Source organism: Pseudoruegeria aquimaris (assembly GCF_900172235.1).
In the GTDB taxonomy this organism is placed as follows: domain Bacteria; phylum Pseudomonadota; class Alphaproteobacteria; order Rhodobacterales; family Rhodobacteraceae; genus Pseudoruegeria; species Pseudoruegeria aquimaris.
In genome coordinates this window covers 1-53352 of sequence record NZ_FWFQ01000024.1, presented here as the reverse complement: position 1 = coordinate 53352, position 53352 = coordinate 1, and the positions used below count along the sequence as shown (strand labels likewise).

General features: G+C 67.9%; 58 protein-coding genes and 1 other RNA gene (1 of these 59 only partly in view). 28 read left to right on the top strand and 31 right to left on the bottom strand.

The window, feature by feature from the left end; all coding sequences use genetic code 11:
- The 5 genes from PSA7680_RS14985 to PSA7680_RS14965 all read left to right on the top strand — a co-directional run.
- On the top strand, positions 1–149 hold the final stretch of the coding sequence (locus PSA7680_RS14985; RefSeq protein ID WP_085869535.1) for a TIGR01459 family HAD-type hydrolase. The gene continues 724 nt to the left of window position 1, outside the view; only the last 149 of its 873 coding nucleotides appear in the window; its start codon lies beyond the left edge, outside the window; its stop codon occupies positions 147–149.
- Between the two features lie 126 nt (positions 150–275).
- Complete coding sequence (locus PSA7680_RS14980) at positions 276–719, top strand: MaoC family dehydratase (protein WP_085869534.1); 444 nt, start codon at positions 276–278, stop codon at positions 717–719.
- A 47-nt stretch (positions 720–766) separates the two neighbouring features.
- Positions 767–1705, top strand: a complete 939-nt coding sequence (locus PSA7680_RS14975) for a bifunctional riboflavin kinase/FAD synthetase (protein ID WP_085869533.1) — start codon at positions 767–769, stop codon at positions 1703–1705.
- A 4-nt stretch (positions 1706–1709) separates the two neighbouring features.
- Positions 1710–2204, top strand: coding sequence for a YcgN family cysteine cluster protein (locus PSA7680_RS14970; protein ID WP_275936542.1), 495 nt, complete (start codon positions 1710–1712; stop codon positions 2202–2204).
- Positions 2204–3238: a threonine aldolase family protein gene (locus PSA7680_RS14965; protein WP_085869531.1), complete on the top strand. Its 1035-nt coding sequence runs from the start codon at positions 2204–2206 to the stop codon at positions 3236–3238. The genes PSA7680_RS14970 and PSA7680_RS14965 overlap by 1 nt, the downstream gene beginning before the upstream one ends.
- Positions 3239–3305: 67 nt before the next feature.
- On the opposite strand, the gene PSA7680_RS14960 is transcribed toward PSA7680_RS14965, so the two are convergent.
- Positions 3306–3902 (bottom strand): 2-hydroxychromene-2-carboxylate isomerase, encoded by a 597-nt coding sequence (locus PSA7680_RS14960; RefSeq protein WP_085869530.1) that lies wholly within the window; start codon positions 3900–3902, stop codon positions 3306–3308.
- A 114-nt stretch (positions 3903–4016) separates the two neighbouring features.
- On the opposite strand from PSA7680_RS14960, the gene PSA7680_RS14955 reads away from it, so the two are divergent.
- The gene (locus PSA7680_RS14955) at positions 4017–5036 is read left to right on the top strand and encodes a ribose-phosphate pyrophosphokinase (protein WP_085869529.1); all 1020 of its coding nucleotides are present in this window, start codon (positions 4017–4019) and stop codon (positions 5034–5036) included.
- An 83-nt stretch (positions 5037–5119) separates the two neighbouring features.
- On the opposite strand, the gene PSA7680_RS14950 is transcribed toward PSA7680_RS14955, so the two are convergent.
- The 7 genes from PSA7680_RS14950 to PSA7680_RS14920 all read right to left on the bottom strand — a co-directional run bounded on the left by PSA7680_RS14950 (position 5120) and on the right by PSA7680_RS14920 (position 11468).
- Complete coding sequence (locus PSA7680_RS14950) at positions 5120–5470, bottom strand: H-type lectin domain-containing protein (RefSeq protein WP_085869528.1); 351 nt, start codon at positions 5468–5470, stop codon at positions 5120–5122.
- A gap of 126 nt (positions 5471–5596) precedes the next feature.
- Positions 5597–5989: a F0F1 ATP synthase subunit epsilon gene (locus PSA7680_RS14945; protein ID WP_085869527.1), complete on the bottom strand. Its 393-nt coding sequence runs from the start codon at positions 5987–5989 to the stop codon at positions 5597–5599.
- Between the two features lie 10 nt (positions 5990–5999).
- The gene (atpD, locus tag PSA7680_RS14940) at positions 6000–7424 is read right to left on the bottom strand and encodes a F0F1 ATP synthase subunit beta (RefSeq protein WP_085869526.1); all 1425 of its coding nucleotides are present in this window, start codon (positions 7422–7424) and stop codon (positions 6000–6002) included.
- Between the two features lie 18 nt (positions 7425–7442).
- On the bottom strand, positions 7443–8312 hold the full coding sequence (locus PSA7680_RS14935; protein WP_085869525.1) for a F0F1 ATP synthase subunit gamma: 870 nt from the start codon (positions 8310–8312) through the stop codon (positions 7443–7445).
- A gap of 20 nt (positions 8313–8332) precedes the next feature.
- Positions 8333–9871 (bottom strand): F0F1 ATP synthase subunit alpha, encoded by a 1539-nt coding sequence (gene atpA, locus PSA7680_RS14930; protein ID WP_085869524.1) that lies wholly within the window; start codon positions 9869–9871, stop codon positions 8333–8335.
- Positions 9871–10437, bottom strand: coding sequence for a F0F1 ATP synthase subunit delta (locus tag PSA7680_RS14925; protein ID WP_085869523.1), 567 nt, complete (start codon positions 10435–10437; stop codon positions 9871–9873). The genes atpA and PSA7680_RS14925 overlap by 1 nt, the downstream gene beginning before the upstream one ends.
- 284 nt (positions 10438–10721) lie before the next feature.
- Complete coding sequence (locus PSA7680_RS14920; protein ID WP_085869522.1) at positions 10722–11468, bottom strand: class I SAM-dependent methyltransferase; 747 nt, start codon at positions 11466–11468, stop codon at positions 10722–10724.
- 62 nt (positions 11469–11530) lie between these two features.
- On the opposite strand from PSA7680_RS14920, the gene gloB reads away from it, so the two are divergent.
- The 3 genes from gloB to PSA7680_RS14905 all read left to right on the top strand — a co-directional run bounded on the left by gloB (position 11531) and on the right by PSA7680_RS14905 (position 15933).
- Positions 11531–12298, top strand: a complete 768-nt coding sequence (gene gloB / locus PSA7680_RS14915) for a hydroxyacylglutathione hydrolase (RefSeq protein ID WP_085869521.1) — start codon at positions 11531–11533, stop codon at positions 12296–12298.
- A 341-nt stretch (positions 12299–12639) separates the two neighbouring features.
- The gene (clpA, locus tag PSA7680_RS14910; protein WP_085869520.1) at positions 12640–14967 is read left to right on the top strand and encodes an ATP-dependent Clp protease ATP-binding subunit ClpA; all 2328 of its coding nucleotides are present in this window, start codon (positions 12640–12642) and stop codon (positions 14965–14967) included.
- A gap of 3 nt (positions 14968–14970) precedes the next feature.
- Entirely contained in the window at positions 14971–15933 is a 963-nt protein-coding gene (locus PSA7680_RS14905) for a M23 family metallopeptidase (protein WP_085869519.1), read from the top strand.
- 114 nt (positions 15934–16047) lie between these two features.
- On the opposite strand, the gene rpmG is transcribed toward PSA7680_RS14905, so the two are convergent.
- The 7 genes from rpmG to PSA7680_RS14870 form a co-directional block, all read right to left on the bottom strand.
- Positions 16048–16215: a 50S ribosomal protein L33 gene (gene rpmG / locus PSA7680_RS14900; protein ID WP_058315632.1), complete on the bottom strand. Its 168-nt coding sequence runs from the start codon at positions 16213–16215 to the stop codon at positions 16048–16050.
- Positions 16216–16447: 232 nt separating this feature from the next.
- Positions 16448–16836, bottom strand: an RNA gene (gene rnpB, locus PSA7680_RS14895) — RNase P RNA component class A.
- A 13-nt stretch (positions 16837–16849) separates the two neighbouring features.
- On the bottom strand, positions 16850–17545 hold the full coding sequence (locus PSA7680_RS14890) for an N-acetylmuramoyl-L-alanine amidase (RefSeq protein WP_370738564.1): 696 nt from the start codon (positions 17543–17545) through the stop codon (positions 16850–16852).
- A 2-nt stretch (positions 17546–17547) separates the two neighbouring features.
- Positions 17548–18225, bottom strand: a complete 678-nt coding sequence (locus tag PSA7680_RS14885) for a hypothetical protein (RefSeq protein WP_085869518.1) — start codon at positions 18223–18225, stop codon at positions 17548–17550.
- Between the two features lie 34 nt (positions 18226–18259).
- Complete coding sequence (gene gatA / locus PSA7680_RS14880) at positions 18260–19747, bottom strand: Asp-tRNA(Asn)/Glu-tRNA(Gln) amidotransferase subunit GatA (RefSeq protein ID WP_085869538.1); 1488 nt, start codon at positions 19745–19747, stop codon at positions 18260–18262.
- Positions 19747–20034, bottom strand: a complete 288-nt coding sequence (gene gatC, locus PSA7680_RS14875; protein ID WP_085869517.1) for an Asp-tRNA(Asn)/Glu-tRNA(Gln) amidotransferase subunit GatC — start codon at positions 20032–20034, stop codon at positions 19747–19749. The genes gatA and gatC overlap by 1 nt, the downstream gene beginning before the upstream one ends.
- A 42-nt stretch (positions 20035–20076) precedes the next feature.
- Positions 20077–20742, bottom strand: coding sequence for a ceramidase domain-containing protein (locus PSA7680_RS14870; RefSeq protein ID WP_085869516.1), 666 nt, complete (start codon positions 20740–20742; stop codon positions 20077–20079).
- A 56-nt stretch (positions 20743–20798) separates the two neighbouring features.
- Between PSA7680_RS14870 and PSA7680_RS14865 the strand changes: the two genes are divergently transcribed.
- Positions 20799–21491, top strand: a complete 693-nt coding sequence (locus PSA7680_RS14865) for a metal-dependent hydrolase (protein WP_085869515.1) — start codon at positions 20799–20801, stop codon at positions 21489–21491.
- A gap of 67 nt (positions 21492–21558) precedes the next feature.
- Here PSA7680_RS14865 and PSA7680_RS14860 read toward each other — a convergent pair whose 3' ends face one another.
- On the bottom strand, positions 21559–22011 hold the full coding sequence (locus PSA7680_RS14860; protein ID WP_085869514.1) for a nucleoside deaminase: 453 nt from the start codon (positions 22009–22011) through the stop codon (positions 21559–21561).
- 76 nt (positions 22012–22087) lie between these two features.
- On the opposite strand from PSA7680_RS14860, the gene PSA7680_RS14855 reads away from it, so the two are divergent.
- From PSA7680_RS14855 to dtd, 8 genes are all read left to right on the top strand, one after another.
- A complete protein-coding gene (locus PSA7680_RS14855; RefSeq protein WP_085869513.1) occupies positions 22088–22867 on the top strand; it encodes a pseudouridine synthase in 780 nt (259 codons plus the stop codon).
- 244 nt (positions 22868–23111) lie between these two features.
- Positions 23112–24002 (top strand): 5-bromo-4-chloroindolyl phosphate hydrolysis family protein, encoded by an 891-nt coding sequence (locus PSA7680_RS14850; RefSeq protein WP_085869512.1) that lies wholly within the window; start codon positions 23112–23114, stop codon positions 24000–24002.
- A gap of 63 nt (positions 24003–24065) precedes the next feature.
- Positions 24066–25265: a toxic anion resistance protein gene (locus PSA7680_RS14845; RefSeq protein WP_085869511.1), complete on the top strand. Its 1200-nt coding sequence runs from the start codon at positions 24066–24068 to the stop codon at positions 25263–25265.
- Entirely contained in the window at positions 25262–26209 is a 948-nt protein-coding gene (locus tag PSA7680_RS14840; protein WP_085869510.1) for a DUF2927 domain-containing protein, read from the top strand. The genes PSA7680_RS14845 and PSA7680_RS14840 overlap by 4 nt, the downstream gene beginning before the upstream one ends.
- 28 nt (positions 26210–26237) lie before the next feature.
- Positions 26238–27371, top strand: coding sequence for an SPFH domain-containing protein (locus PSA7680_RS14835; RefSeq protein ID WP_085869509.1), 1134 nt, complete (start codon positions 26238–26240; stop codon positions 27369–27371).
- A 3-nt stretch (positions 27372–27374) separates the two neighbouring features.
- Positions 27375–28553: a TFIIB-type zinc ribbon-containing protein gene (locus tag PSA7680_RS14830; protein ID WP_245824675.1), complete on the top strand. Its 1179-nt coding sequence runs from the start codon at positions 27375–27377 to the stop codon at positions 28551–28553.
- An 18-nt stretch (positions 28554–28571) separates the two neighbouring features.
- A complete protein-coding gene (locus PSA7680_RS14825; protein ID WP_085869508.1) occupies positions 28572–29495 on the top strand; it encodes a carbohydrate kinase family protein in 924 nt (307 codons plus the stop codon).
- Positions 29492–29938, top strand: coding sequence for a D-aminoacyl-tRNA deacylase (dtd, locus tag PSA7680_RS14820; RefSeq protein WP_085869507.1), 447 nt, complete (start codon positions 29492–29494; stop codon positions 29936–29938). Before PSA7680_RS14825 ends, dtd begins: the two co-directional genes overlap by 4 nt.
- 7 nt (positions 29939–29945) lie before the next feature.
- On the opposite strand, the gene PSA7680_RS14815 is transcribed toward dtd, so the two are convergent.
- The 5 genes from PSA7680_RS14815 to PSA7680_RS14795 all read right to left on the bottom strand — a co-directional run bounded on the left by PSA7680_RS14815 (position 29946) and on the right by PSA7680_RS14795 (position 35063).
- Positions 29946–30656 carry an SDR family NAD(P)-dependent oxidoreductase gene (locus PSA7680_RS14815; RefSeq protein WP_085869506.1) on the bottom strand — a complete coding sequence of 237 codons (711 nt, stop codon included), beginning with the start codon at positions 30654–30656 and terminating at the stop codon, positions 29946–29948.
- 297 nt (positions 30657–30953) lie between these two features.
- Positions 30954–31994, bottom strand: a complete 1041-nt coding sequence (locus PSA7680_RS14810; protein ID WP_139838682.1) for a GGDEF domain-containing protein — start codon at positions 31992–31994, stop codon at positions 30954–30956.
- Complete coding sequence (locus tag PSA7680_RS14805) at positions 31994–32581, bottom strand: heme NO-binding domain-containing protein (RefSeq protein ID WP_085869505.1); 588 nt, start codon at positions 32579–32581, stop codon at positions 31994–31996. The genes PSA7680_RS14810 and PSA7680_RS14805 overlap by 1 nt, the downstream gene beginning before the upstream one ends.
- Positions 32582–32671: 90 nt before the next feature.
- Positions 32672–34228, bottom strand: a complete 1557-nt coding sequence (locus PSA7680_RS14800) for a trimethylamine methyltransferase family protein (RefSeq protein ID WP_085869504.1) — start codon at positions 34226–34228, stop codon at positions 32672–32674.
- Positions 34229–34334: 106 nt separating this feature from the next.
- Positions 34335–35063, bottom strand: coding sequence for an HAD family hydrolase (locus PSA7680_RS14795; RefSeq protein WP_085869503.1), 729 nt, complete (start codon positions 35061–35063; stop codon positions 34335–34337).
- A 98-nt stretch (positions 35064–35161) separates the two neighbouring features.
- On the opposite strand from PSA7680_RS14795, the gene PSA7680_RS14790 reads away from it, so the two are divergent.
- Both PSA7680_RS14790 and PSA7680_RS14785 read left to right on the top strand, forming a co-directional pair.
- The gene (locus PSA7680_RS14790; protein WP_245824678.1) at positions 35162–35626 is read left to right on the top strand and encodes a MarR family winged helix-turn-helix transcriptional regulator; all 465 of its coding nucleotides are present in this window, start codon (positions 35162–35164) and stop codon (positions 35624–35626) included.
- Positions 35627–35697: 71 nt separating this feature from the next.
- Positions 35698–38895 carry a reductive dehalogenase gene (locus tag PSA7680_RS14785; protein ID WP_085869501.1) on the top strand — a complete coding sequence of 1066 codons (3198 nt, stop codon included), beginning with the start codon at positions 35698–35700 and terminating at the stop codon, positions 38893–38895.
- 15 nt (positions 38896–38910) lie between these two features.
- Here the strand turns inward: PSA7680_RS14785 and PSA7680_RS14780 are convergent, their stop codons facing one another.
- Positions 38911–39189, bottom strand: coding sequence for a DUF3572 domain-containing protein (locus PSA7680_RS14780; RefSeq protein WP_085869500.1), 279 nt, complete (start codon positions 39187–39189; stop codon positions 38911–38913).
- 89 nt (positions 39190–39278) lie between these two features.
- Here PSA7680_RS14780 and PSA7680_RS14775 point away from each other — a divergent pair, with 89 nt between their 5' ends.
- On the top strand, positions 39279–40163 hold the full coding sequence (locus PSA7680_RS14775; RefSeq protein ID WP_139838681.1) for a response regulator transcription factor family protein: 885 nt from the start codon (positions 39279–39281) through the stop codon (positions 40161–40163).
- A gap of 226 nt (positions 40164–40389) precedes the next feature.
- Here the strand turns inward: PSA7680_RS14775 and PSA7680_RS14770 are convergent, their stop codons facing one another.
- From PSA7680_RS14770 to PSA7680_RS14755, 4 genes are all read right to left on the bottom strand, one after another.
- A complete protein-coding gene (locus PSA7680_RS14770; RefSeq protein ID WP_085869498.1) occupies positions 40390–40896 on the bottom strand; it encodes a periplasmic heavy metal sensor in 507 nt (168 codons plus the stop codon).
- Positions 40897–40899: 3 nt separating this feature from the next.
- Entirely contained in the window at positions 40900–41268 is a 369-nt protein-coding gene (locus PSA7680_RS14765) for a hypothetical protein (protein WP_139838680.1), read from the bottom strand.
- Complete coding sequence (locus tag PSA7680_RS14760) at positions 41261–41845, bottom strand: RNA polymerase sigma factor (RefSeq protein ID WP_085869496.1); 585 nt, start codon at positions 41843–41845, stop codon at positions 41261–41263. The genes PSA7680_RS14765 and PSA7680_RS14760 overlap by 8 nt, the downstream gene beginning before the upstream one ends.
- Before the next feature lie 105 nt (positions 41846–41950).
- Positions 41951–42475: an EF-hand domain-containing protein gene (locus tag PSA7680_RS14755; RefSeq protein WP_085869495.1), complete on the bottom strand. Its 525-nt coding sequence runs from the start codon at positions 42473–42475 to the stop codon at positions 41951–41953.
- Positions 42476–42702: 227 nt separating this feature from the next.
- On the opposite strand from PSA7680_RS14755, the gene PSA7680_RS14750 reads away from it, so the two are divergent.
- Both PSA7680_RS14750 and PSA7680_RS14745 read left to right on the top strand, forming a co-directional pair.
- Entirely contained in the window at positions 42703–43089 is a 387-nt protein-coding gene (locus PSA7680_RS14750; protein ID WP_085869494.1) for a DUF983 domain-containing protein, read from the top strand.
- Between the two features lie 34 nt (positions 43090–43123).
- Complete coding sequence (locus tag PSA7680_RS14745) at positions 43124–43825, top strand: NUDIX hydrolase (protein ID WP_085869493.1); 702 nt, start codon at positions 43124–43126, stop codon at positions 43823–43825.
- Here PSA7680_RS14745 and PSA7680_RS14740 read toward each other — a convergent pair.
- Genes PSA7680_RS14740 through PSA7680_RS14730 form a run of 3 tightly spaced genes read right to left on the bottom strand, consistent with a single transcriptional unit; the run spans position 43809 to position 45878 of the window.
- The gene (locus tag PSA7680_RS14740) at positions 43809–44714 is read right to left on the bottom strand and encodes a DMT family transporter (RefSeq protein ID WP_085869492.1); all 906 of its coding nucleotides are present in this window, start codon (positions 44712–44714) and stop codon (positions 43809–43811) included. The two genes, PSA7680_RS14745 and PSA7680_RS14740, sit on opposite strands and share 17 nt — an antisense overlap.
- A gap of 38 nt (positions 44715–44752) precedes the next feature.
- Positions 44753–45667 (bottom strand): fatty acid desaturase, encoded by a 915-nt coding sequence (locus PSA7680_RS14735; protein WP_085869491.1) that lies wholly within the window; start codon positions 45665–45667, stop codon positions 44753–44755.
- Positions 45660–45878, bottom strand: coding sequence for a DUF2061 domain-containing protein (locus PSA7680_RS14730; RefSeq protein WP_085869490.1), 219 nt, complete (start codon positions 45876–45878; stop codon positions 45660–45662). The genes PSA7680_RS14735 and PSA7680_RS14730 overlap by 8 nt, the downstream gene beginning before the upstream one ends.
- A 127-nt stretch (positions 45879–46005) precedes the next feature.
- On the opposite strand from PSA7680_RS14730, the gene PSA7680_RS14725 reads away from it, so the two are divergent.
- Positions 46006–46863, top strand: a complete 858-nt coding sequence (locus PSA7680_RS14725; protein WP_085869489.1) for a helix-turn-helix domain-containing protein — start codon at positions 46006–46008, stop codon at positions 46861–46863.
- Between the two features lie 7 nt (positions 46864–46870).
- Here PSA7680_RS14725 and PSA7680_RS14720 read toward each other — a convergent pair whose 3' ends face one another.
- On the bottom strand, positions 46871–47365 hold the full coding sequence (locus PSA7680_RS14720) for a 3-hydroxyacyl-CoA dehydrogenase NAD-binding domain-containing protein (protein WP_085869488.1): 495 nt from the start codon (positions 47363–47365) through the stop codon (positions 46871–46873).
- On the bottom strand, positions 47365–48411 hold the full coding sequence (locus tag PSA7680_RS14715; RefSeq protein WP_085869487.1) for an aldo/keto reductase: 1047 nt from the start codon (positions 48409–48411) through the stop codon (positions 47365–47367). Before PSA7680_RS14715 ends, PSA7680_RS14720 begins: the two co-directional genes overlap by 1 nt.
- Before the next feature lie 121 nt (positions 48412–48532).
- Here PSA7680_RS14715 and PSA7680_RS14710 point away from each other — a divergent pair, with 121 nt between their 5' ends.
- The 4 genes from PSA7680_RS14710 (at position 48533) to metG (ending at position 52939) form a co-directional block, all read left to right on the top strand.
- Positions 48533–49135 carry an ImuA family protein gene (locus tag PSA7680_RS14710; RefSeq protein ID WP_085869486.1) on the top strand — a complete coding sequence of 201 codons (603 nt, stop codon included), beginning with the start codon at positions 48533–48535 and terminating at the stop codon, positions 49133–49135.
- A gap of 74 nt (positions 49136–49209) precedes the next feature.
- Positions 49210–49791, top strand: a complete 582-nt coding sequence (locus tag PSA7680_RS14705; RefSeq protein ID WP_085869485.1) for a YceI family protein — start codon at positions 49210–49212, stop codon at positions 49789–49791.
- Positions 49792–49911: 120 nt separating this feature from the next.
- Complete coding sequence (locus PSA7680_RS14700; RefSeq protein ID WP_085869484.1) at positions 49912–51156, top strand: MFS transporter; 1245 nt, start codon at positions 49912–49914, stop codon at positions 51154–51156.
- Positions 51157–51220: 64 nt separating this feature from the next.
- Positions 51221–52939 carry a methionine--tRNA ligase gene (metG, locus tag PSA7680_RS14695; RefSeq protein ID WP_085869483.1) on the top strand — a complete coding sequence of 573 codons (1719 nt, stop codon included), beginning with the start codon at positions 51221–51223 and terminating at the stop codon, positions 52937–52939.
- Positions 52940–53352: the final 413 nt, after the last annotated feature.

The window sequence follows — 53352 nt, the reverse complement described above, 5'->3', positions numbered from 1 at the left end:
TGGGCGAGGACATCGACAGCCTCTTCATCACCGGCGGGCTCGCGGCGGCCGAGACGGGCACGCGGCAGCAGCCCGATCCGGCGCAGCTCGCCGCCTATCTCGAAAAGGAGCAGATGGCCCCGACCTACGCCATCGGCTTCCTGCGCTAACCCGGAACGCTGACGCAACATAGTTGCGACATTTGGCCCGTTTCCGCTGCAAAATTTCGCGGCGGATTGATTTCCGGCGGGAACCCGTTTATGCTGCACCGCAGTATGAACAGGAAAGACGCGCCCATGCTCGACAACATGCCCCGCGGCACCATCTGCATCGAGGATCTGGAAATCGGCATGGTCCGCTCCCTGCGCAAGCAGGTCACCGACCGTGACATCGAGCTCTTCGCCGAAGTCTCCACCGATCGCAATCCGGTGCACCTGGACGATGACTACGCACGGGATACGATCTTCCAGGGCCGCATCGCCCACGGGATGCTCACCGCCGGGCTGATCTCGGCGGTGATCGGCGAGCAGCTGCCGGGCCATGGCACCGTCTACATGGGCCAGAGCCTCAAGTTCCTCGCCCCGGTGCGTCCGGGCGACGTGGTGCTGGCCGAGGTCGAAGTGCTTGAGATCGATCATGCCAAGCGGCGCGTGCGGCTCGATACCCGCTGCCTGATCGACGGCAAGCCGGTGCTCAAGGGCGAGGCCACGGTGCTCGCCCCGAGCCGCAAGTTCGACTGACGCCAAGCCCCCTTGCAACGCCGCCGCAAGGGCGCTACGCCGGGCCAATGCGGATCATCCGGGATTATCAATACGTGGAAGAGCAGGATCGGGGCGCCTTCGCCGCGATCGGCAACTTCGATGGGGTTCACATCGGCCACCAGGCGGTGATCGAACAGACGCGCGCCCTGGCACAGGCCGCCGGCAAGCCGCTCGGCGTGATGACCTTCGAGCCCCACCCGCGCGAGTATTTCGCCCCCGACGCACCGCCGTTCAGGCTGATGAACGCCGAGGCCAAGGCCAACCGGCTGAAGCGGCTGGGTGTGGAACGCCTCTACGAGATGAATTTCAACGCCACGCTCTCGGCCCTCACCGCCGAGGACTTCGCCCGCGAGGTCATCAGCGAAGGCCTGGGGCTGAGCGGCGTCGTCGTGGGAGCGGATTTCTGCTTCGGCAAGGGGCGCAAGGGCACGGTCGCGGATCTGAAAGCCTTCGGCGCCCGCATGGGCTTCGCGGTGCATGTGGTCGAGATCGTGGAAACCGAGGCCGGCGAGGTCTCCTCCACCAACATCCGCACCGCGCTCTCCGAAGGGCGCCCGCGCGATGCCGCCCGGATGCTGGGCCACCTGCACCGCATCGAGGGCGAGGTGATCCGCGGCGATCAGCGCGGCCGCGATCTGGGCTACCCCACGGCCAACATGTCGATCTCCGGGCTGCACCAGCCGAAATTCGGCGTCTACGCCGTGAAGGTGGACGTCCTGTCCGGCCCCCATGCCGGCAGCTACCTCGGCGCCGCCTCCATCGGCATCCGCCCCACCTTCGACGGCAAGCACCCCAACATCGAAACCTACATCTTCGATTTCAAGGGGGATCTCTACGGCAGCCATCTGTCGGTCGCGCTGGTGGACTACCTGCGCCCCGAGGAGCGCTTCGACAGCCTAGACGCCCTGATCGCGCAGATGGATGCCGATTGCGCCCGCGCGCGCGCCCTGCTGGCCGAGGCGTGAGCAGATGGCCGCGCGCCGCCGCCTGCCCCGCAAGGATCCGATCTCCCGCAAGGGGCTGCGCAGCCGCTTCTGGGAACGCATCCCCCTGAAGGACATGACCCCCGCCGAATGGGAGGCCCTCTGCGACGGCTGCGGCAAATGCTGCCTCAACAAGCTCGAGGACGCCGACACCGGTGAGGTCGCCCTCACCCGCGTGGCCTGCCGCCTGCTGGACGACGACAGCTGCCGCTGCAGCCAATACGAGATCCGCAAGCAGTTCGTGCCCGAATGCGTGGTGCTCTCCCCCAAGACCCTGCCCGACACCGCCTACTGGATGCCCGTCACCTGCGCCTACCGGCTGCTGCACGAGGGCAAACCGCTCCATGATTGGCACCCGCTGATCAGCGGCACGCCCGAGAGCGTGCACGCGGCCGGCGTGTCCGTGCGCGGCTGGACGGTGCCCGAATTCGAAGTGCCCGAGGAAGAGTGGGAAGACCACATCATCGAGGAGCCCACCTGATGTTCTTCGCCTCCGACAACGCCGGCCCCGCCCACCCGAAGGTGATGGAGGCGCTGCTGGCCGCCAACGAGGGCCACGCCCGCCCCTATGGCAACGATGATCTCTCCGAACAGGCGGCCCGGGCCATCCGCGCGCTCTTCGAGGCCCCCGAGGCCAGCGTGCACCTCGTGGCCACCGGCACCGCCGCCAACGCGCTGTGCCTGGCCGCGCTCACCCCGCCCTGGGGCACGGCCTTCTGCGCCGATCTCGCCCATGTCGAAGAAGACGAGTGCAACGCGCCCGAGTTCTTCTCCGGCGGCGCGAAGCTGAGCCCGGTGGACACCACCGACGCAAGGATCACCCCCGAGGCGCTGGAAGCCGCGCTGCGCCGCCGCCCGCGGGGCGACGTGCACGTGCCCCAGCCCGCCGCCCTGACCCTCACGCAGGCCACCGAACGCGGCACCCTCTACACGCTTGGCCAGATCGAGGCCCTCGCCGCCACCGCCCGCGCCCACGGGCTGCCCGTCCACATGGACGGCGCCCGCTTCGCCAACGCCTGCGCCGCGCTCGGCTGCACCCCGGCCGAGATGACGTGGAAAGCCGGCATCGACGCCGTGAGCTTCGGCGGCACCAAGAACGGCCTGCTCGGGGTCGAGGCCGTCGTCTTCTTCGATCCCGCCAGGGAATGGGAAATCGCCCTGCGCCGCAAGCGCGCCGCGCATCTCTTTTCGAAGCACCGCTACCTCGCGGCCCAGATGCTGGCCTACCTGCACGAAGATCTCTGGCTACACACCGCCCGCGCAGCCAATGCGAAAGCCGCGCGCCTCGCCGACGGCCTGCGGGCCTGCCCAGAGATCGCGCTCACGCACCGCCCCGAGGTGAACATGATCTTCGCCCGGCTCACCCCCGCGCTGCACGCCCACCTGCAGGAGGCCGGCGCCGTCTACAGCGCCATCGAGGCCGCCGACGGCACCGTCACCGCCCGTTTCGTGACGGATTGGTCCCTGCCCGACACCGAGATCGACCGCTTCCTCGCCCTGCTGCAACAGGGCTGAAACGGCCCACTTTGTTCTGAAAATATCTCGGGGTCCGGGGCAGAGCCCCGGCCCTCCCCTTCCTGCCCTAGCCGAGGCTGGCGAGATGGGCGTCGAGATCGGCAAGCCGGTCCTGCCCCCAGAAACGCTCATCGCCCACGATGTAGAACGGCGCACCGAAGACCCCGGCTTCCACCGCCTCCTCAAGGTTGCGGCTGTAGGTTTCGGCCGCCTCCAGCATCCCGGCATTGGCGAGATCGGGGGCGAAGCCGGCGGCGGCGAGGCACTCCCGGATCACGCCTTCATCGGCGATGTTGCGCTCCTCGGCCCAGCAGGCGCGGGTGAAGGCGGCCACCAGAGCCCCCAGGTCGCCGCCGCCGGCCTTCTGCGCGGCGATGAAGGCATAGGAGGAGGGCGCGGGGTTGGTGGGCCAATGGGCGGGGTGCAGGTTGATCGGCATCCCGTTCTTCGCCGCCTGGCGGCGCAGCTCCTGCAACCTGTATTCCTGCCGCGACGGGTGGCGATCCTTGGGCGGCGTGCCGCCGGTGCGGGCGAAAAGCGCCATGATGTCCAGCGGCTTGTAGGCGATCTCGGCCCCGTGGCGGGCGGCGATCTCCTCCGGCCGGGTGCCGGCGATGTAGGTATAGGGTGAAACCGTCGCGAAATAGTAGTCGATTCGTGCCATTGCAGCCCCTTCCCGGCCTTCCAAACTTTGCAAGAGCCTAGCGGGGTGGTAAGCGGTGTCAAACTCACGAATCCGTCACGCCCAGCCGGAACCTGTCGAAAGAGAGCTGCCCAAATGCGTACAAACAACGAGCCGAAGCTGATCGCCGGCAACGCCAACAAATCCCTCGCCAAGGCCGTTGCGCGCCGCATGTCGATGCACCGGGGCATGAACGTGGGCCTCGTGGATGCGCGGGTGGAACGGTTCAACGACGGCGAGATCTTCGTCGAGGTCTTCGAGAACGTCCGCGGCGAGGACATGTTCATCATCCAGCCGACCTCCAACCCCGCCAACGACAACCTGATGGAGCTGCTGATCATCGCCGATGCGCTGCGCCGCTCCTCGGCGGGACGCATCACCGCCGTGATCCCCTACTTCGGCTACGCCCGCCAGGATCGCCGCACCAAGGCCCGCACGCCGATCACCGCCAAGCTCGTGGCCAACATGCTGGTGGAAGCCGGCGTCGAACGGGTGCTGACGATGGATCTGCACGCCACCCAGATCCAGGGCTTCTTCGACATCCCCGTGGACAACCTCTACGCCTCCCCGATCTTCGCCCTCGACATCGCCCACCACTTCAAGGATCGGATGGACGAGCTGATGGTCGTCTCTCCCGACGTGGGTGGCGTGGCCCGTGCCCGCGAACTGGCCAAGCGGATCGACAGCCCGCTCTCCATCGTCGACAAGCGCCGCGAGAAACCCGGTGAAGTGGCCGAGATGACCGTGATCGGCGACGTGAAGGACAAGGTCTGCCTGATCGTGGACGACCTCTGCGACACCGCCGGCACCCTCTGCAAGGCCGCCGAGCACCTGATGGAGCAAGGCGCCAAGGAAGTGCACAGCTACATCACCCACGGCGTGCTCTCGGGGCCGGCCGTCGGCCGCATCTCCAACTCGGTGATGAAGAGCCTCGTGATCACCGACACCATCGAAGCCACGCCCGCCGTGAAACAGGCCGAAAACATCCGCATCGTGCCCACGGCGCCGATCTTCGCCCAGGCGATCCTGAACACCTGGAACGGCACCTCGGTCTCCTCGCTCTTCGATCTGCAGACCCTCGGCCCCATCTACGAAGGCCTCTACACGCAAGACTGACGCCGCACCGGCCCTTGGCAAAAACACGAACCCCGCCCTTTCGAGGCGGGGTTTTTCGTATCGGTGCCGGGGTGTGGCCGGGCCTATTCGATCACCCAGTCATCCTCGCTGTGGACCTCGCCGAAGGCCGTCCAGTCCGCCCGGATCCGCGCCACGCGCGTGTCGTTCCACGTGCGGAACACGATGGCAAAGCCCTCGCGGGTGATCAGCTCGGCGGAGATATCGGCGCGCTGGTTGGTCTCTCGGTCGAAATCGAACATCGAGATGCCCACCTGCACCATCGGCGGCGCAAGAAACGGCTCGTCGAAGGTCACCACGTGGCGAAACTCGCGGGCGCCCTTGCCCGTCCACATCACACCGTCATGCTGATAGTCGGAAAACAGGACGATGGAGCCCTGTGCGATCCCGAGGGTATGGGTATTGAATTTCCGCATTCTCGTTCTTCGATTGCCTTGCCATTGGCGTAAAACAGAAAAACGCCGAAAAAAGATGAAAAAAAGAAAAGGCCCCGCCGCGTGGCAGGGCCTTCCCGAAATCTCTGGGGCCAGGGGCCCGGAAAATCAGTCCATCGCGTCCATGAGGGCGACGAGATCGGCCACGAATTTCTCCGCCCCGTCCTTGTCTTCCACGGCCGCTTCGGCCTTGGCGCGGGCTTCCGTCAGCACGTCTTCCAGATCCGCTTTCGTCACCTCGGTGCCCGGGTGGGCACGCTCGGCGATCACGGAAACGGAGGTCGCGGTGATCTCGGCGAAGCCGGAGGTCACGACGAAATCCTTTTCGCCTTCGGCCGTCTTGATCCGAACGACACCGGGGCGCAGGCTGGTGATGACCGGGCTGTGACCCGGCATCGCCGTCATGTCGCCATCGGCGCCAGGGATCTGGACTTCCGTCGCGGCGAGCGAAGCGAGGCTCCGCTCGGGCGACACCAGATCGAATTGCATGGTCTCAGCCATTGGCTACTCCTTAAGCGGCTTCTGCCGCCATTTTCTCGGCCTTGGCGATCACGTCGTCGATACCGCCGACCATGTAGAAGGCGGCTTCCGGAAGGTGATCGTACTCGCCGGCCACGACGGCCTTGAAGGAGCGGATCGTGTCTTCCAGCGGAACCTGAACGCCGTCGGAGCCGGTGAAGACCTTCGCCACGTCGAACGGCTGGGAGAGGAAGCGCTGGATCTTCCGGGCGCGGGCCACGGTCAGCTTGTCCTCTTCGCTCAGTTCGTCCATGCCGAGGATGGCGATGATGTCCTGCAGAGCCTTGTAGCGTTGCAGGATCTCCTGCACGTCACGGGCAACCTGGTAGTGCTCTTCGCCGACGATCGCCGGGTCGAGGATCCGGCTGGAGGAATCCAGCGGGTCCACGGCCGGGTAGATGCCCAGCTCGGAGATGGCGCGCGACAGCACGGTGGTGGCGTCGAGGTGGGCGAAGGTCGTGGCCGGAGCCGGGTCGGTGAGGTCGTCGGCGGGCACGTACACGGCCTGGATCGAGGTGATCGAGCCCGATTTCGTCGAGGTGATGCGCTCCTGCATGGCGCCCATGTCGGTGGCCAGCGTCGGCTGGTAGCCCACGGCGGAGGGGATGCGGCCAAGCAGAGCGGACACTTCGGAGCCGGCCTGCGTGAAGCGGAAGATGTTGTCCACGAAGAACAGCACGTCGGTGCCGGAAGAGTCGCGGAACTGCTCGGCCAGCGTCAGACCGGTCAGGGCGACGCGGGCACGGGCCCCCGGAGGCTCGTTCATCTGGCCGTAGACCAGCGCCACCTGGGATTCTTCCAGGTTGTCGGGCTTGATCACGTTGGATTCGATCATCTCGTGGTAGAGGTCGTTGCCCTCACGGGTCCGCTCGCCCACGCCGGCGAACACGGAGTAGCCCGAGTGCACCTTCGCGATGTTGTTGATCAGCTCCATGATGAGAACGGTCTTGCCCACGCCGGCACCGCCGAAGAGGCCGATCTTGCCGCCTTTGGAGTAGGGCGCGAGAAGGTCCACGACCTTGATGCCGGTCACGAGGATCTCGGTCTCGGTCGCCTGCTCGCGGAACTCCGGAGCCGGCTGGTGGATGGCGCGTTTCTCGGTGGCGTTCACAGGGCCGCCTTCGTCCACCGGCTCGCCGATGACGTTCAGGATGCGGCCGAGCGTGGCCTTGCCCACGGGCACGGAGATCGGCTCGCCGGTGTCCGTCACCACGGCGCCGCGCACGAGGCCTTCGGTGGCGTCCATCGCGATGGTGCGCACGGTGTTCTCACCGAGGTGCTGTGCCACCTCCAGAACCAGGCGCTTGCCGTTGTTTTCGGTTTCCAGTGCGTTCAGAATTTCGGGAAGATGGTCTTCGAACTGAACGTCCACGACGGCGCCGATGACCTGGGTCACTTTGCCTTTTGCATTTGCCATGTCGTTTCTCCGGGTCCTTTAGAGCGCCTCGGCGCCCGAGATGATTTCGATAAGCTCGTTGGTGATCACGGCCTGACGCGAGCGGTTGAACTCGATCGTCAGCTTGTCGATCATTTCGCCCGCGTTGCGGGTGGCGTTGTCCATGGCCGACATCCGGGCGCCCTGTTCGGAGGCGCCGTTCTCGAGCAGGGCCGAGAAGATGGCGGTGGCCACGCCGCGCGGCAGCAGGTCGGCAAGGATGCCTTCCTCGCTGGGCTCGTAATCGTAGAGCGTGCTTTCTTCGGCGGCCTCCTCGAAGGTGGCCGGGATGATCTGCTGCGCCGTCGGCACCTGGCTGATCACGCTTTCGAAGCGGTTGTAGAAGATGGTGGCGACATCGAACTCGCCCTCATCGAACCGCTTCAGGATCTGGCCGGCGATCTCGGCGGCATTGGCGTAGCCCACCGATTTCACTTCGCTCAGGTCCACGTGCCCGACGAGATGCTCGCCGAGATCGCGCTTCAGCTGCTCCCGCCCCTTCTTGCCGACGGTCAGGATCTTGACCGTCTTGCCTTGCGCCAGAAGCTCCTGGGCCTTGGTGCGCGCCAGCTTGGCAATCGAGGAGTTGAAGCCGCCGCAGAGGCCGCGCTCCGCGGTCATCACCACCAGGAGGTGGGTCTGATCGGAGCCCGTGCCCGCAAGCAGCTTCGGTGCGCTGTCCGAACTGCCGACCGAGGCCGCCAGTCCGTTCAGAACGGCATTCATCCGCTCTGCATAAGGCCGTCCGGCTTCCGCCGCCTCCTGGGCACGGCGGAGCTTGGCCGCCGCGACCATTTGCATGGCCTTGGTGATCTTCCGCGTCGACTTGACGCTTTCGATCCTGTTTTTGAGGTCCTTAAGACTGGGCATAAGCTTGTCCTAACAGGGCCTTACGAGAAATCGGCGGCGAATTCGTCGATCGCGGCCTTGAGTTTGTCGGCAGCCTCGCCCTTGATCTTCGGATCTTCCTTGGTGATCCAGTCGAGCAGGTCGGCTTTCTTCGAACGCAGGTGGTTCAGCAGGCCGGCTTCGTAGCGGCCCACGTCGCGCACGGCGATCTTGTCGAGGTAGCCGTTGGTGCCGGCGAAGATCAGGCAGACGATTTCCGCGTTGGTGAGCGGCGAGTACTGCGGCTGCTTCATCAGCTCGGTCAGGCGCGCACCCCGGTTCAGCAGCTGCTGGGTGGAGGCGTCCAGATCGGAGCCGAACTGGGCGAAGGCGGCCATCTCGCGGTATTGGGCGAGCGACAGCTTCACCGGGCCGGCGACGGATTTCATCGCGTTGGTCTGGGCCGAGGAGCCCACGCGCGACACCGACAGACCGGTGTTCACGGCCGGGCGGATGCCCTGGAAGAACAGCTCGGTTTCGAGGAAGATCTGGCCGTCGGTGATGGAGATCACGTTGGTCGGAATGAAGGCCGACACGTCACCGCCCTGGGTTTCGATGATCGGCAGGGCCGTCAGCGAGCCGGAGCCGTTTTCCTCGTTGAGCTTCGCGGAGCGCTCCAGCAGGCGGGAGTGCAGGTAGAACACGTCGCCCGGGTAGGCTTCGCGCCCCGGCGGGCGGCGCAGCAGCAGGGACATCTGACGGTAGGCCACGGCTTGTTTGGACAGGTCATCGTAGATGATCAGCGCGTGGCGGCCGTTGTCGCGGAAGTATTCGGCCATCGCGGTCGCGGCGTAGGGAGCCAGGAACTGCATCGGCGCCGGGTCGGACGCGGTGGCGGCCACGACGATGGAGTATTCGATCGCGCCGGATTCTTCGAGCTTCTTCACCAGCTGGGCAACGGTGGAGCGCTTCTGGCCCACGGCCACGTAGACGCAGTAGAGCTTCTTGCTCTCGTCGTCGCCGGCGGCGTCGTTGTAGGTCTTCTGGTTCAGGATCGTGTCGAGCGCCACGGCCGTTTTGCCGGTCTGACGGTCGCCGATGATCAGCTCACGCTGGCCGCGGCCGATCGGGATCATGGCGTCCACGGACTTCAGGCCGGTGGCCATCGGCTCGTGCACGGATTTGCGCGGGATGATGCCCGGCGCCTTCACGTCGGCCACGCGGCGCTCGGTGGCCTCGATCGGGCCCTTGCCGTCGATCGGGTTGCCGAGGCCGTCAACGACGCGGCCCAGCAGTGCGTCGCCGGCGGGCACGTCCACGATGGAGTTCGTGCGCTTGACGATGTCGCCTTCCTTGATGTCGCGGTCGGAGCCGAAGATCACGACGCCGACGTTGTCGCTCTCGAGGTTCAGGGCCATGCCCTGGATACCACCAGGAAACTCGACCATCTCGCCGGCCTGGACGTTGTCGAGGCCATACACGCGCGCGATACCGTCACCGACGGACAGAACACGACCAACTTCGGCAACTTCGGCTTCCTTGCCGAAATTCTTGATCTGGTCCTTAAGGATCGCAGAAATCTCTGCTGCTTGGATACCCATTATCCGACCTCTTTCATGGAATTCTGGAGCTGGTTGAGCTTCGAGCGGATCGACGTGTCGATCATCTTGGAGCCCACTTTCACAACGAGGCCACCGATCAGCGAGCTGTCGACGGCGACATTCAGGTTCACGTCTTTGCCGACGGTCTCTTTCAGGGCCTTCGCAAGGGCCTCTTCCTGAGCTTTCGTCAGCTTCTTGGCTGCCACGACATCCGCCGTGACCTCACCTTTCTCTTCCGCGATCAGCGCCTTCAGTGCGGCGATGAACTGCGGCAGCACGAACAGGCGGCGCTTCCGGGCCATCAGGCCAAGCGCGTTCTGCAGGTTCGGGCGCAGGTCCATTGCCTTGGCAACGGCCGTGATGGCTGCTTCCTGCTGTTCGCGGCTGTAGAGAGGAGAAGAGATCAGGTCGCGCAGGTCCGCGCTGTCCTGAAGGGCTGATTCCAAGTCCGCGATGTTGGACTCGAATTCAGGGAGTTTACCGGCCTCTTTGGCCAGATCGAACACCGCTGTCGCGTAGCGCGAGGCGATGCCGGAGGAGATCGAAGCTGGTTCGGACACGTCCACCCTTCCGATGTCTTGAGCCCCGGGGTTCCGCGAGGGCCGCGGACAGGGCAGGCTGAGGAGCGCATGCTCGCACATGCGTCAAAATCGGCGTGGGTGTAGCAGAGGTAATGTATCCTCGCAACAGCGGAGAGAGCGGGTTTTTGACAGTGCCAAGCAATAAAATGAGGTCAACGGGCATTGTTAGCGCTGAAGCGCGTCCAATTGTCCCGACCGCACGTCCAGGGCGCCGGATCGGCACTGGACCGGGCCGCGCGGGGCGAATCCCCGCCCCGCCCTGACCGCCTTCAGATCGGCTCGACGCCGGGCTGGGCGATCCCGTCCAGCAGACGCAGGGGTTTGCGCACGGTTTCGGGAATGCCCGAGCGCCGCGGCCTGTACATCTGCTTGGAGGCTTCGACCATGAACACCCCGCCGGCCAGCACCCCGGCGAAGCGCCGGCCCGTCGATTCCCAGATCGGCCCGGTCTTGAGCCAGAACCGCCGGTGCGAGGGCAGCGCGTAGAGCGCGGCCACGTGGCGCTCGGCCTCGAAACTGTGCGCCTTGAGCTGGGCCTCAAGCTGGCCGAGGCTATAGGGGCGCCCGAAGCCGAAGGGGGTGGCGTCCCGCCGCGCCCAGAGCCCGGCCCGGTTGGGCACGATCACGATCATCCGCCCGCCAGGCCCGAGAACGCGCCAGCATTCCTCAAGCAGCGTGGCCGGGGTTTCGCAGGTCTCCAGCCCGTGCATCAGCACCAGCTTGTCCACCGAGCCGGTTTCCAGCGGCCAGTGGGTCTCGTCGCAGAGGAGGGCCACGTTCTTCATGCCGGCGGGCCAGCTCATCACGCCCTGCGGCCCCGGCATCAGCCCGATCACCCGGCGCGCGTCGGCCAGGTAGGGGCGCAGCAGCGGCACCGCGAATCCGAAGCCGGCCACCGTCTGCCCCTTGGCCTCGGGCCAGAGCCGCACGACCTGGTCGCGCACCGCCTTCTGGGCCACCCGGCCCAGCGCGCTGCGGTAGTAGAAATTCTTCAGGTCCAGCACATCCAAGTGCATTGCAAGGCGCCTCTGGATCGGCAACAGTCGAGGTGAGCATACCGAAGAGCAACGGAAAAACCATGCCTCTTGAGATCGTTACAATCCCCTGCCTGTCCGACAACTACGCCTACCTGCTGCACGAGGCCGAAACCGGCGCAACCGCGCTGGTGGACGCGCCGGAGGCGGATCCGATCCGCGTGGCGCTGGACGAGCGCGGCTGGGGGCTGGATCACGTGCTTCTCACCCACCACCATTGGGATCACGTGGACGGGCTGGCCGAGCTGCGCGAGGCGTTTTCGCCTCAGGTCTGGGGGGCCAAGGCCGATGCGGAGCGGCTTCCCGCGCTCGATCACGCGCTGTCGGATGGCGACACGGTGCCGCTGCTCGGTGAAGAGATGCACGTGTTCGACGTGTCGGGCCACACGATCGGCCACATCGCCTTCCATTTCCCCGCCAGCGCCGCGCTCTTCACCGCCGACAGCCTGATGGCGATGGGCTGCGGCCGCCTGTTCGAGGGCACGCCGGAGATGATGATGGCCAGCCTTGGCAAGCTCGCCGCCCTGCCGGGGGAGACGCGCGTCTATTCCGGCCATGAATATACCGCCCACAACGCCCGCTTCGCGATCACGATCGAACCGGGAAACCCCGAGCTTCAGGCCCGCATGGCCCGGATCACCGAAGCCCGTTCGCGGGAGGAGCCGACGGTTCCGAGCACCCTGGCCGAGGAACGCGCCACGAATCCCTTCCTGCGCGCCCATGTGCCCGCCGTGAAGGCCGGGGCCGGCCTGCCAGAGGGAAGCGATCTCGCCGTCTTCACCGCGGTGCGCGAAGCCCGCAACGGCTTCTAGGAGCCGCAGGCGGCACGACCCGCCGGGCGCCCAGCGCGGCCAGGGTCTTAAAACAGGCGCGCAGAGCCCCTATCTGCATGGTTCGAGCCATCGCCGGGGCCTCCCGCCCGGGCCGCGCCGCGGCCCATGTTCGCCCGACATTCGGGCGCCCCGCGGCGGCTTTCGCCGGGCAGCGCCGCTTTGCTTAGCGGGATCGTAACGAAGCGCTGCAAAAACTGTCACAAAAACGCAAGTTTCGGATTTTGGCCTTGAAGAGTGCGCCAGAAAACCGAACTCTAATCTCATAGGGGCCGCATCCAAACGGGTGCTTCAGTCCTCAGAAGGCACGAAAGGAAAGTGGAATGCCGTCATTTTCCAAATCTCTCGAAGCAGCAATCCACAATGCGCTGGCGATTGCCAATGCGCGAAAACACGAGCTGGCCACGCTCGAACACCTCTTGCTGGCCCTGACCGATGAGCCCGACTCCGTAAAGGTCATGCGGGCCTGCAACGTTGATCTCGCGCAGCTCCGTGCCACGCTGGAAGATTTCATCGACGACGATCTCTCCACCCTGATCACCGACATCGAGGGCAGCGAAGCCGTGCCCACGGCCGCCTTCCAGCGCGTGATCCAGCGGGCCGCGATCCACGTGCAATCCTCCGGCCGCACCGAGGTGACGGGGGCCAACGTGCTTGTGGCGATCTTCGCGGAGCGCGAGTCCAACGCCGCCTACTTCCTGCAAGAGCAGGACATGACGCGCTATGACGCGGTGAACTACATCGCCCACGGCGTCGCCAAGAACCCCGAGTTCGGGGAGACCCGCCCCGTCACCGGCGCCGACGACATGGACGAAGAGGCCACCCAGGCGGTGGAAGACGCCGGCGAGCAGAAGGAAAGCGCGCTCGGCAAATACTGCGTGGATCTCAACGAGAAGGCTCGCAAGGGCGAGGTGGATCCGCTGATCGGCCGCGACCACGAGGTGGAGCGCTGCATCCAGGTGCTGTGCCGCCGCCGCAAGAACAACCCGCTTCTGGTGGGTGATCCCGGCGTGGGCAAGACGGCCATCGCCGAAGGCCTCGCCAAGAAGATCGTCGAAGGCCAGACGCCCGAGGTGCTCTCTTCCGCCACGATCTACTCGCTCGACATGGGCGCGCTGCTCGCGGGCACCCGCTACCGGGGCGATTTCGAGGAGCGCCTGAAAGCCGTGGTGACGGAGCTTGAGGAACACCCCGATGCGGTGCTCTTCATCGACGAGATCCACACGGTGATCGGCGCCGGCGCCACCTCCGGCGGCGCGATGGACGCCTCCAACCTGCTCAAGCCGGCCCTCCAGGGCGGCAAGCTTCGCTGCATGGGCTCCACCACCTACAAGGAGTTCCGCCAGCACTTCGAGAAAGACCGCGCCCTCTCGCGCCGGTTCCAGAAGATCGACGTGAACGAGCCGACCGTCGAAGATGCCGTGAAGATCCTGAAGGGGCTCAAGCCCCACTTCGAGGAGCACCACGACATCCGCTACACCAACGATGCGATCCGCACCGCGGTAGAATTGTCGGCGCGCTACATCACCGATCGCAAACTGCCCGACAAGGCCATCGACGTGATCGATGAAGCCGGCGCCGCGCAGCATCTGGTGGCCGAAAGCAAGCGCCGCAAGACGATCGGCGTGAAGGAGATCGAGGATGTCGTCGCCAAGATCGCGCGCATCCCTCCGAAGAACGTCTCCAAGGACGATGCCGAGGTGCTCAAGGATCTCGAGAACACGCTCAAGCGCGTGGTCTTCGGGCAGGACAAGGCCATCGAATCGCTGGCCAGCGCCATCAAGCTGGCCCGCGCCGGCCTGCGCGAGCCCGAGAAGCCGATCGGCAACTACCTCTTCGCCGGGCCCACGGGCGTGGGCAAGACGGAGGTCGCCAAGCAGCTTGCCGATACGCTCGGGGTGGAGCTTCTGCGCTTCGACATGTCCGAATACATGGAGAAACACGCGGTCTCCCGCCTGATCGGCGCACCGCCGGGCTACGTCGGCTTCGATCAGGGCGGCCTGCTCACCGACGGCGTGGATCAGCACCCGCATTGCGTGCTTCTGCTCGATGAGATCGAGAAGGCGCACCCGGATGTCTACAACATCCTGCTGCAGGTGATGGATCACGGCCAGCTGACCGATCACAACGGCCGCACGGTGGATTTCCGAAACGTGATCCTGATCATGACCTCCAACGCCGGCGCGGCGGAACAGGCCAAGGCCGCCATCGGTTTCGGCCGGGATCGCCGCGAGGGCGAGGATACCGCCGCCATCGAGCGCACCTTCACGCCGGAGTTCCGCAACCGCCTGGACGCGGTGGTCTCCTTCGCGCCGCTCGGCAAGGAGGTGATCCTGCAGGTCGTCGAGAAATTCGTGCTGCAACTGGAAGCCCAGCTTCTGGATCGCAACGTCACGATCGAGCTGACAAAACCGGCCGCCGAATGGCTCGCCGAGGAAGGCTACGACGACAAGATGGGCGCCCGCCCGCTGGGCCGCGTGATCCAGGAGCACATCAAGAAGCCGCTGGCCGAGGAACTGCTCTTCGGCAAGCTCTCCAAGGGCGGCAACGTCAAGGTGGCGGTGAAGGACGGCAAGATCGACCTTCAGTTCGAATCGCCCGAGGCGCGCCAGCTGTCCTCGCGCAAACCGCCGTTGCTCACCGCCGACTGAGCCATGCGCTTCGCTGCGGCACTTGCCCTGCTCTCCCTCGCAACCCCGGTTGCGGGGGAGATTCGTTTCCGACCTCCGCTCGACTGCGCCCCCGGCGCGGGCTGCTACGTCCAGAACTACGTGGATCGCGATCCCGGCCCCGGCGCCAGGGATTTCACCTGCGGCGCCCTCACCTACGACGGCCACAAGGGCACCGATTTCGCCCTGCCCGACGATGCCGCCATGCTGGCGGGCGTTCCGGTGCGCGCGGCGGCGGCCGGCACGGTCACCGGCATCCGAAATTCCATGCCCGACATCCGCTTCTCCGATCCTGCGGCCCCGCCGCTGGATGGCAAGGATTGCGGAAACGGCGTGGTGCTTGATCACGGCGACGGGTGGGAAACGCAGTATTGCCACATGAAGCAGGGCAGCGTGTCCGTTTCACTCGGGCAAGAGGTGCAGGCCGGCGCTCAACTCGGCCTCGTCGGCCTCTCCGGGCGCACCGAGTTCCCCCATGTACACATCAGCATCCGGCGCAACGGCGAACATCTCGATCCCTTCGCTCCCGCCATGGCGCAGTGCAGCGCCACGCCGCCCGCCGATACCCTGTGGGCCGATCCGCTGGCCTACCGCGCCGGAGGCCTGATATCCGCCGGCTTCGCGACGCAAGTGCCTGAATACGCCGCCATCAAAGCCGGAACGGCCGCCGCCACCTCCATCCCCGCCGGCGCCCCCGCGCTGGTGCTCTGGGGCCATGCCTTCGGCACCCGCCCCGGAGACATGCTCGAACTCACCATAACCGCGCCCGACGGCAGCCTCTTCCACGAAGGCACCGCCACCTTCGATCGCGCCCAGGCGCAGGCTTTCCGCGCCTCCGGCCGGCGCGCCTCGGGGCTTCAGGCCGGCACATGGCGCGGCGCGCTGCGCCTGATGCGGGGCGGCGAGGTGATCGACAGCCGCACGCTTTCCCTGCGCGTCACGCCCTGACGGGGGCGGCGCAGCCCCCGGCGTTGCCACCGCAACGGAGGCCAAAACGAAAAAAGCCACGCGCGCGGCGTGGCCTCTTCATCGCCCCTTGCGGGGAGAAAGCACAAGATCGGCTTACTTGATCTTGCCTTCCTTGTACTCGACGTGCTTGCGCACGACCGGGTCGTATTTCTTCACGACCATTTTCTCGGTCATGGTGCGGGCATTTTTCTTGGTCACATAGAAGTGGCCCGTGCCCGCGGTCGAGTTCAGGCGGATTTTAATCGTGGTCGGCTTCGCCATGTCATAGCTCCTGCGCGGGGCGGGAGTGCCGCCCGTAAAAACATTGAAGCCGCCTTTTACGCCTCCCGTGGCCCGAGTCAACCAGAAACCCGCGGAATTCGCTCGGTGCGGCGCGCCTGTCCTCTTCCGGCGGCAAATATCCCCACCGCAGGCCCCGCGCACCGGCGCCACCCAGCCCTTCGCCCTGCCGGGGGCGGCCGGCGCGAGGAGAGGCACGATTGGCGGGCAAAGGGTGCGCGGACGGCCTGTAAGCCGGATTCTGTCCGGGGGCGGACGCCCCCTGGATGGCCATTCATCTAGACGACGCGTCGCCGCGCCGCCTCCAGCTGCCAACCCGGATCTGCTCGGGGCAAGGCGCCCCTGTGGCCGAGGCCACGCGCGATCCCTATTTGGCATTGCTCCCGGTGGGGCTTGCCGTGCCGCCCCTGTTGCCAGGGGCGCGGTGGGCTCTTACTCCACCGTTTCACCCTTGCCCCCGCCGCTGGCGCGGCCGTGGGGCGGTCTGTTTTCTGTGGCGCTTTCCCTCGGGTTGCCCCGGCCGGGCGTTACCCGGCACCGTTGCCTTGTGGAGTCCGGACTTTCCTCGCCCCCCGAAGGGGCCGCGGCCATCCGGCCATCCGCGCAGGCCGCAGCCTTAAGTGAGCCCGTCGCCCCGGTCAACCGCGAAGCGGGCCGCGAGGTCGGCGGCAAGGGCGGCATCGGCCGCCGTGGGCGCGCCGCCGGCGCCGGGGCGGAAGCGCGTACGGAAGGCCGCCAGCACGGCCTCGCGCGGCGCCTCCGGGTCATAGCCGAAGCGGGCGAGATCGGTGAACAGATCGCCACCGTCACAACCACCGCCACCACTGCGCCCGGCCTCGGGCCAGACCGAAAGCCCCTGCCGAGCGAGCCGCCGCCAGTCGAACCGCGGGCCCGGATCGATCTTGCGCGCGGGCGCCATGTCGGAATGTCCGATCACCCCTTCAGGCGGGATCTCCCACCGGGTGAGGATACCGGCCAGCAGCCGTTCGAGGCACGCCATCTGCGGCTCGGAGAAGGGCGAGGCGCCGTCATTGTCCAGCTCGATGCCGATGGAGCGGCTGTTCATGTCCCCTGCCCCGCGCCAGCGCCCGGCCCCGGCGTGCCAGGCGCGCATCGGCTCCTCCACCAGCCGCAGGCAGCGGCCATCCCGGCCGATCAGGTAGTGTGCGGAGACTTCATGGGCGGGATCGCAGAGCCTGTCGCGGGCGGCCTCGCAGCTCGCCATCGCGGTGTAATGCAGCACGACGAGTTCCGGCCGCGCCCCACCCCGCCGCTCGCCGAAGTTCGGCGAGGGATGAGGCAGGATGTCCACCGTCAGCCGCCCCGCGCGGCGCGGAAGGGCGCCGGGTTCCAGTAGCAGGCGAAGCCGTCCCCGTCGGGATCGATGTCGTAGCGGTCCTTCTGCGGCCCGCCGGCCTTGAGGAAGGCCGCCTGCGCCTGATCGGAGGTGCCGTATTTGGCGCAGTTGCGCTGAAGGCGCTCGGCTGACACGGAGCCATCGCGCGGGTAGAGCGACTGGCCGACCGAATTGGTGGTGTTCAACGCATAGGCCACCACGTTAGGCGAGCCGTCGGAGTTCGTCTCCGGCAGGCGCTGCACGGGGGCGGCAGCGGGGGCCGCCGGTGCGGCGGTCCCGGCGGCGGCTACCGCCGGAGCGGTGCCCGGCGTGACCGGCGCGACGGGGGCTTCGGAAAGCGCCGAGGTGGCGACAGGCGCGCCCCGGATGGCGGCGGTGCCGGCCGTGGGCGTCACCGTCGCCTGCCCCTGGGCGTTCAGCGCCGACAGGGGCGCCCCGGCCTGGGCCGGCGTTTCGGAAGAGATGGCCCGAGCGCTGGGGAGCGGCGTGCCGCCCGTCAGCTCGGCCTCGCGGCGCGCCCGTTCCTGCTGGTAGGCGGCATAATCGTTAAAGCCGACCCCGGCGCCGGAATCGGGGATCGTGGGCTCGCATGCAGCGAGCGCCACAAGGGCGATGATGGGTGCAGCCGCGCGCATCTTCTGTCCTCAAACCTGCCTCTTTTGGCAGGTTCTACCACCATTTTCCGGGTTTGGAAACGAAACCGGCCGCCTGCTCCAGCACGTAGGCCGTGTTCAGCAGCTCGCCTTCTTCCCACGGCTTGCCGATCAGCTGGAGGCCCAGCGGCAGCCCCTGGGGATCGAGCCCCGCGGGCACGGCGATGCCGGGCAGCCCGGCGAGGTTCACGGTGACGGTGAAGACGTCGTTCAGATACATCTGCACCGGGTCGGCGTCCTTCATCTCGCCCAGTCCGAAGGCCGCCGACGGTGTCGCCGGGGTGAGGATCGCGTCCACGCCGGCGGCGAAGACATCCTCGAAATCCTTCTTGATGAGCGTGCGCACCTTGCGGGCGCGGTTGTAGTAGGCGTCGTAGAAGCCGGCCGACAGAACGTAGGTGCCAACCATCACGCGGCGCTGCACCTCGTGGCCGAAGCCCTCGGCGCGGGTCTTCTCGTACATCTCGGTGATGCCGTCACCCGCAGCCAGCTTGGCGCGGTGGCCGTAGCGCACCCCGTCGTAGCGGGCGAGGTTGGAGGAGGCTTCGGCCGGGGCGATCACGTAGTAGGCGGGCAGCGCGTATTTCGTGTGCGGCAGGCTGATGTCAACGATCTCGGCGCCGGCGTCCTTCAGCATGGCGGTGCCGTCGGCCCAGAGCTTCTCGATCTCGGCGGGCATGCCCTCCATCCGGTATTCCTTCGGAATGCCGATCTTCTTGCCGCGGATGTCGCCGGTCAGGGCGGCCTCGAAGTTGGGCACCGGGATGTCGGCGGAGGTGCTGTCCTTCGGGTCGTGGCCGCACATGGCTTCCAGCATGATGGCGGCATCGCGCACGGATTTCGTCATCGGGCCGGCCTGGTCGAGCGAGGAGGCGAAGGCGACGATGCCCCAGCGCGAGCAGCGGCCGTAGGTGGGCTTGATGCCGGTGATGCCGGTGAAGGCGGCGGGCTGGCGGATCGAGCCGCCGGTGTCGGTGCCGGTGGCGGCGAGGCAGAGATCGGCCGCCACGGCCGCCGCGGAGCCGCCGGAGGAGCCACCGGGCGTGAGCGGGGTGTCGTCGTTGCCCCGGCGCCAGGGGTTGACCGCGTTGCCGTAGGTGGAGGTTTCGTTGGAGGAGCCCATGGCGAACTCGTCCATGTTCAGCTTGCCCAGCATCACCGCGCCTGCGTCCCAGAGCTGCTGGGAGACGGTGCTTTCATACTCGGGCTTGAAGCCTGCGAGGATGGCGGACGCGGCCTGGCTCGGCACACCCTTGGTGCAGAAGAGATCCTTGATGCCCAGCGGGATGCCGCACATGGAGGGCGCATCGCCGGCACGGATGCGCGCGTCGGCGGCGGCGGCCTGCGCGCGGGCGATCTCGGGGGTGTCGTGCACGAAGGCATTTAGTGCGCCCGCGCCTTCGATGGCGGCGAGGCAGGCTTCGGTCAGCTCGGCGGAGGTCACTTCGCCGGCGCGCAGCTTGTCGCGGGCTTCCGCGATGGTCAGGGTGTTGAGATCAGACATCATTCCACCACTTTCGGAACGGCAAAGAAGCCCTCGCGGGCATCGGGGGCATTGGCGAGGATCTTGTCCTGCTGGTCGCCTTCGGTGACGACATCGGCGCGGCGTTTCAGGCGCATCGGCGTGACCGAGGTCATCGGCTCGACGCCCTCCACGTCCACCTCGTTCAGCTCCTCGATGAAACCGAGGATGGTGTTGAATTCTTCAGCCAGCGCCGGCAGCGCGCTGTCTTCCACCTTGATGCGGGCCAGCTTGGCCACGCGGGCGGCGGTCTCCGTGTCGATCGACATGGCGTTCCCTTCCGTTTCGACGGGCTTGATCGGAACAAGCCTTTAGCGCCCTGCCCCGCCCGCCGCAAGCATGTGGCGCTGGTAAACGAGGATCATGTGAGCAAGCATCAGGGCGTTGAGCAGGTGCCAGGCCGGGTGGGTGCCAAACGGGAAGATCGCGCAGAGGGGCTGATCCAGAGCGCGCGCCGTGATCGAGAGGGAGAGAATCAGCGCCCCCGCCAGAAGGCCGCGCGCGGTGCCCGGGTGGCGGCGGCGCAAAAGCAGGCCGTAGAGGGCGATGAGCAGGGCGATGGGCGCATAGGCCGCGGAGCTGCCCAGCGCCGGGGCGAGGCCGGCGAAGGCCGCGCCGGTGGCGATCGCGTAGGGAAAGAACAGCGCCGTGAGCCCGAGGGCCGCGGCGCGCGGCAGGCCCCAGAAATCGCGGTTGGCCGCGTAGATGTAGACCAGCACGAAGGCGAGGATGGGCAGCACGTCGGCCAGCCCGCTCCAGCGGTTGGCCAGCGTGTGGAACAGGAAGGAGCCGAGGCCGATCAGCGCCAGCAGCGCGCAGAGCAGCCGGCTGACCGGCGCGGGCCGGGGCCGGATGTGCAGGGCCACGAGGCCGGCGGCCAGAAGGAAGGCGAGATTGGAGAGCGCGTTCAGCGGCTCGGCCCAGAATTCGGGCCCCACCCGCTCGCAATAGGCATCGACGCTCGCCGTCCAATCCACGTGACTTGCCCTTCCGCTTTGCTACTCTTGGCCCAGACATAGTGGAGGATCCTGCAATGAACATCATCTGGCTTGGCCATTCCGGATTTCGCATCGAGATCGCAGACCAGGTGTTGCTGGTGGACCCCTGGCTCACCGGCAACCCGATGTTTCCGGAGGATCGCCGGGCCGAGGCCATCGCCGGCGCGACCCATATCCTCGTCTCCCACGGCCACGGCGATCACGCCGGGGACGCGGTGGCGCTCGCCCGCGAGCTTTCGGTGCCGCTCGTGGGGATCTACGACCTGATGAGCCACTGGGAGGCCAGCGAAGGGGTTTCCGTGATCGGCTTCAACAAGGGCGGCACCGTGGCGCTCGGCGCGGTGGCCGTGACCATGGTCAACGCCGTGCATTCCTCCTCGCTCGGCAGCGAAGCCGGGCCGATCTACGCCGGGGGCGAGGCCGGCTTCATGATCCGCGGCGAGGGGCGCACGATCTATTTCTCCGGCGATACGGCGATCTCGGCCGACATGGCCTGGATGGGCGAGTTCTTCCAGCCCGACATCGGCATTCTCAGCGCCGGCGGCCATTTCACGATGGACATGAAGGCCGCCGCTTTCGCTGCGCGGAAGTTCTTTGATTTCGAGATGGTGATCCCCTGCCACTACCGCACCTTCCCGCTTCTGGCGCAGGACGCGCAGGAGCTCGTGGACGGGCTGCCCGGCGTGACGGTGATCGAGCCGCAGGTGCTGGAGCCGATCCGCGCCTGAGCGCCGGGCCTCGCAAGCCGGGGGCTCTGCCCCCGGACCCTCGGGATATTTATGGAACAAAGTCGTGCTAGCGCAGGGTTGCGAAGAAGGCCTTGAGGAGGGCTTCGCAGGCAGGCGCGTCGATGCCGTCGTAGACGTCGGGCACGTGGTGGGCCTGGGGGTGGCTGAAGATGCGCGGCCCCTGGTTGAGACCGCCGGACTTGGGATCGGAGGCGCCGTAGTAGAGCCGCGCGATGCGCGCCGCCGAAATCGCCGTGGCGCACATCGGGCAAGGCTCCAGCGTGACGTAGAGGGACGCGCCCGGCAGGCGCTCCTGCCCCAGTGCGGCGCAGGCGGCGCGGATGGCCAGGATCTCGGCGTGGGCGGTGGGATCCTTCAGTTCGCGGGTGCGGTTGCCGGCCTGCGCAAGCAGAGTGCCGTCCGGGGCCACGACGACCGCGCCCACGGGCACTTCGCCACGCGCGGCGGCGGCGCGGGCTTCCTGCAGGGCGGTGTCCATATGGGAACGAAACGGGCTCATGCCCCGTTCATGCCCGCGCCCTGCCCGTTTGCCAAGCGTCTTTCCAAACGGCGCGATCCGGCGTAAGCCCGCTGTCATGAGCAACGAGTCGAAACAGGGCGATCGCATCGCCAAGGTCCTTGCCCGCGCGGGCGTGGCTTCGCGGCGCGAAGCGGAACGGATGATCGAGGCCGGGCGCGTGAGCGTGAACGGCAAGATCATCAGCAGCCCGGCGCTGAACGTGACCGAGAAGGATCGCATCAAGGTAGACGGCGCCGACCTGGCCGAGCCGGAGCAGCCGCGCGTGTGGCTGTATCACAAGCCGATCGGCCTCGTGACCACGAACCGGGACGAAAAGGGCCGCAAGACCGTTTTCGATTCCCTGCCCGAAGGCATGCCGCGGGTGATGAGCGTGGGCCGGCTGGACATCAACTCCGAGGGGTTGCTGCTGCTGACCAACGACGGCGGCATCAAGCGCAAGCTGGAGCTGCCCTCCACGGGCTGGCTGCGCAAGTATCGGGTGCGCGTGAAGGGCACCCCGAAGGACGAGGATTTCGCTCCCCTGCGCAAGGGGGTGACGGTTGACGGCGAGCGCTTCCAGCCGATGACCATCACGCTGGACCGGCAGCAGGGCGCCAACGCCTGGCTCACCGTTTCGCTGCGCGAGGGCAAGAACCGCGAGATCCGAAGGGCGATGGAAAGCATCGGCCTCGAGGTGAACCGGCTGCTGCGCATCAGCTACGGCCCCTTCCGGCTGGGGGATCTGAAGCCCGGCGAGGTGGAGGAGTTGAAGGGGCGTGTGGTGCGCGATCAGCTCGGGCTGTCCGAAACGCCCAAGCCCAAACCCGTCCGGACCCGGCGCAAGCCGCGCGGCTGACCCGGCGCCCTATCCCCTGCCCCCTGCCCCTGCCCCTGCCCCCTGCCCCCTGCCCCCTGCCCCCTGCGGGGAACACCAGCGCAGCTTTCCCCGGTAGCAAGGCGGCACTCGCACCCCTATATTGGCGGGGCGTGTGTGTGTTTTTGCCCCGGGGAGGTGCCATGTCCGGAGAGGGTCTGAAGAAGATCGCCTTCTTCCTGCTGATCGGCCTGATCGTCTACGTTTCGGCCTCGGGAGGCGCGTGATGGCACGGAAATTCGGCGGAAAATACAGCCCCGGCGCCAGCGGCGAAGCCCCGCAGGAGGTGCTGCGCAACCCTTACGAGGGCAAGCGCCGCAGCCGCGCGGGTGGGCGCACAAACCTTCTGTTCTTCGCCCCCCTGCCGCTGGCGATCCGTGCTTTCACAATGGAGCCCGTCGGCATGGCCGCCAACCTCGTGGCCTTCGGCGTGCTCGTGCTCGCCGCCTGGCTGACACGCGAGGGCATCCTCGCCCAGGAGGCCTATGAGGCCCGCAGGGTCGCGCGCAAACCCGCCATTCCCCGCAAGCTGTTTGCCTCGGTTCTGACCGGCGCCGGGCTGGCGCTGGCCGGGTTCGCCGGCACGGGCTCGGTGCTCAACGCGCTGATCTTCGGCCTGCTCGGCGCCGGGCTGCATTCCTTCGCCTTCGGGCTCGATCCGATGAAAGACAAGAACGTGGAAGGGGTGGATCGCCACCAGAGCGATCGCGTGGCGCGCGCCGTCGGGGAGGCCGAAGCGCATCTGGAGCGCATGAGCGCGGCCGTTGCCCGCGTGGGCGACCGGGCGCTGAGCGCGCGCGTGGAGCGGTTCCAGGCCACGGCGCGGCGGATGTTCCGCACCGTCGAGGACGACCCGCGCGACCTGACGGCCGCCCGCAAATATCTCGGGATCTACCTGAAGGGCGCGAGCGATGCGGCGGTGAAATTCGCCGATCTCTACACCACTACGCGGAATTCCGCCGCCAAGGCGGATTTCGAGGCGCTTCTGGACGATCTGGAAGCCAATTTCGATGCCCGCACCGAGGCCCTGCTGCTGGACAACAAGGCCGATCTTGATGTTGAAATTGAGGTGCTGCGCGAGCGCCTGCAACGGGAGGGCCTCGCGGCCCGCCCCTGATGACCCGCCCCGACGGGGCCCATGGGCGCAGCGACGCCCGTTGACCGGTAGAAGGATGTAACGATGTCGGAAGAAACCAGAAAGAAGGCCGAGGCCACCTTGGCCGCCGTCGAGGAGACCACCGCCGTCATCCTGCCGGAACCGGCGGCAGATGTCGTCCCGCTGGAAGCGGCGGACGCGCCGGTGGCGGAAGGCATCCGCAGGCGCATGGCCGAGCTGGACATGACGGACACCGGCTCGATCATCAGCTTCGGCTCCGCCGCGCAGGCCGAGTTGCAGGAGATCAGCCAGGCGATGCTGGCCGACGTCAAGAACAAGGATGTCGGCCCGGCGGGGGATTCGCTGCGCGACATCGTTTCCACGATCCGCGGCTTCTCGGTGGAGGAGCTTGACCCGAACCGCAAACGCAGCTGGTGGGAGCGCCTCACCGGCAAGGCGACGCCGATGGCGAAGTTCGTGGCCAAATACGAGGACGTGCAGGATCAGATCGACCGGATCACCGACGAGCTGCTCGCCCATGAGCACACCCTCCTGAAAGACATCAAATCCCTCGATCTGCTCTACGAGAAGACGCTCACCTTCTACGATGAGCTGGCGCTCTACATCGCCGCCGGCGAAGAGAAGCTGAAGGAACTGGACACCACGGTGATCCCGGAGAAGGAGAAGGCCGTCGAGGCCGCGCCCGAGGCCGACCAGGTGATGGTTGCGCAGGAGCTGCGCGATCTGCGCGCCGCGCGGGACGACCTGGAGCGCCGGGTGCACGATCTGAAGCTCACCCGGCAGGTCACCATGCAGTCGCTGCCCTCGATCCGGCTGGTGCAGGAAAACGACAAATCGCTCGTCACCAAGATCAATTCCACGCTGGTGAATACCGTGCCGCTCTGGGAAACCCAGCTGGCGCAGGCGGTGACGATCCAGCGCTCCTCCGAAGCCGCCGTGGCGGTGAAGGACGCCAACGATCTGACGAACGAACTGCTGACCGCCAACGCCAAGAACCTGCGGCAGGCCAACAAGGCCGTGCGCGAGGAAATGGAGCGCGGCGTGTTCGACATCGAAGCGGTGAAGGCGGCCAATGCCGAGCTGATCGCCACGATCAACGAAAGCCTCGCCATCGCCGACGAAGGCAAGGCCAAGCGTGCCGCCGCCGAGAAGGAGCTCGTGCAGATGGAGCACGAACTGCGCGATACGCTGGCCGCCGCCAAGGCCCGCAAGGACGGTATCGGCAGCAATGCCGGCGAGGCCGTGCCGGCCGACAAGGCATGAACCGGCGCCGCCCCCGCTTGCGCCGGGCCGTCTGCGCCGCGGCCACCTGCCTGGGCCTTCTGGGCGTGGCCGGCCATGCGTCGCAGCCGGTGCCCTCGGTCACGCGCTCCAGCTCGTCGCCTTCAAAGGCGCAGCCGGCCTCGGCGCGCAAGTCCAGCCCGTTGCAGGCCCATTACGCGCGGGTGCAGAACGATTTCGTGCGTGCGGGCTACCTGCGCACAGATCGCGGCAAGGGGGTGCGCTACGACAGGCTGGATCTCGTCAACAACTTCACCGCCATCGCCCTGGCCACGGAATACGATCAGAGCGGCGGGCGGCTTTCCGGGCGGGGCGGCGCCACGACCCTGAAGCGCTGGGAAGAACCCGTGCGCGTGAGCGTCGAGTTCGGGGCCTCGGTGCCGGCGGCGCAGCGCCAGAAGGATACGAGCAACCTGAAGGGCTACACACGTCGGCTGGCGGCGGCCACGCGCCACCCGGTGAGCCTGGCCAAGCGCGGCGGCAATTTCCACGTGCTGATCCTGAACGAGGCCGAGCGCAAGGCCGCCGGGCCGCGGCTGAAGCAGCTGGTGCCCACGCTCTCGCAGGCCTCCATCCGGCATCTCACCAAGATCCCGCGCAGCCAGCTCTGCCTCGTGGTCTCCATCGCCCCCGGCGGCGAGGGCACCCCCTACCGGCAGGCCATCGCGATGATCCCGGCCGAACTGCCCGATCTGCTGCGGCTCTCCTGCATCCACGAAGAGGTGGCGCAGGGGCTCGGCCTGCCCAACGACAGCCCGCGCGCGCGCCCCTCTCTGTTCAACGACGACAAGGAATTCGCCCTGCTCACCCGGCACGACGAAACCCTTCTGCGCATTCTCTACGACCCGAGGCTGAAGGTGGGCATGGACGCGAAGACCGCGCGCCCCATCGTCGACCGCATCCTCTGGGACATGAAACTCAACTGATTTCCGTTCAGAAGAAGGACACCCCATCATGGGCATCTTCGATTTCCTTTCAGGCCAGTTCATCGATGTCATCCACTGGGTGGACGACACCCGCGACACCATCGTCTGGCGCTTCGAACGGGAAGGCCACGAGATCAAATATGGCGCCAAGCTCACCGTGCGCGAGGGGCAGGCGGCGGTATTCGTCCATGAAGGCCAGCTGGCGGACGTGTTCTCGCCCGGGCTCTACATGCTCGAAACCAACAACATGCCGGTGATGACGACGCTCCAGCACTGGGATCACGGCTTCAAATCACCCTTCAAGAGCGAGATCTACTTCGTCAACACCACCCGCTTCACCGATCTGAAGTGGGGCACAAAGAACCCGATCATCATCCGCGATCCCGAGTTCGGCCCGGTGCGCCTGCGCGCCTTCGGCACCTATTCGATCCGCGTCACCGATCCGGGCCGCTTCATGGTGGAGATCGTGGGCACCGACGGCGAGTTCACCACCGACGAAATCACCTACCAGATCCGCAACATCATCGTGCAGGAAGCCAGCCGCGTGCTCGCCTCCTCGGGCATCCCGGTGCTGGACATGGCCGCCAACACCGCCGATCTCGGCAAGCTGGTGGCGGCGCAGATCTCCGAAACGCTCACCGCCTACGGGCTGACGATGCCCGAGCTCTACATCGAGAACATCTCGCTGCCGCCCGCCGTGGAAGCCGCGCTCGACAAGCGCACCTCCATGGGGCTCGCCGGCGATCTGGGCCAGTTCACCCAGTATTCCGCCGCCGAAGCGATGACGGCCGCCGCGAGCAACCCCAACGGGGGCGGCGGCATGGGCGCCGGCCTCGGCATGGGCATGGGCATGGCGATGGCCGGCCAGATGGCGCAGGCCGGGCCCTGGGGCGCGCGCCCCGCGGCCGCGGCTCCCTCGGCGGCCGCCCCCGTCGCGCCGCCACCGCCGCCGGTGGAACACGTCTGGCACATCGCCAAGGACGGCAAGACCAGCGGCCCCTTCTCCAAGGCCGATCTCGGCCGTATGGCCGCCGAGGGCAGCCTCACCCGCGAAAGCTTCGTCTGGACGCCGGGGCAGGACGGCTGGAAGAAGGCCGAGGACGTGGCCGAGCTTGCCCAGCTTTTCACCATCCTGCCGCCCCCGCCGCCGCCGGGCGTCTGAGCCATGTGCCCCTCCGACGTGCCGCCGCCCCTGCCGGGCACGCGCCTGCCCGGCAGCGCCCCGCTCGATGGGCGTGGGGCAGAAGCCGAAGGCAGGGCGCCGGGGGATCACCGCTTCCCCTGCCCCACCTGCGGCTCGGACCTGCGCTTCGATCCCGCCGAAGGGCGGCTGAAATGCGATCACTGCGGCTTCACCGAGGCGATCGAGGGCAGCGGGCGCAGGCTTCAGGCCATTCGCGAACTGGATTTCCAGAGCGCCCTGCGCGATCTGCTGCCGGAGGCGGAGATCGAGGAAACCCGCGTCATGACCTGCGACAGCTGCGGCGCGCAGGTCGAATACTCCGAGGAACTCCACGCCACCGAATGCCCCTTCTGCGCCAGCCCCATCGTAGCCGATACCGGCGCGCACCGGCACATCAAGCCCCATGCGGTGATGCCCTTCGTGATCGAGGAGCGCGCCGCCCACAAGGCGATGACGGATTGGCTGGGCCGCCTGTGGTTCGCCCCCAACGGCCTGAAGGAATACGCCCGCAAAGGGCGCCGGCTCGAAGGCATCTACGTGCCCTACTGGACCTACGACGCCGACACGAAGACCCGCTACACCGGCCAGCGCGGCACCTACTACTACGTGACCCGCACGGTGATGGTGGACGGCAAGCGCCAGCAGCGCCAGGAGCGCAAGATCCGCTGGAGCCCGGCCTCGGGCCGGGTGGCGCGCTTCTTCGATGACGTGCTCGTGCTGGCCAGCCGCTCGCTGCCCAAGCCCTACACCGACGCGCTGGAGCCCTGGGACCTCTCGACGCTGGAGCCCTACCAGCCCGAGTATCTCGCCGGGATGCGCGCGGAAGGCTACACGGTGCAGCTGGACGAGGGCTTCCACGAGGCCCGCGCCCGGATGGACCGCATCATCGAACGCGACGTGAAATTCGACATCGGCGGCGATGTGCAGCGCATCCAGGCGCTGGACACGAAAGTCTCCGACATCACCTTCAAGCACATCCTGCTGCCGGTCTGGATGGCGGCCTACAAGTATCGCGGCAAGACCTATCGCTTCGTCGTCAACGGGCAGTCCGGCCGCGTTCAGGGCGAGCGCCCCTATTCCACGTGGAAAATTTTACTCGCGGCAATGTTTGCGCTATCAATCGCGGCCCTGATCGGCTATTTCGCGGCGCAGAACGGCTGATTTTCAAGGAGTTTCGGGATGGTTGTCTGCTGTGGGGAAGCCCTGATCGACATGCTGCCGCGCGCGGCCACCAGCGGGGAGGAAGCCTTCGCCCCCTTCGCCGGCGGGGCGGTGTTCAACACCGCCATCGCGCTGGCGCGCCTCGGCGAGCCGACGGCCTTCGTCACCGGCCTGTCCACCGATCTGTTCGGCGCCCGGCTGGAGGCCACGCTCGAAGCCAGCGGCGTGGACCACAGCCGCTGCGTGCGCTCGGCGCGCCCCACGACGCTGGCCTTCGTCACCCTCACCGACGGGCAGGCGCAATACGCCTTCTACGATGAGAACACCGCCGGGCGCATGTTCGCGGTGGAAGACATGCCCGCCGCGCCCGAGGCCGGGCGGCCGCATTTCTTCGGCGGCATCAGCCTCGTTTCGGAACCCTGCGGCAGCGCCTACGAGGCGCTGATGGCGCAGGTCGCGCCCGGCGCGCTCACGATGATCGATCCCAACATCCGCCCCGGTTTCATCACCGACGAGGCCGCCTACCGCGCCCGCATCGGGCGCATGACGGCGATGGCCGACATCGTGAAACTCTCCGACGAGGATCTGCACTGGCTGGAAGGCCCCGGCGAGATCGCGCCCCTCGCCCGCGGGCTGCTCGCGCGGGGAGCGAAGCTTGTCTGCATCACCGAGGGCGCCAAAGGGGCCCGCGCCTTCTGGGGAGAGGAAACCGCCTTCGTCGCCGCCACGCCTGTGACCGTCGTCGATACGGTCGGAGCCGGGGATACGTTCAACGCCGGGGTTCTGGCCGGGCTCGCCCAGCGCGGGCGGCTCACGAAGGCCGCGCTTGAAAGGCTGACCACGGAAGACGTGAGCCATGCGCTTTCGCTGGGCGTGCGGGCCGCCGCCGTGACGGTATCGCGCGCCGGCGCCAACCCGCCGCGCCTGGACGAACTGGCGTGAGGGCGCTCCTGCAACGGGTGAGCGACGCCCGCGTGGACGTCGCCGGAGACACGGTGGGGCGCTGCGGGCGCGGCCTGCTCATCCTCGTCTGCGCGATGCAGGGCGATGGCCCCGACCAGCCCGCGAAGCTGGCCGCGAAGATCGCGAAGCTGCGGATCTTTCCCGATGAGGCCGGCAAGATGAACCGCTCCCTGCGCGACATCGGCGGCGAGGCGCTGGTGGTGTCGCAGTTCACGCTGGCCGCCGACACCCGCCGCGGCAACCGCCCCGGCTTCTCCGAAGCGGCCCGCCCGGAAGAGGGCAAGGCGCTCTACGAGGCTTTCGCCGAGGCGCTCCGAGGCGAGGGCATCGCGGTGCAGACGGGGATCTTCGGGGCCGACATGCAGGTTCACCTCGTGAACGACGGGCCGGTGACGATCTGGCTGGACGATCAACTGGGCTGAGCGCCCCCTACAGGCGATACCCACCCGAGACCGTGAGCACTTCGCCGGTGATGAAGCCGGCCTGCGCGCCGGCGAGGAAGCGCACCGCAGACGCGACATCTTCCGGGCGGCCGATCCGCCCCAGCGCGGTGTCCTCAACGAAGCGCGCCGTCAGATCCTCGGGCCGCGGGGCCTCGGGGATGTTGATCGCGCCCGGGGCGACGGCGTTCACCCGGATGCCCCTCGGCCCCAGTTCCTTCGCCATCGCCCGCGTCCAGAGGTTCAGCGCCGCCTTGCTGGCGCCGTAGAAGGCGGCATCCCGCGGCGGCAGCACGGCGTTCACCGACGACAGGCTGACGATGGATGCCCCGGCCTTCAGATGCGGCAGGGCGGCGGCGAGCAGCGCCCCGGGGGCGAGAAGATTGACGGCGAGGATGTCCGCGGCGGCGGCGGTCTCCACGGACTCTTTCGGGGTGGGCCGGACAAGCCCGGCGTTGTTGACGATCACGTCCAGCCGCCCGAACTGCGCAAGCACCGCCTCGATCACCGCCGCGGCGCTGCCGGGAGCCCGAAGATCGGCCCGGATCGGGGCAATCCCGGCGTCGGCGTCGCGCGGCTCGGTCGTTGTCCAGGTGATGGCCACGTGGTGATCGCGGGCCAGATCCCGCGCGATGGCGCGCCCGATCCCCCGGGCGCCCCCCGTGACCAGCGCCACCCTGCGGTCCGATTGCTCCGCCATGCTGCCCCCCTGCCATGCTGCCCCCTGCCGGCGACCCCGCCGTGCCCGGCGCCGGATCGGCAGCCGTCCGGAAGGCTAGCCGTCCCGCAGGCGCCCGGCAAGGCGCGGCGCAGCCGAAAGCGCCCCAAGGCCGGCCGCCCGCGCTTCGGCGCGCCTTGCCATCGCGCGCCCATCAGGCAGGGCGTTGGAGCCCCCACCTCGGGGAATTGTTCGGGCGCCCGCCCGGAGGGGAAGAGACGGGCGCCCGTTGGGGGCGCCGGCGGCCCGGTGAGGGGCACGGCCGCCGGCGCGCCGCTTTCAGTGAGCCGGGGAGGACGGGGCCTTCTCGCGCCCCTTCGGCGGCTCCAACTGACCGAGATCCTTGGAGAAAACGGTGAAACAGGCCTTGCCCTTGTGCTTGGAGGCATAGAGCGCGATGTCGGCGTCATGCAGCATCACCTCGGCCTCCGGCTCCGTGTAGAAATCGGAGATCGTGGTGCCGATGCTGCCGGAGATCCGGCAGGGCTTGCCTTCGAACATGACGGGCTCTTCGAGGCGCTCGATGATCCGGCTGGCGATGGCGTTGAGCTGATCGATGTCGGTCAGGCCGGAAAAGAGCAGGACGAACTCGTCACCGCCCACGCGGGCGGCGAGATCCTCTTCCCGGGTGGCCTCCACCAGCACGCGGGCCACGTGCTGGAGCACCAGATCGCCCGCGGCGTGGCCGAGGGTATCGTTCACGTCCTTGAAATAGTCGAGATCGAGGTGCATCAGCCCGAAGCGTTGCCCCCCCGAGATCAGGCGATTGAGCACGACATCCATCGCACGCCGGTTGCGCAGACCCGTAAGCGTATCGGTGAACGCCTGTTCCTCGGCGGCGATGCGTGCGCCCTGCAGGCGGCTGGCAAGCCGGTTCAGCTCGGCCGCGGCGGCGGATTTCGCCTCGATCAGGTAGAGCATCTCCATCGTGAGATCCGTCGGCGCGAAATCCGCGTCCGTCAGATCGAAGCGGCGCACCGCCTCCCCGACGTAGATGCCGAAGGAGAGATTGAGCAGCGCGCCGCCATCCAGAAGCGGCACCGCCAGCCCCTTCATCTTCGGCGCCTCCTCGCCGATCACCGAGAGATGCAGCCGCTCCCCGGCCCGCGCGAGCAGTTCGGGGAAATCGGCGATGCCACGGGGGCGGTTGACCTCCAGCACGTCGAATAGCGGACGCCCCAGCGGCGCTCCGAACGGCCAGAGGCAATGCAGCGTCGGCCCGATGTGCTGGATGAGCCCCTCCGCATCGCACATCACGTGCATCGGCATCAGGCGGTTGAGCCCTTCGGGCGGGATGTTCGCAGGAGAAAAGGCAGCCATCACGCAGGCTCCCCCGCAAGCGAGAACCGCCGCCCGGCGGCATGTGTGCTGTTGAGCAGGTGGACCGTGATGTCGCTGCGCCCGTCTTCGCCGTGGCTTTCATCCAGCAGCACGAGCGCGCCGTAATCATCGGCCAGCGCGCGCAGCACCCCGACCGTGACATGACCCATGCCCGGCACCGGGCTTTCGCAGATGAGGTGGAAACCGGTCTCCCCTTCCCGCTGCAGTTCGAAACGGGGCATTTCCAGCTCCGGCACGGCCAGCCAGACCCGATCGCGCAGATCGTCCAGCGAATAGAGGAATTCGCGGTAGCTCACCCCGCCGTAGCGCAACAGCCGCCGCACCACCCGGGTGCGTTCGGAGGTCACGAGGAAGATCCCGAGGTCTTCGAGCAGTTCGGCTTCGCTGCGCGACAGGCGGGAGGCGGCGGCGGCGAGCACGCGCGCCGTGACCCCATCCTCGTAGCGCAGCATCGCCTCGAAGCTGCCATCCGGCACCTGCGCCTCCTGCGCGACGGCCTGCCAGAGCTCCGCGCCGTGGCGCTCCTTCAGGAAGATCTCGATCGAGCGGTTGATCAATCCGTGCATGGCTGTATTTCCGGGTTGCTTTCCGGCAGCCTAGGACTCAGGCGTTAACGAATTCCTGACGAATTTCACGTTTTTCACCCCTACTGCGGCCTAGAAATCGGTCGGCGCCCCGCCCTCGGCCTTGCGCCGGGCCACGAAGCTCGCGAGTTCCTCGCGGATGCCCTCATCCATCGCCGGCGGCTGGAATTCCTCGATGATTGCCTTGAACATCCTGTGCGCGCGCTCCGCCGTCCAGATGCCGCCCGCGAGGTTCCAGCCCTCGTAGTTGCGCCAGTCGCTCAGGAAAGGCTGGTAGAAGGCGGTGGTATAGCGCTCCTGCGTGTGGTCGATGCCGAAGAAATGCCCATCATTGCCCACCGCGCGGATCGCTTCAAGCGCGATGTCGTCTTCCCCGGTGGCGAAGGTGGCGGGCTCGAAGTAACGCTGGATCTGCTGCAGGATCTCGCAATCCATGATGAATTTCTCGGGGCTCGCGATCAGCCCCCCTTCGAGCCACCCGGCCGCGTGGTAGACCATGTTCGTCCGCGACTGCACCGCCGCCCAGAGCGAATTGGACGTCTCCCACATCGCCTGCCCATCGGGCACATTGGCCGCGCAGACCCCGGAGGACCGCAGCGGCAGCCCATAGAAGCGCGCCATCTGGCCCGTCATCTGGGTGGCGCGCATGTATTCGGGCGTGCCGAAGGCGGGGGCGCCGGATTTCATGTCCACGTTGGAGGTGAAGGTGCCCAGCACGCAAGGCGCGCCGGGGCGGATGTATTGCGCCAGCGCGATCACGCAGAGCCCTTCCGCGATGGATTGCGCCACGGCCCCAGCCATGGTTACCGGCGCCATGGCCCCGGCGAGCGTGAAGGGCGTCACCACGGTGGCCTGACCGCGCCGCACGCAGCGCATGTAGCCGTCGAGCATCGGCTCGTCATGCTTGAGCGGCGAGGTGGAGTTGATGTTGGTATACATGTGCGGGCGCGCTTCGAATTCCTCCTGCGAAAGCCCGCCCGCGATGCGCACCATCTCCATCACGTCTTCCACCCGCTCCTTGCCGAGGCTGTATGCATGGGCGACCTTGTCGGTCAGGGTGAGCTTGTCATAGAGCACGTCGAGGTGGCGCACGGAGGCGTGGACGTCCACCGGCTCCACCGGGTAGCCCCCGGCAACATGGATACAGTTGAAGTATTGCGTAAGCTTCAGCAGGTTGCGGCAATCTTCGCGGGTGCCCGGAATCTTGCCCTTCTCCAGATCCCAGTAGTTGGGCGGGGAGGACACATTGACGAAAACCATGCTCTTGCCGCCAATGTGGATCTCGCGCGCGGGGTTGCGAGGCGTGATGGTGAAATCGGCTGGCGCTTTGGCCACCATTTCCATCACCCAGTCGCGCCCCATTCGCACATTTTGCCCGTCGATGGTGCAGCCGGCTTCCTTCAGGATGGCGAGAGCCTCGGCGTTGAGGAATTCGATCCCGATCTCTTCGAGGATGCGCATGGCACCTTCGTGGATCGCCGCGATTCCCTCTTCGGTCAGTGGTTCCGTGGGGGCATCGGTGTTGACCGGGATGCGCCAGGGCATCTGCTCGATGGTGGCGGTGGTGCTGCGCCGGGCATTGCCGGCACGGCCGCCGGAGCGGCGGCGCCGGGTGGCTGTCTCTGCCATGGGAAATCCCTCCGTTTGAGGAAAATCCTGCCGTCAGATGCGCGGCACGGAGCGCCAGAATACGACATAAACTGTCGCCCGCCTTGCATGAAGCCGCCAGAGCCGGTCACCCGGCGGCGTTTTCCAGTGCGCGCTCGGAGGCCCGCCCGCCCAGCCAGTCGGGCAGATGGCCGATGTGCGGCAGCACGGCCAGCGCCAAGGGGGCCAGTTCCTCTTCCTGCGCGAGCCCGGTGAGCACGCCCAGGGTGGGCATCCCCGCCGCCCGCCCGGCCAGCAGATCGTGGCGGCTGTCACCGACCATGAGCACCTGCGCAGGCGGCACCCCCACGGCCTCCGCGAAGGCCAGCAGCATGCCCGGATCCGGCTTGGCGCCGTGGCCGGAATCAAAGCCGGCGACGAAATCGAAATGGCCAAGCACGCCGGTGGCCGCGAGATGCGCGCGCGCCGGCGCTTCGGCATCGTTGGTGGCCACGCCCAGCCGCAGCCCCACCGCCTTGAGCCGGCCCAGCAGATCGACGAGCGGCGCGGCTTCCACCATCGGGGCCTGAGCTGCCGCGCGGTTCATCTGCTCGATCAGGGCGGCGGCCCCCTGCCCCGGCAGAAGCGGCAGCATGGCTTCGGCGATCTCGCCCGGCGTGCCCGCGATCACCGGGCTGCCGGCCTCGAAGATCTTCAGCTCCATGTCATAGCCGATCGCACGGCCCAGCCGCCCCGCCAGTGCCGGATCGCCCCCCGAAAGCTCCCCGAGAAACCCGTGGGCCCAGGCGCTCCAGGTGGCGTTGAAATCGAACAGGGTTCCGTCCTTGTCGAAAAGGACTGCGCGAATGTCTGTCATGGATCCTCCCTCAAGGCCTGCAGTCTGTCGGCAAGACGCGAGCGGATCAACATGCAAGCGCTTGCCACGCATTGACAGGGGGTAAAATTTGATTGACAGTGTTAACTATGCCCAATGCCCCGTCATACGATCTTCACGCCGCGCTCGGATACCAGCTTTCGCTGACGGCGCGGGTCATCGAAAAACGCTTCGAGGACGGCCTGAAGGGGCTCGGCCTGACCCGCCTCTACTGGTGTATCCTGCTGGCCTGCACACAGGAAGGCCTGCAAACGCCCTCCGAGATCGCGGCCTTCGTGAGCGTGGACCGCACCGCCGTCTCCCGCGCCCTGCGCCAGATGGAGGACGCCGGGCTGATCCGGCGCGAAAGCGGCGAGCGGGACAGGCGCACGACGCTGGTGCAGGCCACCCCGCGCGGGGCGGATCTGCTCGCGCAGGCCAACAGGCTCGCCCGCGCCAACAGCGCCCATTTCCTCGCCAAGCTCGGCGAAGGCGACAAGGCCCGGCTCACCGCGCTTCTCGACAGGCTGCGGGAAGGCGAGGAAACCCGCCTGCCCAACCTCTGAGCCAACCTCTGAGCCAGCCTCAGACCCGGCCTCACCCCGCTCCCCAGCGACTGCCCCGAAGGTTCCGCCAGATGCTCAAGCTCCGCTCCTACCGCCGCCGCCCGATGCATCTCGGCCCCTACCCGCTCGAAGCGCTGCCCCGCATCGACGCCGTGCCGGAGTCCACGCTGGCGCGCCTGCCCGCGCACGCGCCCGTGCACTTTCGCCGGCCCGAGGATCCGCTCTCCATCGTCAACGCGATGCAGGAGTACCAGGCCATGCTCGACGCCACCCGCGACGGGCTGGTGAAGGCCGAGCGCGCCGAGATCCCGCAAGATCCGCAAGAGCGCGCCAACCACCTGAAGGCCTTCGGCTACTACTGCGATGCCGCGATGGTGGGCGTGGCCCGGATCGGCGAAGGCGACTGGCTGGCTTCGCCCAGCCGCAACCCGGACGTGGCCCGCCTCGCCAAGACGCTGGAGACGAAACAGGTCAAGACGCTGGCGGCCGGGATCGACGTGATCATGGCGGGGCTGCGCGAGTCCCTGCAGGCGCCCAAGGGCGACTGCCGCCACCACACCCATGCGCTGGTGTTTCTCTACGATGCGCCGCGCCCGCTGCGCCCCGACGAGCCGGGGGGCGACTGGATCCTCGACGCCGAGGCCCAGCGCGGCACCTTGCGCGCGATGGAAACCGCGGTGACGCTGGCCAGCTACATCCGCTCGCTGGGCTGGGACGCACGCGCCCATTCCGAGGCCGAAACCGATGCCCACCTGCGCCGCCTCGCCCTGCGCGCAGGCCTTGTTGAAGGCGCACTGGCGGCGAACCCCTTCCTCGGCACCCGCTACCAGCTCGCCGTGGTGACGACCACGCTGCAACTCGCGCCCGACAGACCGCTCGCCCCCCGCGCAAAGCCCCCCGCGAGCTACCGCACCAGCCTCGGCGCCCACGCGAAATCCGCCCGCAACCGGGATCCCTACGCCCGCCGCGCCTTCGCCGACGGCCCCCACCCCTTCGAGACGCTGAAGCGCGTCGAAGACCCCACCACCTACATCGACGCCGCCAACGTCGCCCGCGTGCCGAAACGGGCCAACATGTTCGCCCGCGGCCTCTTCGGCGATCTCGGCAAGCAGGTGCAGGAGGCGGCGAAGAACGGCAACTACGTGCGCAAGTCCGCTGCCGCCTTCGCCTTCCGCCCCAGCCTCGGCGCCTTCACCGTGCTGCAGGACGGCGAGGCCGCCCCGGACGTGCACCCCTCCACGCAGGACGCCGCGCGCAACGCCGCCAACATCAAGGCCGCGCTCTACTACCTCGGCGTGGACGCCGTCGGCCTCTCCGCCTGCCCCGACTGGGCCTACTATTCCCACGATGCCGCCGGGCAGCCGATCACGCCCTACCACCGCAACGCCATCTCGATGATCATCGACCAGGGGCACGAGACGATGGAGGGCGCCAGCGGCGATGACTGGATCGCCTGCGCCCAGTCGATGCGCGCCTACCTGCGCTTTTCGCTTCTCGGCGGTGTGCTGGCGGCCCATATCCGGCGCCTCGGCTATACCGCCCGCGTGCATTCGGTGATGGACGACGAAGTGCTTCACCCGCCGCTGCTGCTGCTCGCGGGGCTCGGCGAGGTCTCCCGCATCGGCGAGGTGATCCTGAACCCGTTCCTCGGCCCGCGCCTGAAAAGCGGCGTCGTCACCACCGACATGCCGATGGAACACGACAAGCCGATCGATTTCGGCCTGCAACGCTTCTGCGAGGCCTGCAACAAATGCGCCCGCGAATGCCCCTCCGGCGCGATCACCGCGGGGCCGAAGCTGATGTTCAACGGCTACGAGATCTGGAAGTCCGACAGCCAGAAATGCACCACCTACCGGGTGAGCCAGAAGAACGGCGCCATGTGCGGCCGCTGCATGAAGACCTGCCCGTGGAACCTCGAAGGCCTCTTCGCCGAGGCCCCCTTCCGCTGGCTCGCCAGCCACGCGCCCGCACTCGCCAAGCCGCTGGCCAGGCTCGATGACGCGCTCGGCAAGGGCGAGATCAACCCCGTCAAGAAATGGTGGTGGGATCTGGAGATGGTGGACGACGGCGCCTATCGCCCTTCCGAACACCCGGTGAACGCGCGTTCCCTGCAGAAGGATCTGGACCTGCGCTTCGAGGATCAGACGCTGGCCGTCTACCCGGCGCCGCTGGCCCCGCCGCCGTACCCCTGGCCCTTCCCGATGGACCGCGAGGCCGGCATCGCGGCCTACAAGGCCATGCTCACCGCCGAACAGCACAAGGCCGCCCGCGCCGCCGGCAAGCCGCCCGAACACGTCTACACCGCCGATACGGCGGAAGCGCCCGTGCTTTCGCTGGTGGTGAGCAAAGTGGAGCCTATGGGCAGGGGCGTGACGAAATATGAGTTCCGCCACCCCGAAGGCGCGGAGCTTCCGCCCTTCACCGCCGGCGCCCACGTGGATGTGGTCGTCGCGCCGGAGTTCTTCCGTCAGTATTCGCTGTCCGGGGATCCGGCGGACCGCTCCCGCTACCAGATCGCCGTGCTGCGCGAAGACGCCGGCCGCGGCGGCTCGAAGCTGCTGCACCGGATCTTCACGCCGGGGCGGCGGGTGTTCGTGTCGCATCCGATCAACCATTTCCCCCTGCACGAGGAGGCAGCCTTCAGCTACCTGATGGGCGGCGGCATCGGCATCACCCCGATGATCGCCATGGCCCATCGCCTGCACGCCCTCGGGCGCCCCTTCGCCCTGCACTACAGCATCGCCAGCCGCGAGAGCGCGGGCTTTCTGGAAGATCTGGCACGTGTGCCCTGGGCCGACAGGGTGCATATTCACATCTCGCGCGAGGGGACCCGCGCGGATCTCACCCGGATCCTTCAAGGCCGTGACGGCGCGCATGTCTATACCTGCGGACCGGAAGCCTACATGGCCGCGGTGATGGCGGCGGCCGAGGCGGCCGGGTTCCCCGAAGAGGCCCGCCACCAGGAATTCTTCGCCGTGCCGGACACACCGGACTACGTGAACCACCCCTTCCGGCTGCGGCTGCACAGCAGCGGGCGTGAAATCGCGGTCGGGGCGGAGGAAAGCGCCGCGGAGGCCTTGATCCGGGCCGGGGTGCACGTGGATCTGAAGTGCTCCGACGGGCTCTGCGGCGTCTGCGCCTGCGGGCTTGCGGGCGGCGCGGTGGAGCACCGGGACTTCGTGCTTTCGAAGGCCGAGCGCGCCCATCGCATCATCCTGTGCCAGTCACGCGCGGCGGAGGCTGACGGCGTCATCGAGCTTGCGCTCTGAACGCGCTGCCTTGGATCAGGTCCAATGCACCTGCCCGCCCCCGGGCAGCGCGGCGCGTGCCTGAAGCACGGCCTCGTTGGGCTGGCCGCACTCCGTGCAGAAAGCGATGATCCAGGCATCGTCCATCAGCAGGAAGTCCAGCACCGAGGCAAGGAACTCCGGCTCCGCCGCCCGGGCCTTCACATCCGCCAGCGATGCACCGCTGGACCCGAGGAAGACCGGCAGAAGATCGTCGTTGGAGGCCAGCCAGCCCAGCGCCTGAAGGGCCAGGGTTTGCGCATTGTCAGGTGTCATTTTTCGCCCTAGGGTTGAACACGGATTTTTAACCAAAGCGATAGAGACTCGCTTTCATTCTGACAACGCGATTTTGGTTCGGTGGGTTCATGTGTTCCAGGATTCTCTTGATTGATGGCGGCGGCGCGCGGATGCGCGATCTGCGCGGGGCGCTGGCGGCCGGCAATCACAACGTGGTGGAACTGGCCCCGCGCTGGCGCATCGCCGATTGCGGCAGGGAGGCCGGCGCCGAGATCGTCATCGCCAACGTCGGCAAGGCGGCCGATCTGCGGAAGCTGCTGGCCGGCGTGGCCCGCGGCCCGCAGCCGGGGCAGGAAAAGACTTCCGTTCAGGGGGATACGCAGGGCAGCGCCCATATGCCCGTGGTGCTCGTGGTCGGCCCTGCCGATCCGGCACTGCGCGGCAGGGCGCTGGAACTGGGGGCGGAGGATTGGCTGCCGGATACCGTTTCGCCCGGCTACCTGCTCGACCGGATCGCCAACATCCACCGCCGCCGCGGCCGGGGTGCGCCCGAGGGAGCGCCGGGATCGGGCCTGCGCGAGGCGGAGCGGCTCTTCGCCGGCAAGCCCGCCTTCTGGATCGCGCCCGGCCCCATGGGGGCGACGATGGATATGATGTGCAGGCTCACCACCCACGCGGGCGTCCTGCACGAAACGGCGGAGGCCCCGGCCGGCTGCCTGTCGCTGGTGCTCGACGGCCCCGGCTGGCGCGTGCCGGCGTCGGGAGCCTTCCTCTTCGTGTCCCGTCAGCCCTACGGGGAAAGCGCGCGTTTCGCCCTGCGCTGCGGCGCGCTCGACGTGCTGGATGCCGCTGCCCCGGAACAGGAGCTTCTGCTGCGGCTCAAACGGGCGTGGGAACGCCACGGCCTGTTCCTGGCCGAGGGCCCCTCGCCGGAGCCCGCCGGCCCCGACGCGCCCCGGAAGGGGCTGCGCCCATCGGGCGGGGGCGACTACATCTCGGTGTCGGGAATCTGAAGCGCGGCCCCGCTGGACGCGGCCGGGAGGCCCGGCGCCTCCCCCGTTTGCACCACGCTTGCGGCAGGCCCGGAACCAAAGCCGGCGAAGCCGAAGCCACCAAAGCCCCGGCCTCCTTGCACGGAGCCCCCCGCAACGAAACAAGCCGCCCCAAACGGGGCGGCCTTTGCCGGGGTGGCGCGGTTGTGCCGTGGCGGCCCGGCCCTGCCTCAGGGGCGTGGCATTCTCAGGGGCGCGGCTTTCCGGGCCCGCGCCGGCCGAGCTCTTCGAGGCGGTCGGCGAAGGCGCGCCGTTCCTCGGGGCTCATCTGCTTGATCTGCTCGAGGAACACCTCACGGCCAATCGCGATCTGCGCCTCGCGGCGGGCTTCCGTCTGCTGCATGATCTCGTCGAGCCGGCCCACGTCGAAGGGCTCCGCCCGCAGCGCCGCCTGCATCTCCCGCTGCATGGCACGCAGATCCGCGTGGCCGCGTACCGGATCCTTGCCGATCCGCGCACGCAACGCCTCGCGCAGCGCCTTCTGGCGATCGTCCGGCAGCGCCCGCACCAGGGCGTTCGCGCCGATGTCCTTCACACGCGGCGGGCCCTTGCGCGGCCCCTCCGGCGACAGGAAGGCCCCGAGCGCCAGCGCCACGACCAGCGCGTTCAGGCTCAGGGAGAGCCCCAGCAGGATCTTCGTCCACCGCGAGGCACCGCCCTGCTTTTCCGTCTTGATGTCAGCGTCTTGCGTCATCCGTCACTCCAGTGCCGTGGCCAGCTCGTAGCTGGGGAGGTAATCCGACACGTATGCCGTATCATTGAGCCACGAAACCCCGTCGGCAAAGGGTTCCGGGGCGCTGAATCCGATCCAGAAACCCGCCGCCGAAGCCGTCATCACCCCGGCCAGCGCGGGCCAGCCGCCCACGGCGGCCAGAAGCCCGGCCCAGACGCCACGCCGCGGCGCGCGCGGCGCAGCTGCCCGCGCCTCGGCGGCTCGCGCATCGGCCTCGGCATCCGCATCTGCCGCGATCCTCATCAGCAGATCGGTCGTCGGCACCGCATCCGCCGCGCGGGCTGCGCCGAAGAACAGATCCAGTTCGTCATCCATGTCACGGCGTTCAGTCATCTTCGTACCCCAATGCATCCTTCTGCGCGGCCAGCCTGGCCGCCAAAGCCCGTTTTCCCCGCGCGGTCAGGCTTTCCACCGCCTCCACGCTCACGTCCATCACCTCGGCGATCTCCGGGTTGGACATCCCTTCGAGGTGGCGCAGCACGACCGCCTCGCGCTGCCGCTCGGGCAGGCTCGCAAGCGCGTCACTCAGGGCGCGGGCGCGGGCGGCATCCTGCATCTGCCGGGCGGCGTCGCGGGCCTCGTCGACGGGCTCCTCGGCCTCCTCCAGCGGCGCCGACCGGCGCCTGCGCAGCCTGTCGGTGCAGAGGTTGGCCACCACCCGGTAGAGCCAGGTCGAGACCTTGGCCTCGCCCTGCCGCCACTCGGGCGCGATCCGCCAAAGCCGCAACATCGCTTCCTGCGCCACGTCTTCGGCCTCGGCCGCATCGGCCAGCACCCGGGTCGCATAACCAAGAACACGCGGAGTCAACCGCACCGTCAAGGCCCGCGCGGCGGCACGGTCCCCGTTGGCGTAGAGCACGAGAAGCGCCTCGTCACTCACATCGCTCATGGCATCAAACGGCATATCCATTCCCGTTTTTCGTAGCGCGTTGGAAGGCCCGGGGCAATCCGCCGGGCCCTCGCCGGGGGCGGGGCGCGGGCCGCCCCGCACCTCGCCCGAGCCGGGGCGCCGCGTTTATTCGCTGCGCGTATCGGCTTCGCCGTGGCGTTTGCCACCGCGGCGCTCGGCCATCTTCGCCTTTGCGGCTTCGAATTCCTCGGCCGAAACGGCGCCGTCGCCGTCGGTGTCCATGCGCGAGATCATCCGTCCACCGCGGTCGCCACGGTCGCCACGGTCACCGCGCCCGGCTTCCATTTCCTCCATCGACAGCACGCCGTCGCCGTTGGCATCCATGCGTTCGATCATCTTCTCGACGCGATCGGCCCGGCGGGCGTCGGCCTGTGCTTGAAGCTCTTCGGCGGAGAGGGCGCCGTCACCGTTGGTATCGGCTTCCGCGAAGCGCGCGGCCTTGGCGGCGGCGAGATCCTCGGCGGTGATCTTGCCGTCACCGTTTGCGTCGAGCTGCTCGAAGGTCATTTCCGGGCCGTGGCCGCGGTGCCCGCCCTTGCCGGGTTTGGCTTCCGCGACGGACGCAGCGCCAAAAGCGGTGGCGAGAACGGCCATGGCGGTAGCGCCGGCGATCAGTTGGGAGCGTTTCATCCTGTAGTCCTTCCTATGTGGTGGTCTTCACGACGCGGCCTGTGTCTGCCGCGTTCACAAGTTCAAACGACCGCTGCGCCGGGTTCCGTCGCCGGGGCGGCAATTTTTTTTGCCCGCGCCAGCCCCGCACCCGTTGCGACATGGAGCCGCAACGGCAAATCGCCTGCTTCCAGCCGCCGCCCCGAAGCTTATTTTGCAGGGCTCAGATGCGAGAGCGGGAACACGACATGACAGACGCAACGATGCTGGCGGAAGATCGTCCGATGCGGCAGGCGATGCTGCGCGGCTGGCGCCGGAAATGCCCGAACTGCGGCGCCGGGCCTCTCTTCGAAGGCTATCTCAAGGTGCGCGACACCTGCCCCTCCTGCCAGGAGGAACTGCACCACCAGCGCGCGGACGACGGGCCCGCCTACCTGACGATCCTCATCGTCGGCCACATCCTCGCGCCGGTCATTCTGGTGGCCTACACCCACTACCGGCCCGATCCGCTGATCATGGCGGTGCTTCTTTCGATTGGATGCGTCGCCCTCTCGCTGTATCTTCTGCCCCGGCTCAAGGGGGCGCTCGTCGGCATCCAGTGGGCCAAGCGCATGCACGGGTTCGGCAAGTCCTGATCCGGGGCGGCGGCACCCTCGGGAGATCGGGCACATGGACAAATCAGCCATCCGCAACGCCGCAACGGTGATCCTCGTGCGCGACGGTGCGCACGGGCCGCAGGTGCTGATGGGCCAGCGTGGCGCCGGTGCGGCCTTCATGCCCAACAAGTTCGTCTTCCCCGGCGGTGCGGTGGATGCCGCCGATGCCGCCGTGCCGCTGGCCGGCGCGCCGCCGCGGGGTTGCGCGGCGCGGCTGCGCGAAGAGAGCGACCCCGCCCTCGTCAATGCGCTCTACGTGGCCGCCATCCGCGAGCTGTGGGAAGAAACCGGCCAGATCCTCGGCGAGCCCGGCCCCTGGCCCACCCCGGAGGTGCCCGAGGATTGGAAGGCCTACGCGGCCACCGGCCACCGCCCCTCGCCCGAGGGGCTGCATTTCTTCTTCCGCGCCATCACCCCGCCCGGCCGCCCGCGCCGCTTCGACGCCCGTTTCTTCGTGGCGCGCGCCGAGGCCCTGCGCAGCGACCCGGACGATTTCTCCCGTGCCTCCGACGAGCTGTCGCACCTGCACTGGGTGCCCCTGGCCGAAGCGCGCAGCTACGATCTGCCCTTCATCACCGAGGTCGTTCTGGCCGAGCTCACGAAGGCGTTGCGCAGTGGCCGGATGCCCGAGACGGTGCCCTTCTTCCGCAATGACGACGAAGAGTCCCTCTTCCTGCGGCTCGGCGGGCGCTCGCCGCTCACTTCCACAGGATGAGCAGCAGGATGCTGGCCGTCAGCAGCACCATGGCCAGCACCTCCCTCCCCGTGGTGCGTTCGCGGAACACGAAGACCGTCGCCAGGAAGCTGAAGATCAGCTCGATCTGGCCCAGCGCCTTCACGTAGGAGGCATTCTGCAGGGTGAAGGCGGTGAACCAGCCCAGCGATCCGAGCATCGAGGTGACCCCGACGAGCGCCGCCACCCGCCAGTTCGCCAGCACGCGGCCGATCTCTCCGCGCTCGCGCAACCGCAGCCAGAGCGCCATGCCGACGGTCTGGGCCGCCGTCACGCAGGACAGCGTGAACACCGAGCGCAGGAAGAAATCAAGATCCCCCAGCGAAAGCGAGGCCCCGCGGTAGCCCACTGCCGAGCAGGCAAACAGGATGCCGGAAAGCACGCCCAACCCGGTGGCCCGGTTCAGGTAGCGCCGCCACCCTCCCTGCCCCGCCGCCTTGGGCGGATCGGCCAGCAGGACGACGGCCACGAAGCCCAGAAGCATGGCGCAGAGCGCCCCGATCGAGACGCCCTCGCCCAGCACGACGAAACCCAGCAGCGCGGTCTGCAGCACTTCGGTTTTCTTGAAGGTGATGCCCACGGCGAAATTGCGTTCCGCGAACAGCGCCACGACGCACATCGTGGCCAGCACCTGCGCCAGCCCCCCGGCGAGGGCGAAGAGCCAGAACCGGCCTCCGGGCTCGGGCAGTGCCTGCCCCGTGAGCGCCGCGTAGGACAGCAGCAGGAGCGCAACCAGCGGCGCGGAGAAGAGAAAGCGTGAGAAGGTCGCCCCGCCGGTGGAGAGCGCGCCGCCCTTCAGGTGCTTCTGCAGCATGAAGCGCAGGTTCTGCGCCAGGGCGGCGCCGATCGTGATGGGTATCCAGAGGTCCATGCCCTGCGGTTACCCCAAGGCACGGCGATCGCGAAGCGCTATTCGCCCGGATGTCCGATCAGCGGGTGGATCACCGGATCTTTGCGCCGCAGGAGGTAACGGCGCAACACTTCGGCATAGCTTGCGTAACGGTAGCCCTCGTTGACGCGCAGGTAGTGGGCGCGGTGCTTCCGGTAGAGCGCGGGCAGGTGATACCAGGCCACGCGCGGGTGCATGTGGTGCACGACGTGCAGGTTGTTGTTGAGGAAGAGGAAGGCCAGCAGGCCGCGATCCTCGATGATCACCGTGCGCGCGCGGGCCTTCTCATGGGCCTGATGTTCGAGGAAGGTGCGGATCTTCAGAATCGAGAGCCCGCCGTAGGCGGCAAGCCCGTAGGCCCAGAGCGGCATCGGCGAAAACTGGGCGACGCACCAGAGCACGGCAACGGCCGAAACCGCGTGGCCGGCCCAGGCCGGGGCGATGCCGGGCTGCCCGGAGCGCCAGGCGCGCAGATCGCGGAGCATGAAGCAGGCCTGCCCGAGCGCCGGGCCGATCAGCATCCGGCCCAGAAGCGTGTTGTTCACCGTGAACAGGGCGCGCCGCAGCCCGCAGAGCCGCCCCCAGGCCTCCGCGGCAAGGTAGTTGGACTCAGGGTCGTCGTAGGGATCGGTGAGCGCCGCATCCCGGTGATGGGCGAGATGGGTGTCGCGAAACCTGCCGTAGGGCACGAAGAGCCCGATCGCCGGATAGACGAGCGCCGCGTTCAGCCGCTCGGAGCGGAAAGGGTGCCCGTGCAGCGCCTCGTGTTGCAGCGAGGAATGCAGCGCGATGGCCACCGCAGCCAGCAGAACGCCGGCCGGCAGGCTGATCCCCGACAGCCAGAACACCGCCAGCGCCCAGGTGCCGTAGCAGCCCGCGAGCGTGGCCAGCGTGATCCATTCCACGCCGGCGTGCCTGCGCCGCGGCTCAGCCATCGGCCGTCTCCCCGCCACGCCCCCAGCGCACGCGGGCCCAGATCCGCTCGTAGAGCGCGTAGAGCACGAAGCCGAGCGCGGCGTTGAGGGCGGCGATCTTGCCGCCGATCGCGGCGGACCCGGTGAGCAGCAGCCCGATGAGCACCGTGCTGACGATCCCCGTCGCCTGCCACAGCACCGCCTTCACCAGTGTCCGCCTTGCCGTTTCCATGCCTGCCCCGCGTTTGCACCGCCTGCCCGGCGGTCTTGAAATCCAGGTTTTTCCTAGCCACGGGGCGGCGCGGCGGGTATTGCGGATGTGCAAATAGTTTTTCCCACAATGGTGATAAAATTAAACAATGATTTCCAAAATCGACAAACGCGACCGCGCCGCCCTGTTTCGCGAGCGGCTGATGCAGGCGATGCAGGAGCGCGGCAGCAACCGCAGTGCGCTCTCGCGCGCGGTGGGCGTGGACCGTTCGACGATTTCGCAGATCCTCACCTCGCAGACGGCGCGCCTGCCCAATGCCCAGCTCGCCGCCGAATGCGCCGCGCATCTCGGCGTCTCCGCCGACTGGCTGCTCGGGCTCACCAACCGCCCCGAACGCGCCGCGGAGCTGATGGCCAACGCGCTGACCATGACGGAAGCCCCCCGCGCGCTGGTGGACGACGAGATCTTCGCCTGGCACCAGGAGGCCGCGGGCTACAAGATCCGCCACGTGCCCGCCACGCTGCCGGACATGCTGAAGACGCGCGACATTCTGAGCTGGGAATACACGCCGCAGCTCGGGCGCACCACCGATCAGGCCATCGGGGCGATGGAGGACCGGCTGCGCTGGATGCGGGAGGCGCGTTCGGACTACGAGATCGCCCTGCCCCGCCACGAGATCGAGTCCTTCGCGCGCGGAGAGGGCTATTACACGGGCCTCGGCCGGGAGCTGCGCGCGGCCCAGCTGCGCCACCTGCTGACGCTCTACGATCAGCTCTATCCGACGCTGCGGATCGTGCTCTTCGATGCCCGCCGGCTCTATTCCGCGCCGATCACCGTGTTCGGCCCGCTGCTGGCGGTGATCTACCTCGGGCGCAACTACATCGCCTTCCGCGACACCGAGCGCGTGCAGGCCATCACCCGCCATTTCGATTGGCTGGTGCGCGAAGCAACGGTGGACTCCCGCGATATCCCCGCCTACCTCGAAGCGTTGGAACGCGCGCTGTAGCCGGGGCTCAGGCGTGCGCGGGCAGCGGCTCGGCCCGGCGCAGCAGGGCCTCGGCACGGGCGCGCAGGTCGGGATCGGCGGAGGGGCTTTCGTCCACCACCGGGGTCATCGTCTCTTCGCAGAGCGTGACCCGCAGGATCTGCCGGGGCCGCATGGCGCAGCGGCGGATCTGTTCGAGCTTGAAGCAGCGGCTGCAACTGCAGACAAGCGCGTCGGGGCGGCAGTGGCCCTGCACGCGCTGGTAGAGTGCCCGTTTCAGGGGCAGCCTGTCGGGCACGCAATCCTGGATCCAGCTGGCCTGCGCCACCGCGCCCGAGATCGTCGGCGCCGTCGTCAGCCGGCCGCCGAGGCCGGAGAGCTCCGCCCGCAGGGCGGCGCTGCGGTCCGGGTCGGGATCGAAGAGGATCACGTTCCAGCCGGATTCGAGAAAGCGCCGGGCCCAGAGCCGCCCGGCGGCGCCGCAGCCCAGAACGGAGGCGGTATGCTGCGTCTCGTGGCGCATCAGTAGGGCATCGGATGGGCGCGATGCGCGCTGCTGATCTCCTGCAAAACCTCGTCACTCAAAACAACATCGGCCGCGCCCAGGGCCACCTCCAGCTGCGCAAGCGTCGTCGCGCCGAAGATCGGGATCGTCTTGAAAGGGCGCGTCCGGCACCAGGCGATGGCCATCTGCGAAGGGTCCAGCCCGTGTTTGCGGGCAATCGCGAGATAGGCATCGACCGCGGGCCAGACCCGCTCCGTCACGCGGCCGCCGAGATCGCCGTTGAGCGCCATGCGGGAGCCCTCGGGCACCGTCTTGCCGCCTTGGTACTTGCCCGTCAGCAGCCCCGTGGCCAGCGGCGAGAAGGCCAGCAGCGTCACGTCCTCGTTGACGCTCATCTCGGCGAGATCGCTGTCGAACTGGCGGCACAGCAGCGAATATTCGTTCTGGATCGTCTCCATGCGCGGCGCGCCCATCGCCTCGGCCTGCACGAGCCATTGCGTCGTGCCCCATGCGCTTTCGTTGGACAGGCCGAAGTGGCGCACCTTGCCCGCCTTCTGCAAGGCACTCATGGCCTCCAGCACATCGACCATGTTGGCGATGGTGGCGGCGCGATCCTGCCCGGACGGGTCATAATCCCAGATCTGGCGGAAATGGTAGGAGCCGCGGTTGGGCCAGTGCAGCTGGTAGAGATCGATGCAATCCGTCTGCAGCCGCTTCAGCGAGGCATCGACGCTGGCGTGCATCGTCTCGCCGGTGATCGGCTGCCCGGGGCGCACGAAACGCTCGTTCAGCCCGGAGTGCTTGGTGGCGATCACCACCTCGCCGCGGCGGCCCGAGCGCGCGATCCACTCGCCGATGTAGCTCTCGGTGCGGCCTACGGTTTCGGCGCGCACGGGGTTCACCGGATACATCTCCGCGGTATCGATGAAGTTCACCCCCCGATCGAGCGCCATGTCGATCTGGGCGAAGGCCTCTTCCAGCGTGTTCTGCGTGCCCCACGTCATGGAGCCCAAACAGAGTTCGGATACCGACAGGTCCGTGCGACCCAGGGTTAACTTGCGCATATTGCCGCCCTTTTTGGAAATCAGGAGGGAGGCTAACCACCGGGGCGCGAATCGCAAGCCCAGAGTTTGGACGGCGCGAGAAGATTGAGAACATAAAGTGAACATGGTAGCATCTCCGCCCATGACAGCCGCGATTCTGAGCCAGAAACCCCACCGCCCGGCCGCCGAAGCCCCGCTTCTGGCGGATCTGCGCCTTGCCAAGGCGCGCTGCCACGAGTTCTGCGGAAATGCCCGCCACACGCTGGCGATGATTCTCGCCGGCGCGCAGGAGGGGCCGGTGCTCTGGATCCGGCCCGCCTGGCTGCCCGACGCCCTGCACGGGCAGGGGATGGTGCGCTTCGCCGCGCCCGGCCGCTTCCTCTTCGCCAGCCCGCGCCGCCCGGAGGATCTGCTCTGGGCGATGGAGGAAGCGCTGCGCTCGGGCGCGCTCCCGCTGGTGGTGGCCGATCTGCCGGCGCCGCCGCCCCTCACCCCCGTCCGGCGGCTGCATCTTGCCGCCGAGACCGGTGCGCAGGAGGGCCGCTTCGCCCCGCTCGGCCTTTTGCTCACCCCCGGCGAGGGCGGTGCGCAGGGGGTGGAAAGCCGCTGGCAGTTCACCTGCGATCACGGCGGCGCGCAGGAACGCTGGCGGCTGACCCGCAGCCGGGCCCGCACCGCGCCCCCGAAAAGCTGGCACGTCACCCCCCGCGACCGCGGCTTCGCCATTGCGCCCTGCGCGGCCTGACCGCTCGCCCTGCCCCGGCCATCATCCCGAAAACGTGAACCCCGGCGGCGCCGGGGCGGCCTATTCTCCTTCCCATGAAACGGCTTTTGTGCACCCTGATCTGCGCCCTGCTTCTCGCCGGGGCCACCGCGCCCGCCACCGCGGCGAAACCCGTGGCCTACCAGTTGCAGCCGGAGGCCTCGACCGTGGGCTTCAGCTACTACCTGAACGCCGAACGGGTGCGCGGCCGGATGCCCGTGCAGGATGCGCGCATCCGCATCGATTTCGACGACGTGAGCCGTTCGGAAGTCTCGGTGACGCTGCTGCCGGCACAGGCCGATGCCAGCCTGCCCTTCGCCACCGAGGCGATGCGCGGCGGGCAGGTGCTCGACGTGGCGAACCACCCCACGATCACCTTCACCAGCCGCGAGATCTCGGGCAGCCCGGCGCGCGCCACGATGACGGGCGATCTGACGATCCGGGGCGTCACCCGACCGGTCACGCTGCAGGCCCGGCTCTACCGCCAGCGCGGGCAGGACGCGGGCGATCTCAGCAGGCTGACGATCCTGCTCACCGGCCGCATCAGCCGCTCGGCCTTCGGCGCGGGCGGTTTCCCGCAGTTCGTGCAGGATCCGATCGATCTCTCCATCCGCGCCCGCATCCTGCGCGCGCCCTGAGGCCGGCTGCCCCCGCACGAAAACCCTGCGCCCAATCCCGACATGCGATGTCGAGTTCGGACAAGACGGCCGCCCGCGCCGTGCTAGCCTGCCCCTGCCCAACGGAAAGCCCGCCGCGCCATGCGCCTCATGATCTCATTCGCCGCCCTGCTGCTTTCCGTCGTGTTCCTGCAACTGTCCTCCGGTGGTGTCGGCCCGCTGGACGCGCTCTCGGGCCTGGCGCTCGATTTCACCCCGGCGCAGGTGGGCTTCCTCGGCTCGGCACATTTCCTCGGATTCTTCGTGGGCTGCTGGTGGGCGCCGCGCCTGATGGGCAGCGTGGGCCCTTCCCGCGCCTTCGCCGCCTTCGCCGCCGCCGGGGCGATCGGCCTGATGAGCCACATGATGATCGTGGACCCGATGGCCTGGGCGGTGATGCGCGTGGCCTCGGGCATGTGCGTGGCCGGCTGCTACACGGTGATCGAAAGCTGGCTCAACGCCAAGGTCACCAACGAAAGCCGGGGCCGCACCATGGGCATGTACCGCGTGGTGGACATGGGCGCCTCGCTCGTGGCGCAGCTGCTCATCGCCTTCCTCGAACCGGCGAGCTTCATCTCCTACAACCTGCTGGCCATCATCTGCTGCGCCTCGCTGATGCCGCTGGCCCTGACCACGAGCAAGCCCCCCGAAACGCCGCAGGCCCCGCGCCTGCGCCCGATGATCGCGGTGCGGCGCTCCCCGCTCGCCGCCGCCGGGGTGATCGTGGCCGGGCTCACCAGCGCCGCCTTCCGCATGGTCGGCCCGGTCTACGGGCAGGAGGTGGGGCTGCGCGCCGATCAGATCGGCCTGTTCCTCGCCGCCTTCGTCGCCGGCGGCGCGCTGGCGCAGTATCCGGTGGGCTGGCTGGCCGACAAGTTCGACCGCCGCTGGGTGCTGATCTGGCTGTCGGTGGCCGCCACCCTTTCCTGTGTCACGACGGTCACGCTGGGCACCGGCAGCACCGGCGTCATCATGGCCTCGGCCGCCTTCTTCGGCTTCACCACCTTCCCGATCTTTTCCGTCGCGGCGGCCCATGCCCACGACTTCGCCGAAAGCCACGAGCGGGTGGAGCTTTCGGCCGCGCTGATGTTCCTTTTCGCCCTGGGCGCCATCGCCAGCCCCGTCGTCACTTCGGCCCTGATCGAGCGCTTCGGCGCCTCGGCGCTCTTTGCCTTCATCGCCTTCGGCCACGTGGTGCTCATCGTCTTCGGCCTCGGCCGGATGCGCGCACGCCCCACGGTGCAGGCGCGCACGCGCTACGTCTACGCGCCGCGCACCTCCTTCACCATCGGCCGTCTGCTCGGCCGCGAGCGCGACAGGCCGGGCCGGGGCCGCCGCGAAGACTGACGCTGGCAACCGCGCAAGGCTTGCGCTAAAGGGGGCGCGGACAGAAAACAGAGGCGCTTCCCGCATGGCACGGATTCTCATCACCTCGGCGATCCCCTACATCAACGGGATCAAACACCTGGGCAATCTCGTCGGCTCGCAGCTGCCGGCCGATCTCTACGCGCGCTACATGCGCCAGCGCGGCAACGAGGTCATGTTCATCTGCGCCACCGACGAACACGGCACCCCGGCAGAACTGGCCGCCGCCAAGGCCGGCAAACCCGTGGACGAATTCTGCGCCGAGATGCACGCGGTGCAGGCCGAGATCGCGCGGGGCTTCCGGCTCTCCTTCGATCACTTCGGCCGCTCTTCCTCGGAGCGCAACCGCGTGCTGACCCAGCATTTCGCCGGCAAGCTCGCCGAGAACGGCTACATCGAGGAAGTCAGCGAAAAGCAGGTCTACTCCAACGCCGACGGCCGCTTCCTGCCGGATCGCTACATCGAGGGCACCTGCCCCAACTGCGGCTATGACAAGGCCCGCGGCGACCAGTGCGAGAACTGCACCAAGCAGCTGGATCCGACCGACCTGATCGAGCCCCGCTCCGCGATTTCCGGCTCCACCGATCTGGAAGTGCGCGAAACCAAGCACCTCTACCTGCGCCAGTCCGCGCTGAAGGACAAGCTGGATGCCTGGATCGACAGCAAGACCGACTGGCCGGTGCTCACCACCTCCATCGCCAAGAAGTGGCTGCACGACGGCGACGGGCTGCAGGATCGCGGCATCACCCGCGATCTGAGCTGGGGCGTGCCGGTGAAGAAGGGCACCGAGGATTGGCCGGGCATGGAGGGCAAGGTCTTCTACGTCTGGTTCGACGCGCCGATCGAATACATCGCCGGCACCGCCGAATGGGCCGATGCCAACGGCAAGACGGACGCCGACTGGGAGCGCTGGTGGCGCACCGACAAGGGCGCCGATGACGTGCGCTACGTGCAGTTCATGGGCAAGGACAACGTGCCCTTCCACACGCTCTCCTTCCCGGCCACGATCATGGGGTCGGGCGAGCCCTGGAAGCTCGTGGATTACATCAAGTCGTTCAACTACCTGAACTATGACGGCGGCCAGTTCTCCACCAGCCAGGGGCGCGGCGTGTTCATGGACCAGGCGCTGGAGATCCTGCCGGCGGACTACTGGCGCTGGTGGCTGCTGAGCCATGCGCCGGAGAACTCCGACAGCGAATTCACCTGGGAGAACTTCCAGGCCTCGGTGAACAAGGATCTGGCCGACGTGCTCGGCAATTTCGTCTCGCGCGTCACCAAGTTCTGCCGCTCGAAATTCGGCGAAACCGTGCCGGAAGGCGGCAGCTACGGCGCGGCGGAAGAGCGGCTGATCGCCGATCTGGAAACGCGCGTGCGGGCCTACGAAGGCTTCATGGAAGCCATGGAAGTACGCAAGGCGGCCGCGGAGCTGCGGGCGATCTGGGTGCTCGGCAACGAATATCTTCAATCGGCCGAGCCCTGGGCCCGGTTCAAGACGGATCCCGAGGCCGCGGCCGCCATCGTGCGCCTGTCTCTGAACCTGATCCGCCTCTACGCGATCCTTTCGGCTCCCTTCATCCCCGATGCCGCCGCGAAGATGCTGGAAGCGATGAAGACCGAGGAGGCAAGCTGGCCTGGCCCCATCGCGGAGGCGCTGGACGCCCTGCCCGCCGGACACGGTTTCACCGTGCCGGACGTGATGTTCCGCAAGATTTCCGACGAAGAGCGGGAAGACTGGCAGACGCGGTTCGCCGGCCAGCGCAGCTAGGCTCACCGCTGCGGCGGAGCCCCTGCGGCGGCGCTCACGACGACCAAAGCTCCACCGAGGTGAAAGGGCTGCCCACCGGGCAGCCCCGAATTCTTTCAGGCTGCCTTGCCTGAAGGTTCAAGGCATGAAGGCCGAAGGCTTTTTGCCCGGAAGCGGCCTGATGCCCGCGCCCGATAGGCCGCCGGGCCTTGCACCTTTCCGCGTGCCCCCGGCGCGCCGTTCGGAACGGCCCGTGGCCGGCTCAAAAACAACGCGTCGTAAGCCGCTGGGCGCACCGCGTTGCGGCTAGGTCGTGAACTCATAAACGGGATTCCGTTTTTGGCGGTGTGATGATTCACTTTCGGAAACGGAGGTGAGCATGACGGGCAGACACGATGTGAGCGATGCGGAATGGGCGGTGATCTCGCCGCTGT

Bases quoted from the DNA above. Each gene is read 5' to 3' on its own strand.
- PSA7680_RS14830 (WP_245824675.1), top strand. From the start codon at position 27,375: ATGTGCCCCTCCGACGTGCCGCCGCCCCTGCCGGGCACGCGCCTGCCC.
- PSA7680_RS14805 (WP_085869505.1), bottom strand. From the start codon at position 32,581: ATGCACGGATTGATCAACCGCTCGATCGAGATCTTCCTGAAGGAGCGC.
- gloB (WP_085869521.1), top strand. From the start codon at position 11,531: ATGCCTCTTGAGATCGTTACAATCCCCTGCCTGTCCGACAACTACGCC.
- PSA7680_RS14850 (WP_085869512.1), top strand. From the start codon at position 23,112: ATGGCACGGAAATTCGGCGGAAAATACAGCCCCGGCGCCAGCGGCGAA.
- metG (WP_085869483.1), top strand. From the start codon at position 51,221: ATGGCACGGATTCTCATCACCTCGGCGATCCCCTACATCAACGGGATC.
- PSA7680_RS14775 (WP_139838681.1), top strand. From the start codon at position 39,279: ATGTGTTCCAGGATTCTCTTGATTGATGGCGGCGGCGCGCGGATGCGC.
- PSA7680_RS14935 (WP_085869525.1), bottom strand. From the start codon at position 8,312: ATGCCCAGTCTTAAGGACCTCAAAAACAGGATCGAAAGCGTCAAGTCG.
- PSA7680_RS14975 (WP_085869533.1), top strand. From the start codon at position 767: ATGCGGATCATCCGGGATTATCAATACGTGGAAGAGCAGGATCGGGGC.
- PSA7680_RS14810 (WP_139838682.1), bottom strand. From the start codon at position 31,994: ATGGCTGCCTTTTCTCCTGCGAACATCCCGCCCGAAGGGCTCAACCGC.
- PSA7680_RS14765 (WP_139838680.1), bottom strand. From the start codon at position 41,268: ATGACTGAACGCCGTGACATGGATGACGAACTGGATCTGTTCTTCGGC.
- PSA7680_RS14740 (WP_085869492.1), bottom strand. From the start codon at position 44,714: ATGGACCTCTGGATACCCATCACGATCGGCGCCGCCCTGGCGCAGAAC.
- PSA7680_RS14725 (WP_085869489.1), top strand. From the start codon at position 46,006: ATGATTTCCAAAATCGACAAACGCGACCGCGCCGCCCTGTTTCGCGAG.
- PSA7680_RS14970 (WP_275936542.1), top strand. From the start codon at position 1,710: ATGGCCGCGCGCCGCCGCCTGCCCCGCAAGGATCCGATCTCCCGCAAG.
- PSA7680_RS14715 (WP_085869487.1), bottom strand. From the start codon at position 48,411: ATGCGCAAGTTAACCCTGGGTCGCACGGACCTGTCGGTATCCGAACTC.
- PSA7680_RS14720 (WP_085869488.1), bottom strand. From the start codon at position 47,365: ATGCGCCACGAGACGCAGCATACCGCCTCCGTTCTGGGCTGCGGCGCC.
- PSA7680_RS14860 (WP_085869514.1), bottom strand. From the start codon at position 22,011: ATGAGCCCGTTTCGTTCCCATATGGACACCGCCCTGCAGGAAGCCCGC.
- PSA7680_RS14785 (WP_085869501.1), top strand. From the start codon at position 35,698: ATGCTCAAGCTCCGCTCCTACCGCCGCCGCCCGATGCATCTCGGCCCC.
- PSA7680_RS14710 (WP_085869486.1), top strand. From the start codon at position 48,533: ATGACAGCCGCGATTCTGAGCCAGAAACCCCACCGCCCGGCCGCCGAA.
- PSA7680_RS14885 (WP_085869518.1), bottom strand. From the start codon at position 18,225: ATGCGCGCGGCTGCACCCATCATCGCCCTTGTGGCGCTCGCTGCATGC.
- clpA (WP_085869520.1), top strand. From the start codon at position 12,640: ATGCCGTCATTTTCCAAATCTCTCGAAGCAGCAATCCACAATGCGCTG.
- PSA7680_RS14845 (WP_085869511.1), top strand. From the start codon at position 24,066: ATGTCGGAAGAAACCAGAAAGAAGGCCGAGGCCACCTTGGCCGCCGTC.
- PSA7680_RS14965 (WP_085869531.1), top strand. From the start codon at position 2,204: ATGTTCTTCGCCTCCGACAACGCCGGCCCCGCCCACCCGAAGGTGATG.
- PSA7680_RS14920 (WP_085869522.1), bottom strand. From the start codon at position 11,468: ATGCACTTGGATGTGCTGGACCTGAAGAATTTCTACTACCGCAGCGCG.
- gatA (WP_085869538.1), bottom strand. From the start codon at position 19,747: ATGTCTGATCTCAACACCCTGACCATCGCGGAAGCCCGCGACAAGCTG.
- PSA7680_RS14755 (WP_085869495.1), bottom strand. From the start codon at position 42,475: ATGAAACGCTCCCAACTGATCGCCGGCGCTACCGCCATGGCCGTTCTC.
- PSA7680_RS14735 (WP_085869491.1), bottom strand. From the start codon at position 45,667: ATGGCTGAGCCGCGGCGCAGGCACGCCGGCGTGGAATGGATCACGCTG.
- PSA7680_RS14840 (WP_085869510.1), top strand. From the start codon at position 25,262: ATGAACCGGCGCCGCCCCCGCTTGCGCCGGGCCGTCTGCGCCGCGGCC.
- PSA7680_RS14780 (WP_085869500.1), bottom strand. From the start codon at position 39,189: ATGACACCTGACAATGCGCAAACCCTGGCCCTTCAGGCGCTGGGCTGG.
- PSA7680_RS14705 (WP_085869485.1), top strand. From the start codon at position 49,210: ATGAAACGGCTTTTGTGCACCCTGATCTGCGCCCTGCTTCTCGCCGGG.
- PSA7680_RS14750 (WP_085869494.1), top strand. From the start codon at position 42,703: ATGACAGACGCAACGATGCTGGCGGAAGATCGTCCGATGCGGCAGGCG.
- PSA7680_RS14745 (WP_085869493.1), top strand. From the start codon at position 43,124: ATGGACAAATCAGCCATCCGCAACGCCGCAACGGTGATCCTCGTGCGC.
- atpA (WP_085869524.1), bottom strand. From the start codon at position 9,871: ATGGGTATCCAAGCAGCAGAGATTTCTGCGATCCTTAAGGACCAGATC.
- PSA7680_RS14825 (WP_085869508.1), top strand. From the start codon at position 28,572: ATGGTTGTCTGCTGTGGGGAAGCCCTGATCGACATGCTGCCGCGCGCG.
- PSA7680_RS14960 (WP_085869530.1), bottom strand. From the start codon at position 3,902: ATGGCACGAATCGACTACTATTTCGCGACGGTTTCACCCTATACCTAC.
- PSA7680_RS14955 (WP_085869529.1), top strand. From the start codon at position 4,017: ATGCGTACAAACAACGAGCCGAAGCTGATCGCCGGCAACGCCAACAAA.
- PSA7680_RS14945 (WP_085869527.1), bottom strand. From the start codon at position 5,989: ATGGCTGAGACCATGCAATTCGATCTGGTGTCGCCCGAGCGGAGCCTC.
- gatC (WP_085869517.1), bottom strand. From the start codon at position 20,034: ATGTCGATCGACACGGAGACCGCCGCCCGCGTGGCCAAGCTGGCCCGC.
- PSA7680_RS14980 (WP_085869534.1), top strand. From the start codon at position 276: ATGCTCGACAACATGCCCCGCGGCACCATCTGCATCGAGGATCTGGAA.
- PSA7680_RS14950 (WP_085869528.1), bottom strand. From the start codon at position 5,470: ATGCGGAAATTCAATACCCATACCCTCGGGATCGCACAGGGCTCCATC.
- PSA7680_RS14700 (WP_085869484.1), top strand. From the start codon at position 49,912: ATGCGCCTCATGATCTCATTCGCCGCCCTGCTGCTTTCCGTCGTGTTC.
- PSA7680_RS14770 (WP_085869498.1), bottom strand. From the start codon at position 40,896: ATGACGCAAGACGCTGACATCAAGACGGAAAAGCAGGGCGGTGCCTCG.
- PSA7680_RS14855 (WP_085869513.1), top strand. From the start codon at position 22,088: ATGAGCAACGAGTCGAAACAGGGCGATCGCATCGCCAAGGTCCTTGCC.
- PSA7680_RS14795 (WP_085869503.1), bottom strand. From the start codon at position 35,063: ATGACAGACATTCGCGCAGTCCTTTTCGACAAGGACGGAACCCTGTTC.
- PSA7680_RS14905 (WP_085869519.1), top strand. From the start codon at position 14,971: ATGCGCTTCGCTGCGGCACTTGCCCTGCTCTCCCTCGCAACCCCGGTT.
- PSA7680_RS14835 (WP_085869509.1), top strand. From the start codon at position 26,238: ATGGGCATCTTCGATTTCCTTTCAGGCCAGTTCATCGATGTCATCCAC.
- PSA7680_RS14760 (WP_085869496.1), bottom strand. From the start codon at position 41,845: ATGGATATGCCGTTTGATGCCATGAGCGATGTGAGTGACGAGGCGCTT.
- PSA7680_RS14730 (WP_085869490.1), bottom strand. From the start codon at position 45,878: ATGGAAACGGCAAGGCGGACACTGGTGAAGGCGGTGCTGTGGCAGGCG.
- PSA7680_RS14815 (WP_085869506.1), bottom strand. From the start codon at position 30,656: ATGGCGGAGCAATCGGACCGCAGGGTGGCGCTGGTCACGGGGGGCGCC.
- PSA7680_RS14865 (WP_085869515.1), top strand. From the start codon at position 20,799: ATGAACATCATCTGGCTTGGCCATTCCGGATTTCGCATCGAGATCGCA.
- PSA7680_RS14800 (WP_085869504.1), bottom strand. From the start codon at position 34,228: ATGGCAGAGACAGCCACCCGGCGCCGCCGCTCCGGCGGCCGTGCCGGC.
- rpmG (WP_058315632.1), bottom strand. From the start codon at position 16,215: ATGGCGAAGCCGACCACGATTAAAATCCGCCTGAACTCGACCGCGGGC.
- atpD (WP_085869526.1), bottom strand. From the start codon at position 7,424: ATGGCAAATGCAAAAGGCAAAGTGACCCAGGTCATCGGCGCCGTCGTG.